Annotated in this window: 46 protein-coding genes, 1 tRNA gene and 4 pseudogenes (2 of these 51 only partly in view); 15 read left to right on the top strand and 36 right to left on the bottom strand. The window is 59.9% G+C overall.

Annotation, left to right across the window (positions count from 1 at the left end):
• From IVB31_RS33060 to IVB31_RS32975, 18 genes and pseudogenes are all read right to left on the bottom strand, one after another.
• Nucleotides 1-1,630, bottom strand: the start of a protein-coding gene (locus IVB31_RS33060) for a caspase family protein (protein ID WP_247332271.1). Its footprint begins 2,033 nt before the window's first position; only the first 1,630 of its 3,663 coding nucleotides appear in the window; its start codon is at nt 1,628-1,630; its stop codon lies off the left edge, out of view.
• A 54-nt stretch (nt 1,631-1,684) separates the two neighbouring features.
• A complete protein-coding gene (locus tag IVB31_RS33055; protein ID WP_247332269.1) occupies nt 1,685-3,127 on the bottom strand; it encodes a caspase family protein in 1,443 nt (480 codons plus the stop codon).
• A gap of 14 nt (nt 3,128-3,141) precedes the next feature.
• On the bottom strand, nt 3,142-4,698 hold the full coding sequence (locus tag IVB31_RS33050; RefSeq protein WP_247332266.1) for a caspase family protein: 1,557 nt from the start codon (nt 4,696-4,698) through the stop codon (nt 3,142-3,144).
• Nucleotides 4,695-5,738 carry an OmpA family protein gene (locus tag IVB31_RS33045; protein ID WP_247332265.1) on the bottom strand — a complete coding sequence of 348 codons (1,044 nt, stop codon included), beginning with the start codon at nt 5,736-5,738 and terminating at the stop codon, nt 4,695-4,697. Before IVB31_RS33045 ends, IVB31_RS33050 begins: the two co-directional genes overlap by 4 nt.
• Before the next feature lie 2 nt (nt 5,739-5,740).
• Entirely contained in the window at nt 5,741-7,729 is a 1,989-nt protein-coding gene (locus tag IVB31_RS33040; protein ID WP_247332264.1) for a caspase family protein, read from the bottom strand.
• 192 nt (nt 7,730-7,921) lie between these two features.
• A complete protein-coding gene (locus IVB31_RS33035; RefSeq protein WP_247332263.1) occupies nt 7,922-9,256 on the bottom strand; it encodes a serpin family protein in 1,335 nt (444 codons plus the stop codon).
• Nucleotides 9,154-10,011, bottom strand: a complete 858-nt coding sequence (locus IVB31_RS33030) for a serine protease (protein WP_247332262.1) — start codon at nt 10,009-10,011, stop codon at nt 9,154-9,156. Before IVB31_RS33030 ends, IVB31_RS33035 begins: the two co-directional genes overlap by 103 nt.
• Before the next feature lie 9 nt (nt 10,012-10,020).
• Nucleotides 10,021-10,602, bottom strand: coding sequence for a DUF4384 domain-containing protein (locus IVB31_RS33025; RefSeq protein ID WP_247332261.1), 582 nt, complete (start codon nt 10,600-10,602; stop codon nt 10,021-10,023).
• A gap of 10 nt (nt 10,603-10,612) precedes the next feature.
• Nucleotides 10,613-11,143: an OmpA family protein gene (locus IVB31_RS33020; RefSeq protein ID WP_247332260.1), complete on the bottom strand. Its 531-nt coding sequence runs from the start codon at nt 11,141-11,143 to the stop codon at nt 10,613-10,615.
• Between the two features lie 11 nt (nt 11,144-11,154).
• Nucleotides 11,155-12,363: a DUF4384 domain-containing protein gene (locus IVB31_RS33015; RefSeq protein WP_247332259.1), complete on the bottom strand. Its 1,209-nt coding sequence runs from the start codon at nt 12,361-12,363 to the stop codon at nt 11,155-11,157.
• 741 nt (nt 12,364-13,104) lie between these two features.
• Nucleotides 13,105-13,254, bottom strand: coding sequence for a hypothetical protein (locus IVB31_RS33010; protein ID WP_247332258.1), 150 nt, complete (start codon nt 13,252-13,254; stop codon nt 13,105-13,107).
• 667 nt (nt 13,255-13,921) lie between these two features.
• Complete coding sequence (locus tag IVB31_RS33005) at nt 13,922-14,701, bottom strand: hypothetical protein (RefSeq protein ID WP_247332256.1); 780 nt, start codon at nt 14,699-14,701, stop codon at nt 13,922-13,924.
• A gap of 107 nt (nt 14,702-14,808) precedes the next feature.
• Nucleotides 14,809-16,089 carry a hypothetical protein gene (locus IVB31_RS33000; RefSeq protein WP_247332253.1) on the bottom strand — a complete coding sequence of 427 codons (1,281 nt, stop codon included), beginning with the start codon at nt 16,087-16,089 and terminating at the stop codon, nt 14,809-14,811.
• Complete coding sequence (locus IVB31_RS32995) at nt 16,086-16,463, bottom strand: hypothetical protein (RefSeq protein ID WP_247332251.1); 378 nt, start codon at nt 16,461-16,463, stop codon at nt 16,086-16,088. Before IVB31_RS32995 ends, IVB31_RS33000 begins: the two co-directional genes overlap by 4 nt.
• A 34-nt stretch (nt 16,464-16,497) precedes the next feature.
• Entirely contained in the window at nt 16,498-17,667 is a 1,170-nt protein-coding gene (locus tag IVB31_RS32990; RefSeq protein WP_247332249.1) for a hypothetical protein, read from the bottom strand.
• Between the two features lie 269 nt (nt 17,668-17,936).
• Nucleotides 17,937-21,410: a caspase family protein gene (locus IVB31_RS32985; RefSeq protein ID WP_247332247.1), complete on the bottom strand. Its 3,474-nt coding sequence runs from the start codon at nt 21,408-21,410 to the stop codon at nt 17,937-17,939.
• 126 nt (nt 21,411-21,536) lie between these two features.
• Nucleotides 21,537-21,974: pseudogene (locus IVB31_RS32980) on the bottom strand (IS481 family transposase); the annotation flags it as partial.
• Between the two features lie 144 nt (nt 21,975-22,118).
• Nucleotides 22,119-22,421, bottom strand: a complete 303-nt coding sequence (locus IVB31_RS32975) for a transposase (RefSeq protein ID WP_256464366.1) — start codon at nt 22,419-22,421, stop codon at nt 22,119-22,121.
• A 625-nt stretch (nt 22,422-23,046) separates the two neighbouring features.
• On the opposite strand from IVB31_RS32975, the gene IVB31_RS32970 reads away from it, so the two are divergent.
• The 8 genes and pseudogenes from IVB31_RS32970 to IVB31_RS32935 all read left to right on the top strand — a co-directional run bounded on the left by IVB31_RS32970 (nt 23,047) and on the right by IVB31_RS32935 (nt 27,099).
• The gene (locus tag IVB31_RS32970; protein ID WP_247332243.1) at nt 23,047-23,421 is read left to right on the top strand and encodes a hypothetical protein; all 375 of its coding nucleotides are present in this window, start codon (nt 23,047-23,049) and stop codon (nt 23,419-23,421) included.
• Nucleotides 23,418-24,242 (top strand): hypothetical protein, encoded by an 825-nt coding sequence (locus IVB31_RS32965; RefSeq protein WP_247332242.1) that lies wholly within the window; start codon nt 23,418-23,420, stop codon nt 24,240-24,242. Before IVB31_RS32970 ends, IVB31_RS32965 begins: the two co-directional genes overlap by 4 nt.
• Before the next feature lie 112 nt (nt 24,243-24,354).
• Entirely contained in the window at nt 24,355-24,537 is a 183-nt protein-coding gene (locus tag IVB31_RS32960) for a hypothetical protein (RefSeq protein WP_247332241.1), read from the top strand.
• A 200-nt stretch (nt 24,538-24,737) separates the two neighbouring features.
• Nucleotides 24,738-24,930: pseudogene (locus tag IVB31_RS32955) on the top strand (SOS response-associated peptidase); the annotation flags it as partial.
• 102 nt (nt 24,931-25,032) lie between these two features.
• Complete coding sequence (locus IVB31_RS32950; RefSeq protein ID WP_247332403.1) at nt 25,033-25,206, top strand: hypothetical protein; 174 nt, start codon at nt 25,033-25,035, stop codon at nt 25,204-25,206.
• 4 nt (nt 25,207-25,210) lie between these two features.
• A pseudogene (locus IVB31_RS32945) lies at nt 25,211-25,821 on the top strand (integrase core domain-containing protein); the annotation flags it as partial.
• Nucleotides 25,764-25,892, top strand: a pseudogene (locus IVB31_RS32940) (hypothetical protein); the annotation flags it as partial. The pseudogenes IVB31_RS32945 and IVB31_RS32940, both read left to right, overlap by 58 nt.
• A 931-nt stretch (nt 25,893-26,823) precedes the next feature.
• A complete protein-coding gene (locus tag IVB31_RS32935) occupies nt 26,824-27,099 on the top strand; it encodes a hypothetical protein (RefSeq protein ID WP_247332240.1) in 276 nt (91 codons plus the stop codon).
• 1,295 nt (nt 27,100-28,394) lie between these two features.
• Here IVB31_RS32935 and IVB31_RS32930 read toward each other — a convergent pair.
• From IVB31_RS32930 to IVB31_RS32920, 3 genes are read right to left on the bottom strand one after another with little or no spacing between them, the layout of a single operon-like run.
• Nucleotides 28,395-29,573, bottom strand: a complete 1,179-nt coding sequence (locus tag IVB31_RS32930) for a hypothetical protein (protein ID WP_247332239.1) — start codon at nt 29,571-29,573, stop codon at nt 28,395-28,397.
• Nucleotides 29,558-30,898 carry a hypothetical protein gene (locus IVB31_RS32925; RefSeq protein ID WP_247332238.1) on the bottom strand — a complete coding sequence of 447 codons (1,341 nt, stop codon included), beginning with the start codon at nt 30,896-30,898 and terminating at the stop codon, nt 29,558-29,560. The genes IVB31_RS32930 and IVB31_RS32925 overlap by 16 nt, the downstream gene beginning before the upstream one ends.
• 14 nt (nt 30,899-30,912) lie before the next feature.
• A complete protein-coding gene (locus IVB31_RS32920; RefSeq protein WP_247332237.1) occupies nt 30,913-32,964 on the bottom strand; it encodes an AAA family ATPase in 2,052 nt (683 codons plus the stop codon).
• 662 nt (nt 32,965-33,626) lie between these two features.
• Between IVB31_RS32920 and IVB31_RS32915 the strand changes: the two genes are divergently transcribed.
• The 3 genes from IVB31_RS32915 to IVB31_RS32905 all read left to right on the top strand — a co-directional run bounded on the left by IVB31_RS32915 (nt 33,627) and on the right by IVB31_RS32905 (nt 36,418).
• Nucleotides 33,627-34,829: a hypothetical protein gene (locus IVB31_RS32915; protein WP_247332235.1), complete on the top strand. Its 1,203-nt coding sequence runs from the start codon at nt 33,627-33,629 to the stop codon at nt 34,827-34,829.
• Nucleotides 34,819-35,160 (top strand): DUF2958 domain-containing protein, encoded by a 342-nt coding sequence (locus tag IVB31_RS32910; protein WP_247332233.1) that lies wholly within the window; start codon nt 34,819-34,821, stop codon nt 35,158-35,160. The genes IVB31_RS32915 and IVB31_RS32910 overlap by 11 nt, the downstream gene beginning before the upstream one ends.
• Nucleotides 35,161-35,728: 568 nt before the next feature.
• Entirely contained in the window at nt 35,729-36,418 is a 690-nt protein-coding gene (locus IVB31_RS32905) for a hypothetical protein (RefSeq protein ID WP_247332231.1), read from the top strand.
• A 488-nt stretch (nt 36,419-36,906) separates the two neighbouring features.
• Here IVB31_RS32905 and IVB31_RS32900 read toward each other — a convergent pair whose 3' ends face one another.
• Nucleotides 36,907-37,167, bottom strand: coding sequence for a helix-turn-helix transcriptional regulator (locus IVB31_RS32900; RefSeq protein WP_247332230.1), 261 nt, complete (start codon nt 37,165-37,167; stop codon nt 36,907-36,909).
• Between the two features lie 153 nt (nt 37,168-37,320).
• Between IVB31_RS32900 and IVB31_RS32895 the strand changes: the two genes are divergently transcribed.
• From IVB31_RS32895 to IVB31_RS32880, 4 genes are all read left to right on the top strand, one after another.
• On the top strand, nt 37,321-37,890 hold the full coding sequence (locus IVB31_RS32895) for a DUF4339 domain-containing protein (RefSeq protein WP_247332229.1): 570 nt from the start codon (nt 37,321-37,323) through the stop codon (nt 37,888-37,890).
• Between the two features lies 1 nt (nt 37,891).
• The gene (locus IVB31_RS32890) at nt 37,892-38,323 is read left to right on the top strand and encodes a superinfection immunity protein (RefSeq protein WP_247332228.1); all 432 of its coding nucleotides are present in this window, start codon (nt 37,892-37,894) and stop codon (nt 38,321-38,323) included.
• Nucleotides 38,320-38,907, top strand: a complete 588-nt coding sequence (locus IVB31_RS32885) for a hypothetical protein (RefSeq protein WP_247332227.1) — start codon at nt 38,320-38,322, stop codon at nt 38,905-38,907. The genes IVB31_RS32890 and IVB31_RS32885 overlap by 4 nt, the downstream gene beginning before the upstream one ends.
• A 97-nt stretch (nt 38,908-39,004) precedes the next feature.
• Complete coding sequence (locus IVB31_RS32880; protein WP_247332226.1) at nt 39,005-39,763, top strand: protein phosphatase 2C domain-containing protein; 759 nt, start codon at nt 39,005-39,007, stop codon at nt 39,761-39,763.
• 76 nt (nt 39,764-39,839) lie between these two features.
• Here IVB31_RS32880 and vsr read toward each other — a convergent pair whose 3' ends face one another.
• From vsr to IVB31_RS32810, 14 genes are all read right to left on the bottom strand, one after another.
• Complete coding sequence (gene vsr, locus IVB31_RS32875) at nt 39,840-40,376, bottom strand: DNA mismatch endonuclease Vsr (protein ID WP_247332225.1); 537 nt, start codon at nt 40,374-40,376, stop codon at nt 39,840-39,842.
• A 3-nt stretch (nt 40,377-40,379) separates the two neighbouring features.
• The gene (locus IVB31_RS32870) at nt 40,380-45,206 is read right to left on the bottom strand and encodes an ATP-binding protein (RefSeq protein WP_247332224.1); all 4,827 of its coding nucleotides are present in this window, start codon (nt 45,204-45,206) and stop codon (nt 40,380-40,382) included.
• A 641-nt stretch (nt 45,207-45,847) separates the two neighbouring features.
• Entirely contained in the window at nt 45,848-47,371 is a 1,524-nt protein-coding gene (locus tag IVB31_RS32865) for a hypothetical protein (RefSeq protein ID WP_247332222.1), read from the bottom strand.
• Nucleotides 47,368-49,470, bottom strand: coding sequence for a zeta toxin family protein (locus IVB31_RS32860; RefSeq protein WP_247332220.1), 2,103 nt, complete (start codon nt 49,468-49,470; stop codon nt 47,368-47,370). Before IVB31_RS32860 ends, IVB31_RS32865 begins: the two co-directional genes overlap by 4 nt.
• Nucleotides 49,471-49,510: 40 nt before the next feature.
• The gene (locus IVB31_RS32855) at nt 49,511-50,779 is read right to left on the bottom strand and encodes a DNA cytosine methyltransferase (protein WP_247332218.1); all 1,269 of its coding nucleotides are present in this window, start codon (nt 50,777-50,779) and stop codon (nt 49,511-49,513) included.
• A gap of 559 nt (nt 50,780-51,338) precedes the next feature.
• Nucleotides 51,339-52,919, bottom strand: a complete 1,581-nt coding sequence (locus IVB31_RS32850) for a DUF6538 domain-containing protein (protein WP_247332216.1) — start codon at nt 52,917-52,919, stop codon at nt 51,339-51,341.
• Nucleotides 52,920-53,004: 85 nt separating this feature from the next.
• Nucleotides 53,005-53,080: transfer RNA gene (locus IVB31_RS32845), tRNA-Phe, on the bottom strand.
• Between the two features lie 196 nt (nt 53,081-53,276).
• Nucleotides 53,277-53,459, bottom strand: coding sequence for a DNA gyrase inhibitor YacG (gene yacG / locus IVB31_RS32840; RefSeq protein ID WP_247332214.1), 183 nt, complete (start codon nt 53,457-53,459; stop codon nt 53,277-53,279).
• Between the two features lie 143 nt (nt 53,460-53,602).
• The gene (locus tag IVB31_RS32835) at nt 53,603-54,232 is read right to left on the bottom strand and encodes a Maf-like protein (protein WP_007597557.1); all 630 of its coding nucleotides are present in this window, start codon (nt 54,230-54,232) and stop codon (nt 53,603-53,605) included.
• 155 nt (nt 54,233-54,387) lie between these two features.
• A complete protein-coding gene (locus IVB31_RS32830; RefSeq protein ID WP_247332212.1) occupies nt 54,388-54,855 on the bottom strand; it encodes a low molecular weight phosphatase family protein in 468 nt (155 codons plus the stop codon).
• A 71-nt stretch (nt 54,856-54,926) separates the two neighbouring features.
• Nucleotides 54,927-55,424: a UPF0262 family protein gene (locus tag IVB31_RS32825; RefSeq protein WP_247332211.1), complete on the bottom strand. Its 498-nt coding sequence runs from the start codon at nt 55,422-55,424 to the stop codon at nt 54,927-54,929.
• The gene (gene hisD, locus IVB31_RS32820) at nt 55,421-56,716 is read right to left on the bottom strand and encodes a histidinol dehydrogenase (RefSeq protein ID WP_247332210.1); all 1,296 of its coding nucleotides are present in this window, start codon (nt 56,714-56,716) and stop codon (nt 55,421-55,423) included. Before hisD ends, IVB31_RS32825 begins: the two co-directional genes overlap by 4 nt.
• Nucleotides 56,717-56,992: 276 nt before the next feature.
• Nucleotides 56,993-57,430 (bottom strand): DUF2948 family protein, encoded by a 438-nt coding sequence (locus tag IVB31_RS32815; RefSeq protein ID WP_247332209.1) that lies wholly within the window; start codon nt 57,428-57,430, stop codon nt 56,993-56,995.
• 84 nt (nt 57,431-57,514) lie between these two features.
• Nucleotides 57,515-57,671 carry the final stretch of an epimerase gene (locus tag IVB31_RS32810; RefSeq protein ID WP_247332208.1) on the bottom strand. It continues 503 nt past the right edge of the window, so 157 of the gene's 660 nt are visible here — the last part of the coding sequence; its start codon lies off the right edge, out of view — the gene reads right to left on this strand; the stop codon is at nt 57,515-57,517.

The following is a 57,671-nucleotide window of genomic DNA, read 5'->3' as shown; positions in this document are numbered from 1 at the left end:
CGGATGACAGGTCCACAATCCGAATCTTGTTGTCGCCAGTTCCGACGAAGGCTCTGTTCTTTGCGAACGCGACAACCGAGGCGTTGATGTCTTTGCCAAAGGACTTAGCCGTCGTCCCCGTCGCGATGTCGGTCAGGTCCACGCCGCCATTGTCATTTTCGGAAAGCAGACGGGAAGAGCCGGCGGCGAAGCCAAGGACTTGACCATTGGCCTTGATTGGCGCACCGACGCGGCTCCCCGATTCAAGATCGCATACACGAATCTCCTCGTCTGCCATGGAAGCGACACGACTTCCGTCCGGCGATACGGCGAAGGCTATGATTCCGCCGGGGCCATCTTTCGCTTCAACCTTTTCGTGACACTGACCGATGCTGGTCCATGTCTTGGTGTTTCTGAGCAGGACTTGTCCGTCCGAGCCGGCGATGGCGATCTTCGTGCCATCAGCAACGAGCGCGACGGAGGCAGTCGAAACTGGCGCGAGATGAAAACTCTGCACCGGCGACCGATCGGATCTGATGACGTTCCATGTGCCGCTCTTGTCGACCAGAAAGAATTTTCCGTTGCTGGAGGTCCCGGCAACCGTACCAGATGTTATGTCGGGGCCGGTTGCCTTCCCCGACAAGGCGTCCAGAATGCTGGTCTTCTTCTTTTCCCCGTTGGTGACCCAAACGGTTCGGCCATCGTCGGAGAGCGCGGCCAGCGAATCGTCTTTTTCGCCCAGCGGGTATTCCGCGATTTGCGTTCCAGCTTCCGCGTCCCAAATAACGACGCTTTGGCCTGAAGAACCAATTGAGTAGGCAAGTCGTGAGCCATCGGCCGAGAAATAGATATGGTCAATCCCGTCATTCGCCGCCGAGCGCAATACGCGGCCGGCGTCGAGACTCCACAGTCGAATTTCCTGCTCGGTTTGAGAAAGCAATCGGTTTCCCCGTGGCGAGAACGAAACGTTGGTGATGTCGTGCTTGTGCCCGGTCAGCGTCTTAACCGGTTGTCCGGACGCGGCATCCCACACCCTTATCGATTTATCGGCGGTGGCCGCCGCCACCTTGCTGCCGTCCGGCGAGATCGCGATGGCCTTGAGTTCCTGGTTAACTCGGATTGTGGAGATCTGCTTGCCGGTTTGCGCGTCCCAAATAACGAGCGATTTGTTGCCCTTGCCGGTTGAAACCGTGCGAAGTCCATCCATCGACATCGAAGCAAAACCGTCAGGACCTTGATCGCCATACTCGAACGAAATGACGGTCCGGCCGGTCTCGGTATCCCAGACCTTCGCCGTACCATTCTGGATGCCGAACAGCCGGCGTCCATCGGACGAGAGGGAGGTGAACTCCGCGTGGTTTCGCGCCGCGTCAGGTAGGGTAAAGAGGATTCGGGCCAACCGTCCGGTTCGCGCATCCCATACCTTCGCGACTGGCGACTCGCCGCCCAATGTGACGAGCACGTTCCCGTTGGCGGAAATGATGGCAGAGCCGACATCATCTCCGCGTTGCGCGATGATCCTCGTCGGAACGCTGGCGGCAGCGGATTGCGCCGATGCTGCGGATGGCAATCCCATCAGCCAGATTGCCCCGATCAGGCAATGTGCGACACTGGCAACATTGATTTCACTTCGAGCAAAAGGCCACAACATTTTCGGCTCCTGCAATGGCTAAATCACGCGGTCATACATCTAGGAAACTGGCTATCAGCGCACCTCATAGTTTTGCCAAACGGCTGCCCATCTCGGAAGCCGATCGGGCACGTCAGGCCTTCTAGCCACAATTGGCTTTTGGAGCCGGGACGCGATCGCGCCGATCAGCTTGTCGGGACTGTTGATCGACCCGGAGCTCTCAAATGCCGCGGTGAGCTCTTCCAGCCGGACGTCGTCGGCGACAACCAGTGCGACCATCATCCCCTTGCCGCGAGGGCTCGCACGAAAGCGAAAGCCATTGCGTGGAATCTCAATCGGAGAACCGGCGCCGATCAGACGTGACACCCCCTGCGCTATCGAGAGACGATTTGGAAAGATCATGCGGAATGCCCCGTCACTGCCTTGGTCGAAGAGCATCAATTGCCCTGATGCCGCGGAGAAGATTCTGAAGAAGATGTTGTCGTTGAGCTGGACCGACGCGCTCGGCTGCATCTCGAGCTTCAGCTCGAAATCGTTCCTGTGCTGAAAGGTGACCTGCGCGACGTCGCCTCCGGAGCCGCCCTCGGCCGCGCGCGCGCGCGGCCAGAACACCGTGGTACGATAAGTGTCGTCAGGGACGGCGGTAAGATCAGGCGTCAGCCCGTTGAGGCAGGTGTTGCGGCGCTTTTCGCAGAAGATGCTCGATGCGTCGGAAACGAAATTCAGGAGCTCGGCGACCTGGATCTTGCCGTCGCCGTTCAGGTCCGCGGCACGCTCCCTGACGCCCTTGATCAGGGCTGCCGTGAAGACGCTGCCGCCAGCAGCCGGATCCTCGAACGCCAGTTGGTTGGGCGCCACCGCGGCCCATAGCGCAAATTCGGTGTTGTCGGCGGAAACCAGGTCCGGCGGCTCCGCGACCCCGCGCAGCAGCCCGATCGAGTCCGGCGTCAGACTCTTGGCGCGCACGCCCTCCGATTCGATCGAGTCACCCTGCTCGTTGCTGCGTGCGATCTTTCCGGAGAAGCAGGAATCCACGAAGAACATCACCGTCCGTCCGCGGAGTTCTCGACGCAGCGACGTCAACAGATCGGTCGGGATCACGTTCTCGAATTCGGCTTGGCCGTCGGCCTCGCTCTTCCTGACGTCCGACGGCGCGAGCCCTCTGGCAAAGCCGTCGCCGCTCCTGAATCTCAGTCCATGACCTGAGAAATAGAAGATCGCGCGATCGCCGGGCCGGGTACCATCGATCAGCCAGCGGCGGAATGCGTCCACGATCTTGTCGCGGGTCGCATCCGTATCGCGTAGGATCCTAATCTGCTCTGACTTGAAGTCGAACGTATCCTTCAGAAAATCGGCAAAATGATTGGCATCACCGGACGCCATTTCCAGATTGTAGCGCGCTTCGAGATTCGGATACGAATTGATGCCGATCACCAGGGCGCGGTCTTCCGCCGCCGCCTCTGCGCCGAAAATTGCCAGCGTCATGGCTCCGACGAGCCATCGCAGCAATCGTCTCATGACTGGGGGTCCCTTCAATTTCCTGCCCTGCATAAATCGGGGAATTGCTTGTCGTCCGCGCTGTAGCGCTCAAGCACCGATATTGCATACCGCTTGCCCCCGAGTTGGTCGGTGACGGCCTTGTATAGCTCTATGGGACGCAGCTTTTCGTCCAGCGCCTCGAGTCGGTGACCCAACTCCGTCAGAGGCTGGTCTGCGACGACAGTGATCAGGTAATCGGCGCCGAGCGGATCGAATGTGCCAAGATCGTCCCTGACCCAACCCTGCGGACTCCTCCTCCACTCGGGCTCGGCGAATTGTCCGGTATAGCCGTTCTGGACCAGGCCATTGCCCGAGAGATCGAACACCGAGAAGTAGCGGAATTCCGTTTCCGGTACCGTTAGCGTCAGCCGCGCACCCTTGCACAGGACCACACCATCCGGCCGGATCGCGGGCGCAAGCGCCTTGTCTTCTATCGCAAGTCGCGCGATCTGGCGATAGACCCAGAAGGCGTCGGCCGCCGTCGGAAGACTGGCAAGATCGACATCATTGGCAACCACGTCGCCCAGATTGTTGCGCAACCGTCGCGGCGCCTTCTCCCACACGAGATCCCCGTAACCGGCCGACAAACTCGCGACACGATCGGAATCTAGGCGGACTGCAGCTAGGTCCGCGGAGTCGAGCTGTATCGTCACCCGCTTGCTGGCCGTCGTCGGCCGGACAGCCGGCAGCTTGGCTTGCAGAAGGATCTGATCGCCGTTAGGGATGTGAAACTGGGGTGTCTGGTCGTTCTGCGACAGGAACCTGACGGCACCGCTCAGGAAGCGCTGCAGTTTCCGGGCGGTGATCGTGCCCCCGTCGTACCGATCGACGGCGCCTTCGATCGCCCGCGCGAAGGCGAAGCTCAGCGCGCCGCGCTCGACGCCATCGACCATCATCTCGCGCACCCTGACGGCAGTGTCGGTCGCACCAAAGACGTAGGTGCTCGGGGCCAAGATATCGTCCGGCGGCCGCGCCGAGCTGGTGTCGGCCGAGGGTGCCACGAAGCGCGTGGCCGTGAGCGGTTGGAAGCCCGGCGGCCCCTTCCGCAAACCGATGCCCGAATGGCATGCGTCGAGAACAAGGACGAGGCTTGCGCCCTTCGTCTCCAGCTCCCGCGCCCAGCCGAGCAGGTCGTCGCTGAGGAAACGCTCTGCAGGAGCCGACTTGTCGGAGAATGGCGCCAGCAGAAACGATTTCTTGGTCTTGTTGCCGGCCTGCTCCAGAACAACCGAGCCATGTCCGGCGAAGGTGAGCAGCAGGATATCTCCGCGAGCGGACCTGCCGATGGCGTCGCGGATGACCGCGTCCAGACGCGCGCGGGTCGCCTCGCCATTGACGAGGAACTGAACATATTCGATCCCGCGGGTCTTCAGCGCTTGCTGGATATCTTCGGCATCCCGGGCAGCTCCGGGCAGCGCGGGCTGGGACGCATAGACCGAAACACCGACGACCACGGCCCGCGTCTCCGCATGGGCCGTGGTGAGGCAGTACGCTGCGAACGCGGCTGCGAGCAGCACGCCTCTCGCGATTTTGACGGATGCTGCGATCATTGACACTTCCTCTGGACCTTACGATCGCGCAATTCGATGCGACGGTTGATCTGGTCGACTTCGTCCTGGGACAGCTTGGAGCCCTCGACGATCGGAAAAGGCTCGCCCTTCCCCTGCGGGACGGCCTCTATCGTGACGCTCTTGCGCATGGCCGGCTTCATGAAGGCGATCAGGGCATCGAGACGGCGCCCCGACAGTTTGCAGTTGTAGTCATCCGAGCCCTTCTGGTCGGCGTGCCCGGTGAGAACGATCCTGGGAACGTCGGACCGGTTGATGAAGGACAGCAGGAAATTCGCGGCGTCGGTCCCTTTCTGCGTCAGCTCCGTCGAGTCGTACCTGAACTCGATCGGAATCGGGAAATTGACGACCTCGATACCCCGGAGCTTGCCAACGAAGATCCCTCCGAACGATCCGTCGCGCGTCGGCGGGGCCGGCACGAAGTTCGTCGCCAGGGCGTCCGCCTGCTCCGCCAGGCGGATCAGTTCGGCCGCCTGCTTCGCGCTCGGAAGCGCCCGCTCCTCGTCCGGACAGACGAAGGAGCGCGCACCCTGCTGAATCCGGCTCTCGACGTCGGAAAGCGCGGTCAGGGACGATTTGTAGAACAGCGCGGCCTGGTCGTAGTTCTTCGCATTCTCGGCAAGGTCCGCCATCGTCCAGAGCATTCGCCATGTCCGCGCGACCGATCCACCGGCAGCCGCCAATTCCTGGAGTTTTTGGGGAGGCAAGCCCTTCGCCTGTAGATCACTGATCGCCTGTGAATAACTGTCAGCGATCAGATAGGCAAAACAGGTCTTCTCAACTTCAGTGCACTGGCCTGAATTGCTGACCATGCCGCGGAGTCGATCGAGCGTCCCGAGATCCGACGAATCCCGGGCAAGACTGGTGCGCGCCCGATCGTAATAGCCTTGACAGCTTTGAGCGCGTGTAGGCGCGACAGAAAAACATTGCCCCACCAACACCAGCGCCGCAGCAAGATACGTTGATCGCACCATGAGCCCGCGGCTAAAGCAACTTGTAGCTATCATCGGGATGGAAACCATCTTCAATTCCTAACGAAAAACATCGGAAAGTCGGGAACTGGCCTGACCATGACCGGATGCTGTGACCCGCCGGTCAATTCCTTCACCCGCTCTGAGACCCAAAGATCGAGTGCTGCAGTGGTGATCACGCCCTTGCCCCTAATGTCGGCGCGCGCCTCTACGCCGGATGCACCAAGTCCCTCGATTAGGGCCTTCGTAAACGCGCCATTCCCCCAGGAGGCATCCTCCTGAGACACCTCGCGCCCGGTCGAAGAAGCGTAAGTAACGACGCCATTCTCGGTGCTGGAGAGGTCGTTGACCAGCGAGTTTATGTCGGTTGCACCGCGTGCAGCGGGTCCCAGCGCCTGGCCGGCATAGCACGTGTCCAGGAACACCAGCACCTTGCTTGCAAGTCGCCGGGTACGTTGTCGCAACGTCACGCCGTCAAGAGCGGTGTCCTCAAGCTGCTTCCGGTCGCTATCGACAGCGAGATAATAGTACTGGTTCTTGGCATCTGACAGTCCGTGCCCCGCCAGGAAGACAATTCCAACATCGCGGCTGGTAACCGATCGCTCCAACCAGGTGAGGGAGCGACGAATAGCATCAAGGGTCGCTTCAGCATCGGCGAGCACCTTGAGTTCGACATCGCGGTAGAGCCCACCTTTTTGCAATTGCAGAGCTGCGGCAAAATCCTTGGCGTCCTTGGCCGCATATTTGAGCTGAAGCGCCTTGTCGTTGTAAGAACTCACGCCGACGATCACACCATAGAGCTTCGGCTTGAGCCCTTCATCAGCCTGGAGCGCTGTTGAACCTTGCCATCTGAGTTTGACCTTTGCGACTTCGCTGACCAGCGAGCCAGATCTCGCCAACAGTCCGAGCTCGACATCGCGGTTCGGCAAGCTAACCATCTGCCGCTCAATTCGTGCTCCGGTCACCCCGCTGTGCAACGGCTTGATACCCCGGCTCGGCCGGCCATCAATGAGAACCTCAACTGTATCCACCGGCAAGCCAGACGGCGAACGCAACTCGTAATCGACTGCAATCTCTCTATCTCGAACCGAGCCCCCGTCGGAAGGCGATAGAATGCTGATCACCGGCGGCAGTCTGGAATTTACCGGTGTGGTGTCAGAGCTCAATTTGGCGGCTCTATTGGCTGCCTCAATCGCCTTGCCTTCATCGAGAGCGATTAGCACCTGCTGTACGATATCGGGGCGACTGAACCGTTCGCGGAGTCGTGAAGCCGGAAAGAAATCGGCATTCCGGCTCCCCACTCGGTTGACTTGCCAGGCGATCGTATCCTCCCCGCCGGGGGAAGTCATATAGTAGCCCGAGGGGGTCCAAGCCGCCCAACGCCAGTTCTCCTTGTTGACAAACAACGCCAACAACTCCCGACCATCAGTCGTTCGATGCCAACGGACTGTCCCATCGTCGTAAGCCGCTATCACCAGACGCCCGTCGCCGGTCGCCTTTGCGAAACAGACAACCGGCGCGATAACCCGGCGCCCCCCGTGCGCATCGACAGTCCACAGCGGCTTGGAATTCTCATGTGAATCGACCCCCCGACGACCATTTACCTCCGGCCCTTGAGCAGAAGTAGTAAGAAAACTCCCCATGTCGTCTGGAATGACAGAATGGCACCCGGCCGCAATCGATGCCGATCGAGCAAAGTTGGGGGGCCTTGCCTCCACGGTCAAAAGAGCTAGATTGAACGCAAAATCAGCTACTTGTTCGCCAAAAACATCCAAGGGGAATTGCAGGCGCGTTCCATCTTGCGATACTTGGAATGAATCGGTCGCGCGGCCGAAGACGACTGAGACTGCGCCCGCCCGCGGCGACATGACGGAGGAAGAGCGGCATGGACTCTTTGTTTGCGCATTGCAGCCTCCCTCCTGCAATCGCTGTCGAGCCTCAGTCTCTTCGGCCAGTGCGAAGCTTAGATTGAGTAGGCCAGCCCCCATCACGAGGGCGAAAGTAGAGGATACCGCGCGGCAAACGAGTTCTCTCTGAAACATCTTGGCTTCGCCCCGGCCGCTCTTCTCTATGGAAGTATTATGAACGTAGTGCTGCCGAAAACTTGGTGTGACCTGAAACGAGCTATCTTAATTCCTGACAACAAACATCGAAAATCTCGAACGATCGGCGCTGCTCATCTCTCTCGCCAAGGAAGACTACCTCACAAAAGGCCCAAGCTAGTCCGTTGCCATTCAAGACGATCCCTGTCGCGGATCATTCACCAAGCCGACCAGAATGGCCGCTCCGGTCTTCACATGACGCAGGACGAAGACGAAGGGGCGATCGACATTCATTTCGAAGGGATCGGCGGGGAGAGCTGCCGTCTTGGTCATCACGATGGCCGTTCCAGCAGCGGCTTCGGCACCCTGCTCGTCCCAACTCAGAGCAACGCGATGAACAACCTGATCGAACTTGATGCGCGATTTCGCGAGCTTTGAGAAATCCGCCGCAGTAGAGAACGGCTCTTTAAGACCGAAGGCCTCCAGCACCCCCTTCACGTCGCCGCCTGCGGTCAATTGAAGCCGCGGCAGCGAGAGCCGGCCCGGGCGTTCGGAGAACTGTCCGTTGGCCGCCCCGGTCAGTTCGCCGGCGTTCTTTGCGGGATCGACGCCGTCCTTTGGAAGAGCGACGATGACCTCGAACTCGCCCTTGCCGAAGGGCAGCCTGATCGCTTGATAGCTCGCCGTCTCGGAATATTGGAAGCCGTCATCCGACCGGCGCATCATCGGAACGTCTATCGTCTTGCCGTCAGCAAGACGAAAGGGTGCGGGCTGCGTCGCACCGGCCGGAAACGGGGTCGTCCATTGGCCCTTGAAGTACAACGCGTTCGCCAGGATCACACGCGTGTCGGCCGAGATCTGCGAGACCATGTTGGGAATGAGCTGCTGGGTCTGACGCGCGAACCAGTCGTTGATGTCCTTCACAGCCTTCGGTTTGGAGAAATCCTCAGTCGCGACCATGGCCTGGAAGCCGTTGCGCAACAGCTCAATATAGGCGGGAACGGGTCTCGCATTGGCGGCAAGCCACATCCCGTTCACCGAACGGAAGATCACCTTCGGATCGTGCGAGCCGATGCTGCGGATTTGCCTGCCGAACCTTTTAACGGAATCGCCGCTCGAACCGTCGCCGATCTCGAGGGCCGCGCGAAACGCCTTCTCCGTCTCGCCATTCGCTCCGCCGGCCGCCATATACAGCGCGGCGCCGAGGCTCAACGGAGAGATGATCGTGTTACTACTGCCGCCCCGCGCGACGCTCAGCGGAAACAATCTGCTTGCCAGCCGCTGTGTCGCGTCGACGGTCGGAGCGACGATCTCGATGCGGGCGGCGGCTTGCTGAACCGTGCTGAAGAGCAGACCACCCATGAGGCAGAGCGCAGCCGGCGCGGCGGCAAGCCACGATCGCTCCATTGAACGAAGCAACTGCATCACTCGTCTCCTGATTTCGGATTGGCGCGCGTCTTTTGCAAGATCCAGTCGATGTAGGCTGATACGCGCGTGTAGACGCCGTAGGCATTGGGGAGAGCGCATCCGCGACCAAAGCTCACGACCCCGACCTGGGTCCACCCCGAGGGGCCGCCCGGCACAACGAGGGGACCGCCGCTGTCTCCCTGGCAGGAGTCCTTCGTGCCCTGCTTGTATCCCGCGCAGACCTGACCTTGGGCGATCTCGCCGCTATAGGCCTGATTGCACTCGGAGTTTTCAATAATCGGGATATCCACCTGCCTCATACGCGGCGGGATCTCATTTCCCTGATTTTCGAGCGTCCCCCAGCCGGTCACGACAGCACAGTCGCCCGCCTGACCAAATTGCCGCTCCAGGCGTTTACTCTCGAGCTTGACCATCTGGCTGGGATTCGCGTCGAAGGGAGAATCAAGCTTAATGAGTGCAACGTCGTAGGCATGTCCCGACGGTTGGTACTGCTCATGAACGATGAACTGCGAGACTCGCCGTCTGGCTCCGGCTGCTTTCAGATCCACAGTCCCGCTGACGACGGACAGCGGTTCGAGCGGCACTTTCTGCCCCCGACTGAACGCACAATGCGCGGCGGTGAGAACCCACTGCGGATGGATCAAGGAACCTCCACAGAAGTGTCGACCATTTGCCTGCAGTGAAACCTGCCATGGCCAGTCGCCCGATTGCGCCTCTTGGCCGCCGACGATCTTCGATTCGACTTTCTTGTCCGGTCCCACGCAGGTGAATTGCGCCCGGTCCTGTGCGGCCACGGTGGTCGCAGACAGAAGCACCACGCCGAGCGCATAGCTGGCCAGAGCTTGCCGATGCATGATGTGCTCCTAGTTCTTGCCAGTGATTTCGTATTGCAGTGTCGCAGCCGCATAGGGCGGCGCCCCCGCTCTAATATCCTTCCCGATGACCGGATAGTCTTCGGGACCGAGGGCGTCGTCCTCAGTTCTCGTCCAATGTAGATATACTTTTGACGTTCCTTTCGGCTCCGCTATCTGGAGTTGATACTTTTCCGAATCACCGACGCACGTTCGTGTATTCGCCTTCACCAGCGCAGCCCGAGCCTTCGTGGGATGACTGAGTCTGTTCGGATAAATGAGCGTAAACCCGCCCTTGGAATCGATGCTCCAGAGGGTGACGTACCCTTCTGATGTCACCTTGAAGCAAATCTCAACGTTTGTTTCTAGAGCGAGCTTAGCTGCAGCGCCGGCGGTACCGCAGGTCTGCGTACAGATGGCCTTGAATTCCTGATCGATCGATCTCGTTTTTGCCTTCAACTCCAAGACTGCATCAACTCCAGGCTGCTTCTCGGCATCATTGACGATGATCCCTTTGTTCCGCTCCTGCGCGACAGCGCAGGTGGAGAGAAGAGCGATAGTCAGTACGAATGTCACACCTTTGAAAGCACGCATGGAAATCCCCCTATTGAATCGGGACAATTTCGACACGCCGATTGCGACCGTCGGCCGGATCAATTCCGGAAATTGGCTGTCGTTTACCCAGTCCCTGAACCGCGAGCCGTTCGGCACCCAGACCGCGCTTTTGCAGATAGGACGCAACGCTGAGTGCTCGCTCCTGCGACAGACGCGTGTTCTGTTCGTCAGAACCGATGGAGTCGGTGTGCCCCTCGACGATGAAGCGCCGGCCGACCAGCCGCGGATCGTTCAGCGCCACCGCCACTTGGTCGAGCCGCCCCATGGCCCGCGGCGTGAGCCCCGAAGAGGCGAAGCCGAACTCGATCTTCATCATCAGGCTCACCGGCATTGGCGATCCACTGCCGGGCTGCCCCGCTGGCACTACGGTGATCGCTTTGTCCAGGGTGTCCGCGATCGAGCGGCTATCGAGCTGATCGTTGCCGATGTCGATGCGCGAGCGGTCCTGGGCGACGGCAGCCCCGCCGACGACCGCGAGAGTCAGCGAGATCAAGAGGCTCTTGGTGATCGAAAATGACATTTTATTTCCTCTTACTGGACCAGCAGAAACGAGACACTCGAATGAGCGATCTTGCGACCCGATTTGAGCTGCGCTGAAATCACTTGAGCAATGTCGACCTGATTGTTGACGCTGGGATAGATCGAGCGATCATCCGACCGGAACAGGTTGTTGACGCTGCCCATCAGCGACCATTCTTCGCCGCAGATGGCAATGACGGATTGCGGTCCGGGCTGCCCCATCAGAGTGAACTTCATCTTACCGTCGGTTCCGGGCAGAAACGTCGTCTGGCCGGCGCGAAGGCCGGGCTCCTTCTCCAGCCTGTTGGGGTAGAGCACCGCCGCGTTGTTCTGCGCATCAACGCTCAGCAGCGTCAGCTTGCAGTTGCGTTCCGATGTCAACGTCAGGGCCAGGTCTTCACCCATGCGATAGCTTTCCTTCGCGGTCCGCACCTCGAGCCCGAATGCGCTGGGCATACCGCTGAGCCCAGGCAGGCCAGGCGTCGGCTGACCGGGAGAAGCGCCGGGTGTGGGCGCGACGGGGCTGTTGCCGACAATCACGGAGGGAGGAATCGGTGGTGGCAAAGGTGCCGGTGAGGAAATCGGTGTTTGCAAGACCTGCGGAGGCTGTGCCCCTGCCTGCCGCGACACCACTCGAATCGGCCGATCCACTATTGCCCAGACGCCGTTCTGCGGCTGCGTCATCTCCACCTGGATCTGACGCGCCAGTTCCTCGGACGTGTCGGCGTACGTGTCAAAGGGACCTGACTGCTCGACTGCGCGGCCCTGAAAGATCGGCGCCGTGCTCGTCGTTGCGATCACCTTGATCAGGTTCACGCCCACCGGCCCGGCAATATGCAACTTGAACTGCGCACCAGTCCCGGGGACCTGATAAACTTGGTTTCCGCGCAACCGATTGTCGGGGGCGAACCGATTGGGAAACAACATCGTCGTGCGCCCGGCAGCGTCGACATTAAGAATCGTCACCGCCGCGTCGTAGCTGGTGCGCACGAACAGCGCCAGATCCTCATTGATTCCGTACGCGCCATCGGCCCGGTTGGTCCAGACGTCCACGCCCAGTGTCGAGGCCGGCGCGGTCACGTTCAGCAGCGGCGCCTGCTGCACCGTGATCTGCCGCGTTTCGTCCTCTTCAAATGCCAAGGCCGGGCCAGACATTGCGATGACAAGGGTCGCACATCCGATCAGCCACAGCCCTTGCCGTCTCAATCCCCCAGAACTCATTGTATTCTCCATCAGGTGATCCAAATCGCCACCCCCGATCGGGCGCAGCCTCTACCTTCCCCATCGGGATGGACGCCCAAGGGCCCGCAATATTGGTTCTCAAGAATGTGTGAGCTGTCCTGATTGGAGGCCGGGGCCCGCGGCCCAATTGCCGCGCCTGACGCTTGAGTTGGCTCGGCCAAACGGACGGCGACCTAAACGCAACATCTCCCGGAGCCCCGCAATGTCCCCCTTCTACTCTCTCCCCTGGCTTGCAAATTCTTTCAAGCATTCTTCAGGCGCGCAAGGCAAAAAACGTAAAGGGCGTCCAATCCGTTACAATACGGACCCGCAGCGCCGCGCCCCTCACGCTCGCCTGGGAGCCACGCGAGCCATCAAAAATACGATACTTCCTTCTTCGCCATTGCCCAGGAATGGACAATTGCGTTTGGGCAGTCGGGAAGGACTTCCGAGTACCGCGAGAATTCGCACCAGCCGAACCGTCCCGCCTCAAACACGGGATCATCCCTCAGGACTCGCGTCGGCGCTATTGAATGCGCAGCAGCGACCCCGGGGCAACGTAGGCAATCGCCTTGCCCTCTCGCGCTACGAGCTTCCGTCCTGACAACACTTACTGCTGTGCCAGGGGCAAGCTGGCCAATTTTTTTCTGCTGCGCATGCGCTCTCATAATCCATAAATCGGCCGGGGCCCTTACAAAATGCGTTGGCCTTATTGAAATGCTTTTCGGCCGCGCCTGGCCGTCAACAGGTAGCAGCGCGATCTTGGATACCAGCCGGAAATTTCAACTCAAGAATGCTCATCTGCGGCACCTGCCGCAGCTTGAAGGCCTCGAAGGTCAGGTCCGGCAGCCGGCGGTCAACATATTGCGCGAGCTCGGTCACGTCGATCACGCCGTCGCCAGCTGAGTGTCCCGTCGTAGCTCCCCGAAACGATCCGACGGCCGTCCGGAGAGGAAGCAAGCGCTATTGCTGCATCAGAATGTCCGGCGAACGTTCGCAGGTGTCCAGTTGACGTCTCCCAGAGCCTAAGCGTCGTATCGAAGCTGTCGGATACGATCTTCGAACGTCTGGTGAGAACGCCACCGCCGGCACTGAGCTCGAACGCCCGGATAGCATAAGCAGTTCCCGCCCATTCTCTGCGTTCCAGAGCTTGAGAGCATTATCTTCGCTTCAGGAAAGATCGTCTTCCCGTCCGGTGACACTGCTACTGCGTACAATCATAGGAAATGCCCCTGAGTAAGAACCAAATCAACACCGTCAAGGGCTGCTGAGGCTGACTGTGAAAGCGCGCTGCAAAGCAGAAACACGGAGGCAGCGGCGCGTCTGATCCGCAACATCAAGGGCACTTTGATTGGCATGACCTCACCGGGTTGGTTTCTCAACTGATGGTTTGAAGAAACTCTTCCGCCGAACCGGCCAGCGGCCGGTAATCCAGCCCCTCACCAGATCGCGTTATGCACATGTTCATTCGTGATCAATGCAATGCTTGTCGTTGAAAGTTCGCCGGACCGCCCTGCGCGAGGTAGCCAATCGTCCTTCCCTCGCCATGCGACTTGCATCAACGGGTCACTCCTGCGACCCAGCGTTCGAACCTGAAGGTGCAACCCGCGCTTGGTGCCGGCGGATCGGTCCAGGTCTGGACGAAATCCCCGACTTTTCGATCATCACCATTGCGACTCATCGTTGCGCCTTCAAGAGCAGTCCTCTCGTCGGCACCTTCGGTCATTCGAACGGTGAGGCGTTGCCCTGCGAAATCAAGACCATAGACCTTGCGGTCGACCGGAGCCTCGGTCCCACCGTCCAACAGGGTGACCGGTGTGGAGAACAAAATCAGGGACGACATGTTTGGACCTCTGGGTATGACGCGCAGTCGCGCGTTCGCAGACACTGCGACGGGCTGTCCTGGAGCGGCATTCAGCCAAGGCGCCCTATCCGTGTCTTCCATGGCAGGCATCTCAGGATCCGCAATCTGTATTTCGGCGGGACACGATGACGCCGCCTGGCCGATGGCGCCGGATGTAAGCACGATGCGAATCCGATCCGCATCCTCATCTCGCCGGGCGCCGCTGCCGGCGCCCCAGACAATCTTCGAAAGCGCTTCCCGGTTCGCGCCCGCGGGCCAATCCCTCTCCATGACCCCCAGGAAGGTCTGCACCCTGGTTTGCAAGAGTTGCGCCTCGGCGCACCGCACGCCAGTACGGCAGCTTGCCGGAACGGTCCCGACGAGCTTGAATTTCAGCTCATGGCGCCAAGCCTGCAGTGCCAGCAAATTTCTCGCCGCGGAGACCTGATCGGAGGTGCTGGTGCCCAGCTGCGCCGTACCCGACTGAAACAGCATGTCATAGCTACGGGCGCGGAGGGGCTGCAGTTCAGCTGCCGAAACAGCACTAAGCGCCGATGCCACGACTATTGGCAAGGCGTGGCTCAGGAGCCCCCATCTAATGTCTATTCCGGACATACGGATTCCCTGGTCGAGCGGAACGCATACTCGATGTAACCCGGAGCGATCTTGGCCAGAAGGTTGCGGGTCGCGCTGATGCGCTGGGAACTCTGTAGGGAATCGAGCACCTCGCGCAGCGACTTCTCGAGCCCGGCCGCATCGAAGGGACGAGATCGCTGTGCAACCAACGCAACAAGGTTATCTTCATCAGGTCCGTCCGGGACGCTCAGCTTAAACGCAATTGCATCACCGGAATGCACCCCCCCCATCTCAATGTCCTGCGGCAAAGGCAGGACTTTAACGCCTGTCTTGTCCGATAGAGCCACAAGGAGGTGGAAATGCCGCGCAAATGGCTGCAGCCACGCGTTCTCCGTCACCGACCCGACCCTGATGACCAATGTATCCCCGGGTCTCAAGATGGGTAGGCCGTCGACTGAACGGCAGCTCGGCAGCAGCGTTTCCTCATCCGAAGATCCCCTGCGAAGTCCAGCTGGCGTCATCGCGACACGTCCATTTGCTAAGGCCGCCGACAAGAATTCAAGCTGAATCGGCCGGCTCAACGACCAATAGCCAGCGGCGGCACAGATCGACAGCAAGCTAGCCAACGCGATGGCTTGCTCGGCCCATCGAGTGTATGAACGTTTGGCTAGCCGGCTAGCGCGCGCACCGCTGGCGGCGGAACGAAGATCTGCAATCGGCTGAACCGTAATGCCCATTCGCGCAAGTTCGTCGATCTCCGATGCAAACTTGACGCCTACGGGTTCAGCGTCCGTATCAGTCAGCGGCGCGAAGAATAACCTGGGCGGCGTCGGCGCACCCGCCTGAGAGAAGTATTGCTTGACCAGACCGAACTTGGCCCCGAGATGAGTAACCGGCTCTACAAGCGCATCCGCTTCGTCGACCTTCGGCTTCAGCCGACCGGTCGCAATGACGCGCTCCGCACCGGACTGAGTAACATACATGAGCTTTGCCAGGGCAAGCCCAAGCTCCGCGCTGGCCGAATTGTCGGGTGTCAGCCCGACGACATCGCCCGGGTTAAGCACCGACAGCGCGACGGGTGCTGGGCGATTGAGCCACCCGCCCGGCAGCTGGATACGCCTAACTGCCGCCTGCGCCTGCTGCCCCGCTTGGTATAGTCCGCACTCCAGCAGCTCGCTGATCGCACGGTCCAAATGGGCGGGATGGGTCGAAGGAAGTGAGCCGTTGGCAGTGACGCGACAAATTGCTCCTGTGCTCCGCCCATCGACCAGCGGAATTAGCACCTCCCTGTGCGCAAAAACAGTCATTCAAGCAGGACCCGGAAGTTTATCATCGCCTGCCGTGTGAGCGGGCTGTTTGCGACTATGGCGACGGAGCGCCCCTGCGAGTCGAATCTGAACGCGACATCGATCGCCCCGTCGTTACTCAGCATGCGTGCTGCGCGTCCAGCGAACTGGCGCAGCGCGGCATACCCCATGCTCTGGAAGGTGACCCGAAGCTCCGCATCTACCTCCTCGATCTCGGCTGACAGCATCTGGCGGCGATCTGACCAGTCCCGGCTCGGTAGCCTCGGTTGCTCGGAGTCGGCGGCGGCCAGCAGCTTGAACTCGAAACCGGCCTGGATCCGCTCAAACTCTCGGACGTCGTCCTTGGCGATCGCGGACGCGATAATGACGTCCAAGGTGAAATTGAAGCTCCTCCAGCTTGATGAAGATCTATCCATTGCTACCAAGCTCCATCCGTTGCCAGTTCTCGACGCGCTCCTGGAGATCGGACAGGAATACCGGAAAGTTGAGCCCGCGCCGGGTCAGAAGCGCGGCAACGTCACTGTTCGCTGCGAGATCGGACAGGGTTTCACCACAGTAGAGGCGATTCAACATAATGCACTCCACCTCCTCGATGACCCCCGCCCGGCGCAACGCTCTCAGGCGTTGCTCGAATTCCATCTTCGAAAGCACATCGGGGGCCGGAAGGTCGACGTCCTCAACTGAGTCGATTGGAACATCGCGAAACCCGACTTCGCGGGACCGCAAGGCGCGTCCTATCTCAGAATTCCAGAGGTCGCGGAAAGTCTTGAACCCGGGGACCGGCGCGCGGTCCCAGGCCACCGACCAGGCTTCGATCGTATCTGCGCCGGACAGTTTCCGAAGGAACTGCCGTAAGCCCCGGACCTGATTGATGCTAAGCGCTTCCAGCCAGTCGAAGGGACAGAGTCCGCGCCCGAGCCCGACGAGCTCCTGAAACGGACGATGGGCCGTTCGCAGCGCGTCGATCAAGATACCGCAGAACCGGTTGAACTCCTCTCCGGGTGCCAAGCTCCTGATCTGCTGCGGGCCGGCACAGATCGCTGACCAGATGCTCATCTCCTCGGGCACCTCAATCCGCGAGGGACCCATGACGAGCCAGAGCGGTCCCTTTCGCTGCCGGATGGCGTTGGCAGGGTTTCCAGAAGACATCCGCTGGGGCAGCCGCGCAAGCGCCAGTGAGACATGGTCCAGATCGGGGACGGCCATCAATGGCCGCACGGCGGCAGCCGACGCAGCGGCAGCCTCCTCTCTAATCAATTCGGCGTGCTTCGACAGCGCGAGGACGCCGCGACGGCACATCACGAGCAGAATGCGATGCGACAATGACACTTCGACCCGGTTCGACAGCCACAACGGCCTCGCCAGCGTTACGTCGAAATATCTTTGCGCCGCCTCCTCCCCCGTCATGCGCGCAGCAAAGCTTGCATGCGACAGCAAGCTCAGCCGATATCTTCGTGCCAACGCGTCCAGCACGGACACGTACAGCAATCCCGCGTCCACGAAAAACGTCGATCGTTCATCCGAGGTCAAGGAATGGGCCAGATATGCGGCGAAACGATCGCTCGGAAAACTCGTCATAGAAACGTTCACCCTCCCGATCACCGACCCCCAGCTACGCATCCTCTCCAATCTTGGACGCAAGCTGCATCATGCAGTCGCCCATCGTACCGGGATGGATGGGGCCCGGCAAATGTCAACGGCCGTTGCAGTCCAGCAATCGCGCATCGAGCTGACGCTACCCTATACTTGCCCCCTCAAGGCGCAGTCGCAAGCCACCGGCAACCGACCGCTGCATTGTCGTCGGCATTGATGGCTGTTGAGCGCCAACGAGCGATGTGGCTGCCAGCCTATTGCAGCTTGACCAGCGTCTTCTCCTCGACATATCCGAGTTTCCTTCCATTCTTGGAGACAAGCTGCCACCCATTGGCAGTCCCGACCAGAGTGACGAGGGTCCCCGGCGGCAGCCGCTGGACGGCCGGGCCCGCCCGCATAGCCTCTGGGAAGACCTCCGCTGCTGATGACGAGACCACCACATGGGTTGGTCGGGTTGCTACCGGCTCGGGCGTAGGCGAGTTGTCGGAGGTCTGTAGAACGGTCGTCCTCAATGCCAGCGGAAAGCTGGACCCTACGATCTTCATCTGTGGGATTTGCCGCAGCCTGAAGGTCTGGTAACTCAGGTCAGGCACCTTTTGATCGACGTAGGCGGCCAGCTCCGTCACCTCGATGAGCCCGTTGCCATTCGTATCCGCTGCCTGAAGCCCGTCCAGCAGCGCGTAAGTGAACACGCCGTGGCCGCGGTAACCTTCCAACGCCGGTGCGTCGTCGCTGGACGCTGACAGCACCGTCCGCCCCGTTGCTCGCGTCATTTTTTCCAATGCCGCCACTCGCTCGATGCCACGCTGTTGAACCCGGTCGCCGGTGAGCGAGCCGCTCTCGCATGTGTCGTACAAAAGGATGCTCTTTCGCGCTGGAATCCTGGCCAACCACGCCTGGAGCTGCTCTTGATCGATACCTCGCTTTGCGATCGAGCTTTCGTCTTCATAGCGAAAATCCTGAGGCAGAAAGTGGTAGCGCCCGTCGACCGTCTTACCATGGCCGGCCAGGAAGAACACGAAGACGTCGCGGGGATGCACCTTCTTGCCGAGATCGGCGAAGACCGCATCGAGATTGCCCGCCGTCACCTTGTCATCCAGCACGGAGATGACCTCGACTGACTCGTACAGCGAGCCCCCAGCCTGCTTTAGAGCATCCCCCAATGCCCGCGCATCCGGCACCGCATAAGAAAGGTTTAGGCGGCTATCGTAATAGTCGTTCACCCCCACCGCCAGCACGTGGAGCTTTGGTGGCGTAGCGCTCGTCTCGCCGTCCCACTTCAGCACCACTTGCGCTGGAAGGGACGCGATCAGATCGCTACCGTTGTAGGCTACAACCTCAATCCGATTGTCGCCCTGCTCCAACGAGAGCGTTCGCTTCACAATGATCGATCTCGGCATCGCGGATGGAGATGCATCGCGCGCCAAGCGCTTGATGCCGCGGCTCTCAACCCCGAGCGTCACACCATTGATGCGCCACTCGATTCGACCGACGCCGCCATCGCTCTGCTCAGTGATCTCCGCCTCGACCGTTACCTCATCGCTGTTGACATTACCTGCCGGAGTTGGAATCGAAACTCGAGGCGCCGCGCCGCTCGCTAGTACTTTGTTCAAGTCAAGCTTGGTCGCCGCCTCACGCACCAATCCCTTCGGATCACCCGCCAGTTTCTCACGAACCAGATCGGGCCGGTACAACGCCTGATACACTTGGTCGACCGAGTAGACCTCAAGCCCTCTAACAACACTGAGGTTCTGCGCGGCCACGGATGAAGACGCATCGAAAAAGCCTTCAGGTGTAATTGATAGCCACTCACCATCCGCAAACGAAAGCATTCTTACGCGCTCGGTGTGAGTCGGACTGTCCCACAGTCGCACTGTTCCATCTGCGCTCCCCGACAACAGGGTTCCGCCGTCCCGCGAGAATAGAATCGAGGCAACGGCACCCGTATGCCCGCTAAATGTACCGAGCTCGCGCCCGCTCGCCAGCTCCCACAGTTTGGCTGTGTGATCATAGCTTCCTGAGATCAATCTGCGTCCGTCAGGCGAAAATGAAACGGAAGCAATTAGGTGAGAATGCCCGCTGAGCGAGTTTAGCTCGCGACCGCTTGCCATATCCCACAGTCTGACGTGCTGGTCTCCACTTCCAGTCACTGCGGTGCGGCCATCAGGAGAAATCGCAACCGCTGCAACAGGACCCGAGCCGCCCACGAATGTCTTGAGCTCTCGGCCACCCGCCAGGTCCCAGAGCTTGACAGCATGATCAAAGCCACCCGACAACACGGAACGGCCATCGGGCGAAATCGCTACGGAGAAGACAAAATTAGAATGGCCGCGCAGCGTCCTGATCTCGCGACCGGTAGGCACTTCCCAGATCTTTATACAATTATCCGCGCCTCCTGAGAGGGCCGTGCTCCCATCCGGCGAGAAGGCAACCGAGTAAACTATGCCGGAATGTCCTCTGAACGTCTTGAGTTCGCGACCATCAGCCGCTCCCCAAAGCTTGACCGTCTGGTCATAGCTTCCCGACAGGAAAGAGCGGCCGTCGCGCGAAAATGCAATGGAACTCACAACGTCGGAATGCCCATTGAACGTCTTGAGTTTATGACCGGTCCGCAAATCCCAAAGCACTATGCTCCCGTCCCAGCTTCCGGACAGGGCTGTGCGGTCATCGGGTGACAATGCGACGGAGTAAATCGGCATGACCTGCCCTCTGAGCTTCTTGAGCGCGCGTCCGCTCGCCACATCCCAAAGCACGACTGTCTGATCATAGCTTCCGGATAACAATGTGAGGCCGTTTGGCGAAAAGCGGACCGACGCGACCACGAAAGAGTGGCCGGCCAACGATCTGAGTTCATGACCGCTCGAAACGTCCCAGAGCTTGATTGTCTTATCTGCGCTTCCGGATATCGCGGTAAGACCGTCTGGCGAAAAGGCCACCGAAAGAACTTGGTCGGAATGGCCAATGAAAGTTCGGATCTCGCGGCCACCTTTCACATCCCAGAGTTTGAGAGTATGGTCTCCGCTTCCTGACAGGAGGGTGCGGCCATCCGGCGAAACCGCAACTGAGGTAATGTAGGCCGCCGATCCTATGAACGATTTGAGTTCCCTCCCGCTCGAAACGTCCCAGAGCTTGATTGTCTTGTCTGCGCTTCCGGATATCGCGGTAAGACCGTCTGGTGAAAAGGCCACTGAAAGAACTTGGTCGGAATGGCCAATGAGAGTTCGGATCTCTCGGCCGCTTTTTACATCCCAAAGCTTGATGGACTTGTCTCCGCTTCCTGACAACACTGTGCGCCCGTCCGGCGAAAAGGTAACACAGTAAACTCCGCCAGAATGCCCACTGAAAGTCATCAGTTCGCGGCCGGTAGTCGTTTCCCAGAGCTTCACTGTCTCGTCTTCACTTCCAGTGAGCATTGTGAGCCCATCCGGCGAGTAGGTCACCGAAGTCACTCCACGCGAATGCCCTGCGAGCGTCCTCAGTTCGCGACCGCTCGCAAGATCCCAAAGTTTCACAATTTGGTTCAGATCGCCCGAAGCCACAGTACGGCCGTCCGGCGAAAACGCGACCGAGTAAACAGGCATGGAATGCCCAAGTTGCGGGACAATTTCAGGACCCGGCGCTTGAGCCGTAGCAACCTGGGGCGCGAGAGCGGCCACGAGCAGGGCAGCAAATAGGGATCCTTTGAAAAGGCTTGTCCGATGTGAGATAGCTGCGCGCACGATAATCATCGTCCTTTGGTGACCACAGTTTCGACTAGCACCGGGATGGATCGGCGGCCATCGTGCCAAACCGGAGCCAACCAAGCAGCGAGGCTGAGCTATTAATGCACAATCGACAGACGAAAGGGTAGCGCTCTAGCTGTGGCGCCTCAAGACATTGTCCATGGTCAAACCGAGCCTGCTGATCGGACTTTGAGATTTTTCCCGCCGTATGTCCGTTGCCAATTGGATTGGTGCAGCCAAATCGGCAGCTCCTGGGCGCGACGATCTGACGTCAAGCCCAATCCCCGAAGTGCGGTCTGGATGAAGCGCTCAGCCTTGCCATTTGTTGTCGGTGTGTAAGGTTTAATGCGGATGTGCGTGATGCCGAGGTCCCAGCAGGCGTCGCGGAAGGCGAACGACTGGTAGCAACTGCCATTGTCCGTCATGACGCCCGTGACGGTGACGCCCAGGCTTTTCTAATAAGCAACAGTGCCTTGAAGAAGGAGACGGCGTCCGCCGTCTCGTCGGGCGTGATCGGGAATGGTCGTCAATGCAGACGAGGACAAAGTCCCAGCCGGCGCCACGGCTCTTGTTGGGCCGGTCCGATCGCTGGTGGTGCGTCGCCGATACGCTCGAAAGGCCGGAGCTTCTTGACGGTCGATATGGATGATCTCGCCTGGGACTCGCGCTCATAGCGGCACTCGGCTCGGCCCGCTCCAGATCGAGCATCCCGGCTTAGGTCGTGGACTCATTTCTGAGCCAAAGGCTAGTTGATGCTAGCAGAACAGCGGCAAGGAAGTTTCTAGCGAGTTTGTCGAAGCGCGTAGCAACGTGGCGGAGGTGTTTGAGTTTGCAGAAAAAACGCTCGATCATCTTGCGCTGGCGATAAAGGCCAGGACCGACCGAGCGCTGAGCTTTACGGTCCCGCTGGGTCGGGATGTGCGCCTCGCGTGCGTCACGGTCGGCCGGAGACATAGCGCATCCTCTTCGAAGACAATGAGCCCGTCTTCGGCTCGTTTGTCGAGCCCTCTCGACCATCTCTCTTTCCCACTCAGAGTGTTGGCGCGCACTGCATCGCCTACCGATCTGATTACGCGCACAAGTTATGAGGTAGAACGCCCATGAACTGTTGCGGCAAGCCCACAGCGTGGCGTGGATAACTCTCGGGTTACTGCCACCAACGCATCAGCGATCCTGATGGCTTTGTCGCACTCCAACCTCGTGGAGCTTTTCACCAAGTCGAAGTTAAAGACCATCTTTTAGTTTATGAGGTGGAATTGCCCGACAACAATATTGGAGGGCTCAAAGAGCATGAAGGCAGTCGTGTTGTCCGTTGCATCAAAGTGATGCTAGCCAACGCCTTGGTATGTGCTATGTTGACTTCATGAATCATTCTCGCGCTCACCATCTGATACGTTGCCTTTGATTTTCCGGGGCAGCACGGGTGTGCGGGAGGGTTTTATAATCCCTTAGCTGGCAGCGGACGGCTGTTCTCGGGTCGGGTTCAAGTCCCACGCCCCGGACCACTTCTCACGTTCCTCTGCAGGTATCGCATCCAGCGCCGAACCGTCCTAATCCTCGGGTGACGGACGCGTCGAGACGAGCCACCTGTTCGGTGCAAACGGCGGTACCGACTGTGATTTGCCAACCAGGCACAAGCCCGATGTCGACGAATTTCGTCTTTGGCCTGCTCACCGGAACCTCTTGCACCCTGGTTTTCTGGGGAATTTGGCAATGGATCTCCCGACATCGCGCGGAGCGCTTGCCCGCATTTGACATTCGGAAGGCGGTCACGACCTCGATGACAGTCGAGGAGAAAAGCCCCACCTCAACCGGCTTCGTCTGCATCGTCGGACAATGGCTGGTTACGGGGGTTCTCGATGTGCTGTTCTATCTCGATGCAGACGGGACTTGGCGACCCAGCTACATTGCTCTCATCCTTTGCTGGGCGGCCACGGTCCTGATGCTCGGCTTGCTGGGCGTGACTTATGGCGTCCGACGCAAGAAGACGGTTTATCGCGCGGATGCCAAATCATGATGCGGATCGCGGCTGCGATCACCATGAGGCGCGTCCTCCTCACGGCAGCATTTGTCTTTATCTGCCTGCTTCAGGTCGTCGCGACAATGTACCTTCTGGATTTCCGCGCGCATCTGATCGATGCACGCGCGGTAAGGCTTGTTCAGGCCGGTCAGGACATCGTGTTCGCCTACAACATCGTGCTAGATCATACCACTTCCAACCAGACGGATGAGATGAAAGCATTTCCGATCCGTCCCGAAATGGAGATGGACGAACTGCTGTTAATGCGTCCTCTCAAGCTCGCCGAACTGCAATCGATCTTGTACAACAGGCCAAATGCAATCAGGGCACACGTTAAGGTGTTCGCGAGCGATGGAAAGATGGTGCTCGACAGTTTCGCAGTTGCTTCTCACCTAGACCAGCCGGAAGTCTTTTTCCCGCATCGACTGAAACGCGAAACTGACCCACTGAAAGTCGCCATGGCGTCTGCCGTCGATTGGCTATACCGCGATTCGGCGACACAGGTTGCCAGCGACATGGTCGGGCACAGGAGTAGTCTCGAAGCGGCTCTGACCGGCCGGTTAAGGGCCACACTGGAACGAATGCAAGACGGAGGCCTGGTTATGAGCGTGGCCGTGCCGATAACGCGTCAGCGAACCGATCTTGGCGCGCTCCTGCTCACGTCAGACTGCACCGATGTCGATGAGCTTTTATGGCGGCACGTTCTGTTGCTCCTTGCGTCAACGCTGGTTTTTTCCATTTTCTCCTCCTTGCTTTGCTTTCGTTTTGCAGGAGGTCTGCGGACGGGCTTGGCTCGCGCGAGCTCGGCGAATTTTTGAAGACCGATTCAGGTTTAAAAACCCATGTTCACGCTCCGCCCCAATTGCGCTGAGTTACTCAATTTGAACGGTGCAGGGGTAAGATAACTGCAATCACGAAACGAGACAAACGATGACTAACAGCAAAGAACGATCGATCGAAGAGATCAACGCAAGCTTTGCCTTCCTCCAGACGCTGGTTGATCACGCTGATGCGTTTGAAGGCGAAGTGCCGCTGTGGCGTGGGTGGGCGCTGTTGGAAGCCTTCTTCGCCGGCATTGCCTATTCATCGCGTGTGGCAAATGAAGAGAAATAGTCAAACTGACTCTCACCACCTCTCAGCCACGAAGCTTGGCGTCGATGGCGACCTTGAACAAGGCTAGATCACGAAGGCGCCCCTCAATCCGGAGCTTCGTTTGAGCTGCTGCCGGTTTGATGAACACCGAGATGCGATGAAGAGGCGGAAGTTCGGTCGCGAGTACAAGCTCGAGGCCGTGAGGCTGGTGCTTTCGGCTGCTCACGTGCGAGCCGAACGCGGAGGTGAGGCGGGTTCATCCCAAAACTATGCCGGTCATTCTGACAAGTATCGATGAGTACGATGCCTGGCTGCGCGCGACCTGGAATGAAGCAAAGGCCCCTGCAGCCTCCTCTTCCGGACGGCGCCTTGAAGATCGTCGCGACGGGCGAGAAGGAAGATCCGGACGCATAGCCTTGTGCACAATGAGGCGGAACGGGCAAACAAGCCGCAGCCCTGCCGATTGCGAATCCCAGCCCGGTGCTAACCGGCCGGAACGAGCGAGGGGCCGGAAGGATGCTTCCCGACAGGAGCGATCTCTATGCTGACGGCGAAGAGAAGCAACAGGCGATCCAGACGGTGCGCGGCTGGGCGATCTGCGTGCTGCAGGAAGCCGGTGCCATCTGCGAGTGCGAGGAGCACGGCCGGATGCAAGACCGTTCCGATCCTCATGCCCGCGAGCGCGCATGAGGATCGCCGGCTGTTCGTCCTGCTGCGTCAACATGGCGAGCCTTTCCGGGCCAACCGAATGTAGCGGTCGCAGCGCGCGCAAGCGCAGGGCGCGCCGCCGCGCGGTCAGCACTCGGACGCCCATCCTGGTCGAGGCTCGGCAGAATGCCCGCTGGTCGCTGGATTTTGTCCATGACCAGTCAGTGGTAGCCGCTTCTGGATCCTGAATATCGTCGATGACGTGACCCGGGAATGCTGGCGGCAATCCCCGACACCTGATCCCGGGACGGCGAGTGGCGCGCGAACTGACGACGCTAATTGATCGTCGCGGCAAGCAGGGCATGATCGTCTCCGACAATGGCACCGAGTTCACCCCCAGGGATATGCTGACCTGGTCGGAGGCCAACCAGATTGCATGGCATTTTATCGCGCCGCGAAAGCCGATGCAGAACGGCTTCTGTGAAAGCTTCAACGGCCGGGTGCGAGACGAACTTCTCAATGAAACCCTGTTCTTCGGCCTCGATCACGCCCGCACCAAGATTGCCAATTGGGCAGACCCACTACAACAGCCAACGCCCGCACTCCTCGCTGGGATACCTAACGCCTGCGACCTATGCCGCCAACCTCAACGCAACGTGCGATCGGCTGCGCAAACCCGACCAGCTCCGCCGATCCCACGTTGCCCACACCCGCGCCAGACGGCGTAACGTCTGCCGAGACTCTAATCGCCAATGTATGAAACTTCAGAGGCAGGTCACCTGGGCAAAACGAGGATGCCTCAGAACGAGATAACTGTCCGGAGTTTCTGTTATGACCCTTGAAGCGAGTATGGAACGAACGTCCTCGTCCGCTTCCATGATCAAATTCATCCTACGTACAAGAAGACGTAGGAGAACGCGTTAAGCGCCCCGCCGTCGACGAGCTTGATGGCGTTAGAAGTCAGTCGCAGCCGGCTTCAAGAATTACATCGCCTGGCTGCAGCGCCGACTGACAGCCTGCTTAAGAAAGAGATTGCTCCAACTTCTTCGCCGTCGGTTCACTGCGCCGCCGATCAATTCAGGTTCGGATCGACGGGACGAGAATGCAAACCAGAGACTGTCCAGGCCGCCGTTCTTGTCGGCGTTGCCATCGCTGCCGCGAAGAACGACCGCTCCGTCCGGCGCTGCTGGCCCTCACTGCAAAGCCAACAATGACCTTTCCTCAACATAACCGAGCTGCTTGCCGCCGCGGGCTACGATGATCCAGCTACCCTCGCGCTTCACGACAGAAACCTGAGAACCTGCCGGGAGTTCGGTGACGACTGCGCCAGTGGCGGCCGCGGCCTGACGCACTTGAGCGCACTGCTGGCCGACGACGTGGCAGGAAGCTAGCACGCGTTTCGCTCCACCCCTAAGGCGAAATGGCAAAGCAACACCTAAAGCGTCTTGCCGATCCAATTTATATCACCCCTCACCCCTCTGCCTGCCCTGCCCTGCCTGTCTGCTCTGCCTACTCTCCCTACTCTGCCTGTCTGCCTGTCTGCCTGTCTGTCTGCTCTACCCTACTCTGCCTGTCTGCCTACCCACCCTTCCACCTGCCAACACCGTAGAGAACTTCCCCCCACTTTGCGCAGAGAACGATTCAATGCAGGAGAACAGCATGGATAAGGGACGCAATACCTCACAAATGAACTCCGCTCTCGAACGGCTTCGTGCCGAGGGTATCCGCCATCAACAAACCTCCGAATATCAGATCAAGGTCGGCCACTACAATTTCTATCCGGGCAAAGGCACTATCTTCGTGGATGGCGAAGAGGGAATCCGAACCGAACGCGGGCTCGATAGCTTCGTCGCTCTTTTGCGCAAGCTGAAGGATCACAATCCTCCCCTTGGAAAGAAAGGGGGGGCCGTAACTGATTTCAAGGAAATCGAGTAACGTTGATCTCAGGGAAGCAGGCGGCGACCCGGAAGAGGCTGACCGGTTCGTCCGCGGACGGACGAGTAGGCAACAACAGACCGCGAGGACCGACCATGGAGTTGTCGCTGACCTGCGCCAGTGATGCGCACAAGTTCAACCTCGCGCCAACGTCAAGGCTGACGGCAGCGCCATCGCGGGCAGCTGGTCCGAGTCCAACCGCAACATCAGCGGCTCCCCTTCGGGCCGCGGCGCCGGCGGAAATTATGAGCTGCTCGCAAATCAGCACTTATTCGCACGGACGCGACAATTGGCGGGACCGAGCCCGTTGCCATTCCCAGCCCCCGCTCATCAACTCGTCGCCCCCAGCTATGGGCGTGGACGCAATGACCAGGCACTGATCCGAAAGATCTCGCGCCGCAGGCCTGAGTTCGAAAGAAGTTCGTCTTCCTCCAAAACGTGCGTTATAGAATCGAGCGATATCGTGATGGAGCTTTGATAAGGCCAGCTGCCAGTTCACCATCCTCACCCGGCTCGAGCAAGGAATAATGGAACGTTCTAACGCCAACTGTAGACCGACCATTCCACTTTCTGTGCCTTCATCCTCCAACGATCCACCCAAATCAACGTTCGAGCTAGATAGCGGCTCTGGGCATTTAGCCCGCTTCATCCATCTCAAGATGATCTTGAACAGTCTCGCCAAGCCATGACCACTCGGGCTCGACGGTCGAGCGTATCAACGCCCGAATGCGAGGTGTGGTCCCACGGATGTTCAGGTCCCGAATAATCGAAGCGAGGTGGACCTTGTCTTCTATTGCCTCGAGCTCCTCGATTGTGGGAGGCAGCAAGATGCAAGGATAGGTCACCGGGTCGATCCCGTAACGCCAAGTCGGATACGGTCGAGGGAACAGGTCGGCGCCGCCGCCCTCACGACAGAGCTTTTCGATAGCCTCGTCCGGGATCAGGTGCCCAAAGGGCTCGCTACGGAGCGCAGCTCTGACCGAAACTGGGTCGGTTCCATCCACTTCGGAGGCGTACGGCCCAATTGCGGAACCATGCTGTTTTCGGGCGAACGCAGCACCTTCCTCCGACCAGCGCCCCGCAAACGGCCGCTCCGTAAATGTCGGCTGCGTTTTTCCCCCTCGGCTCCCGTTTGGGCTCATCACAGTTCCAAGCTTTCGCAGAGCATGGCTTCGGAAATGTTCCCGCCTCCACGACGATTTTCACCAAAGGGAGCACCGGAATTGAGGTGCCAAATCAAGAATTCCAAATCAACATTTTTCATGAGAGCTGACCCCCGGCTCCCGCGATCTGCCTCACCGGGCACGAATGAACTCTCCGGCCCGGAACAAAACCTCACACCCCCTGGCGAATGCGGCTCTCCAAGGCGTACCCACCTTCACACTCGCCCAGAAGCAGAGCGCCCGGTCGATCTCTTCATCAACGCTGGTTCCAGCTTCCTGACATGAAGCCCGCCACTTCCCAAACATCGATATCCAGCTCTCCGGGGGGAGACAGTCCAAAGCCGGGCTGACGCTCGCCGCCGCTGGTACGGTGCCCATGGTTTGACGAATGCGGCATTCCACCAGAAACGCCTGGACAGCCTTAATGCTCATAGGGCCGTCGGCACCGATTGCCTCAAACAGAGATACAGCTTCATCCCGCCGACCCTCCAACAGCGCCTCCCAACAGGCGACCATTGCCGAACCCCAGCCGAACTCAGATAGCCGCAACAGATTCCCGATCGTGACGTCCCCACGCCGCTCCACCCGGCCCATGATTGCTAGCGCCGCACCAAACGAGCCGGCTGCCTCGACCGCAATCGCCCTTAACGCCGCTTCGTCGAACGGAACCGAGCGGTGCTCACAGATCAGGGACAAGCGACCGACCAGATCTGCCACCGATATCGGGCCGACTCGATACACGTTGCAACGGGAGCGGAGCGCCCCCGAAAACCGCGCCTCGTCGTTCACCGTAAACACGTACACGGTCGACGTGATTTCCTGCTCCAGAGTCTTCAACGCGATATCGGCGGTTGAGCTGGAAAACGCCTCGGCGTTCTTGAACAGGACAATGCGAACTGAGGCGGTGTTCAGCCCTACCTCACGCTCGATCAGCGTGTGAACAGCTTCAGCTTGAGCTTTCTCAAGCTCTCGATCGTCATCATCGTTATCACCTACAGTGCGCGCGTCCTTCTCGTGAAAGGCAAGGCTCGAATTATCAATAGCCCGACATTCATGGCAGATGTTACACGGTGCTGCATCGCTGCGCATCGTCAGCTCCTGCTCGCAAACGAGTGCCTTCGCATACATCCTTGCCAAGGTTCGCTTACCAACACCCGGGCATCCGATCAGCGCGATCGGTTGATGCGAATTCGTCCCACGCTCCTGTTTCAGGTTGGCTATGAGAGATTCAAACCAGCGCTCGTGGCCCAGGATGTCCTTGAACGTTCGCGGGCGCACCAAGTCGCGATTGTGGTCTAGGGACCATTCCATCGATCGGCCTCCACGATGGCCATTGAACCCCGTCCGTCCAACATCGCTCCCGGTTCTCCACGTTCATTATCGCGGATCAAAGACCGAAACCACTCAACATCGGAGGTGTTCAACGCCTCGAGCCGACCGCGCAGGGCGCGCTGCAGTTCGAGCCGCACCTTATCCAGGCGGCTAGGCTTATCAGGCGCGATGATGTCCAGCAGCGGCGCGATCACCTGCCAGCCATCGCTCGAGTTGAACCAACCCGGCACACCGGCGGCGCGAGCATAATGCTGACACACGTGGTCCAGCGATACGAACGCGTTTCCTTCCAGAAAACTCTTCTCGTTGGCCAACACCAGCGCGGCCCAGACGCAGTGACAGGGATCCTCAAGCCTCCGATAGCGCCTATCACTGCCTTCCAGCGTTCGCGCCGTCGCCCCATAAAGCCTGGTCAAAATCTCTTGTGATTCAAGCACGCGATCATGCCGCAGGCGATCCACCAACCTCATCAATTCAGAAAGGGATCGGCTGTCGCGGCTGTCTAAGAACCGGCGCAACGTTTCGGGTAGCACCAACCGCTCCGCGCGCGTTGTCGCCGTTTTCACAGTTTCACAGAATTGGCCATTCTCCATTTCGCCCAAAACGATTGTGTCAATCTGCATGGATAGCGCGAACGGCGTGCACGGCTCATCTTCGACAAACTTTTTCAGTCCCGACAAAAACCGCCTGTTGCCCGAGAGGTATCCCAGGTCGCCGAGCCGACTTTGAGGAAAGTAACTGCGCGCGGCTAGCAAATAGTTCTCGGGCGTCACCATCGGCTCCTCGATCACGCCAATGGCACCAACGGCGGCATTCCAGGCATCGGACTTGACCAATTCATGGGTGTCCGGGACGAGCAAACAAATAGTCTGCTGAGCAGCATCGTGAGCGATTAGGTCTAGCGCTTCTCCAATATCCTCAACAGGCGGATGCTCACGAGTTTTGTCGCCGAGATCGCGAATGATCAGCGAAGTCCCGAACAGCGAGGGCTCCGCCACGGTCATGTACAAGCTCGGCAGCTCTTTGAGCGGCGCGTCCGATTGACTACCTTGATTCGCTCGGATCGATTCGTCCCGATGAACTTGGATCGATTCCTTTTCCTCGGAACTAGCTAAAAGTGAACCAGACCTCACGGCCCGCCGAGAGTACGTCGCGATATCCTTGAGATCGCGACCGTCGATCTCAGCCTGCTTCACCACTTTTGCTCGGACGGCCTGGCGCAGAAGCCCCGAATTCACTCTATATAGATAGAGATGGCTCTGCTGAGTCAGCTCAGGAAGGGACAAAAATTCGATATCGGTCATCGGCACTGGCCTGCTCACGACGCGCTCCAGATTGGCCAGCTTCGCGGATTCCGACGACCCCATTGGTTCCGCAGTTCCGCAACGTCGTGGTCTCGCAGCTCCTTGGACTGAGCGGACCCGTCCAACGGATACTGAGCCGCTAGCTCGCGAAGGGCCGCCTGCCATCGTGACTTTTGCTCCTGACGGTACTTGTGCTCCTGGAGTTCCCAGCCGTCGTACAAACGATCCCACTGCCTGTCGTCGAAAGCTGACACGACGCTGATGCCGGACTCGTGCTCCGCTTTTTGCCTGGCTGCCGCGGCCAGCGGGACGGAATAATCCAGCCGCGTCCGCCCAATAATGTCGCCAGCGGCGCGATGAAACTCCACCTCGATCTTAAGCTTGGTGAAGATCGGGTCTTTTGGATTGAAGCCACCGCAAAGCCAGCGAACACAGCGCCAGTGCCCATCTAGCCGTTCGCTGGAGGGCTCGAGCTCCAGCGTGATCGCGACATCCTCGAAGCCAGCTACCCGGCTGTTTCGGTGCCATTTCTTCAGCCATCGCTCGGCCATCTCCGCGTCAGGGACATGTGCCATCACACGACCACACGATCCCTCGGTTTCATCTCGTTCTTGAACAAAGACATTCAGGCCGGCCCCGCCCCAATTCCTAAGTTGTCCTTTCAGTGCCTGACTGAATTTTTTGAAATGCTTGGAGGCTTCCGGCTGCCCTTCGTATCCAAAAAGCCGATGTCGGATTGTGATGCGAGCATTGAATGGCTCGTGACCTTGCTGCACCGAGAATGACGCAGCGGCGAAAATGCTGCGCACGTGACTCCGGGTCAGATAAGCAGGATCCTTAGGAACGTCCGGTTCATCATCGAGGTTGCGGCGGCGTGAGATTCCCGTCGTCAGGTCCAGTTCGGTCCCGGCCTGCGGCGTGATACGTGCGACCACATCGTTCCTTCTGACCACCACCTCTCCGCGATTGGCTATGGTCTGAAACCGCATCAATATGGCTAGCAAGGCCTCATCGCTCAACTCGTTGGTGACCGTTGGCCAGACATCGAGCAAACCCTCGAAAAACGCCTTCATATCGATCTGCGGCAGTCGACGGCCGAACGCGTCGGCCACACGGCTCCGCTCCTCTTGTCTGATCGATTTGATGACCGGCTCGACCGAGACGTCGAGGCCACAAAGGTCCACGTAGTAAAATCCCACAAGGAACAGTTGAATCAAACGTGCCTTGTTGCGGATGCTATCAGGCCACTGCGTGAACTTCGCGACCTGCCCCCGAAAGTCGCCGGCGCCCAGCGCTTCGAAATACTGGATCAAGTATTCTATGTAGTCGACACCGAAGACCGCCGCGACCCGATCGCGGGTAATCTCGCCGCTGTCGCCGAGCAGCATCATTTTGTCGAGCGCTTGCAGCATATTCCGTGGCTGATGCTCGCCTAAACTTGCCAGAAGCGACACCGCCTCTGGGTGCAGAATGAGGCCCTCCTGCCGGGCGGCGCGAGACAACAGGCCGACGCTCTGCTCATGCGTCAGGGGTCTTAGCTCAAGCTTGATCGTTCGGGACTGCAACGCCTCCGAAATCCGCTCCACCGCAGTCGTGGCGAAGCAGAATGAAAAGCCAGGAGGTGGCTCCTCGACAGTTTTCAGGAGAAAGTCGAAGCTATCCGGATACTTCGAAAGGACATGAGCTTCATCGAGAAATACCACGGTCCGGCCATTGCCAGCCTTATTAGAGTTCAAAAGGCGGTCAATCTCGTCGATGAGCGCCTTACGCTGACGAAATTTAGGCGTGTCGAGCTCGACAAACCCAGTTCTCTTGCCGGCATCCAGGGCTCTGCAAGGATCACAGCCGAAGCATCGATCGCCCGTCGGCGCGGGGTTTTCGCAGTTCAGACTCCCTGCATAGATCCGGACGAGCGACGTTTTGCCCGAGCCGACGCTGCCGTGTAGAAGCAGGTTTGCGCAGCTCTGATTGTTCAGTATCAGCTGCGATATGATCCGCTTTGGATATTCTTGCCCGATCACTTCTTCGAAGGTCCTCGGTCGATATTTCAGGGCGAGGCGTTGCACGTGAGTTCCTGAATAGAGAGCCTGTTGCGGGGCTTTTTGTTGTCGGGGCCTCGCGGCCGATAAGAGCGCGTTCCGATAACACAAAGCGGCGCCCAATGGGCCGCCGCTGGTTGGAGCAGCGAGGTGCTGCCGTCAAGGCCTCATAAAGGAGAAAAACATCCAGCAAGCTCAACCGCGCGTGGCAGCAGAGCTCGCTGCTTGACAAGCTCCTCGTTCTACCTCGGCTCCTGCGCCGCCTCGGATGTAAATGCCAAGCGTGAGATCGGCCCCTGTCCACGGAAGGCATCCCTCCGCGATAAATTCGAAACCGGCCGTACGGGCCAACAAAAGAGAATTCGCCTGCACAGGGCAGGCGCGGCGAAACTCGTCGTGCAGTTCAGACAGCCACCACCAGTCCCTTTTTAGAATGTCTGCGAAAGCTCCGCGGGGTCCTCAAGCACCGACGCGCAGAGCACCCTTGCTCTATGGAGGAACGGAAGCAGGATAGTCGCGGACAATGACATCGACGGCTTTTCACGATTAGTGAGGCCCCGCCCCGACCTCCGCCAAATCTGCTCCACTGCCGCTCCTGCCCAGCGATGTTCAGAACTGTCGTCAACTACAGGGCTCTTCCTCCGAATCTCTCTCGCCATAACGGCAACAACAAAAACGAGAGAGACACTGTGAGCAATATCGAACCAACGACACCGCATTCGCCTTCATTAAGTGCCCGAGCGCGACGATCCCGATTTACCCAGATCAACCGCGTCCCTTGGGTGCCCGACCGACTGCTCCAACAGGTTGGTGGCGCTTGCGACATTGATTCCCGCTTCCGGCGCGCAGTCCGCTTGCTGGCCGTCTTGTACATGTGCGACAACAAAATCGAGAGCGCAGCATCTGACGGCGATCACGCCTCGTACCTCGCGTCGCACCTCAGCGCTGACGCAGCGGAAGCAGGTCTAAATTTTCACGCATCGGCTCTGCACTTGCTTGCGCTAAAAGAGCTACTCCTTCTTCGGGAGGAAGACGCCGCCGTGGACGAGGACCGGTTGCTGTCGAATCCGGTGAGCTCGATGCCACTGGCCGTGAATCTCTTTGGCCCGTTGGCGCTCGACACCAAAAAACTGGGCTCGAAGGTTCTTCGCCAGCTACTCCCGGAATTTGTCCATTCAGTCCAACGGGTAGCTTGGGAACACAGCCCCGGGCGTAAAGACCCCCGCTATCTATCAGATCGTACGGCTTTTGATCTAGCGATTCATGTCGTCACACCCGAAGGTGAGCCCGGCATCGTCTACACTGAGGTTAAATTCAGCGAAGAGCTTCTTGGGCCTGTGGCCAGATGGCGCGAACGCTACTCCGAAGCACTTCATGAAGTCAGACTTTACAAGGATCCAGACAACCCCATTCTCCGGTCCGCGCCCGTCGAGCAGCTTTTTCGCGAACACGCCCTAGCTCAGAAGTCTGTCGACAACGGTGTCGTCCCCCGCGCAATGTTCATTGCCGTTGGGCCCCGACTCAATCGGCGCGTCCAAGCAGCGTTCAAGGTCTATGCGAATGAGCTCCTCCCGATTGACCCGGCTGATCCCACGCGTGTCGCGTTTCGGCATTTCACACTAGAGGCCGTCATCGATGCGATCGATGCCGCCGGCGATCAGGAGACTGCTAACCGGCTCTGGCAGCGTTACTGCAACTTTCAGCGGATCTATGATGCCGCCCTGTCGTTGCTCGCTCCCAACACGCAGCCGGCCGGTGTCGCAGATACGTCCGCTCAGGTGCAGCTCGATCAAAAGCAGCACGGCACTGTCCCCTCCCGGCGGCGCTCGGCACCGAGAACGAAGTCAGAGGATTCGGCCGCTACACCGGAGTTGAACCGTCATGGCCAATGAAGATCTGCTTTCGTTGACCGATCGAGTTCAGCTGCTCTTCAATGCCATAGCAGATGGCACCGATCACTGGCCTGTGGCGAAGATCTACACCCCGGATGGCGCGGCGACCTGGCTCATCAGCGAAATTGACCCTGACCATCCCGACCGGTTGTTCGGCCTCTGCGACTTGGGGCTCGGAATTCCCGAGCTGGGATATGTTTCGCTAGCCGAACTCTCGGCGCTCAGAGGCCCTCTCCGGCTTGCGGTGGAGCGGGATCGGCAATTCGTAGCGGACAAACCTCTTTCCGCATATGCCAGCGAAGCGCGGTTGCAGGGCCGGACCGTCGCCTAGGCCCGGAATCGCGGGTACTCAAAAACGGTTTCTAGGAGCTCCCAACGAGCTCCTAGAACGGAAAACCATACGCGACAGCTAACAAGGTGCATTGGGGTGATCGTTCATGTCTCCCACGCTCAACTTGCGACGCGTATGCTTGCGCTTGGAACGACATGGAAGTCGAGATCGAACACTCTTCGATGAGATTTCTCGTTCACGCCCGCGGCATCAAAAAGTTCTAGCGGCCAAGACGACAGCGTCGATCATCGCTCACCACATGGCGCAAACAAATGACGGCGCGAACTTGCGAAAGGCGTCTTTATTTTTTGCCCCACACCCACCTGCACTCATCTCCGCCCTCCCTACCCTACCCTAGCCTATCCCCCTTCCTTCCCCTTCCTTCCCTTCCGTCCCCACACTTCCCTTCCCCTGCCCAGCTCGGAAGGTCAGGCAAAGAAGCGTCGCTGGAAGACTGCCCTCGGAAAATCGGCCCGCGGCAACTCGCGCCAGCCCATGCCATCCCTGCACGAAACATCTCGATGCTTTCGCCGAATTAGCGCGAGAACAGGCAAGCTATCAGGAAGCCATGACCGGCCCGGAGATCATCAATCCACGTTCATGGAACGGCAAGGCTCTGGCGGGTAACTGGTTGGTGACACTAAAGCTGGACGGCGTCCGGGCGATTTGGTGCGACAATCAAGGCTGGCTGAGCCGGGCCAATAAGCCGCTCTACAACATTCCATCCTGGCGCCAGGGTCACCCACGGGACTGCGAGGTCTTCGTCAACGATTTCCGTGACACGATCCGCGCCACCAGGACGAGATGCCGCAAAGAAGACACGCCCTCAATCACCGCAGAAAATCTATTCGGCCTTGCCAACCTCGACCCGCGCCTTCATTGGGGCAGGCTTACCGATCCCGAACCCGCAACCATCCGCGCCCGACTGCGATGTGCCAACTACCTCGGCTACGAGGGTCTGGTCCTTCGTCAAGGCGACAATTGGATCAAGGTCAAGCCGGCGGAGACCCACGACGTCCCAATCACCGGATACGTCGAGGGAAGAGGCAAACACCGCGGCCGGCTGGGCTTCGTCACAACAGACAAGGGTGCGGTCGGCGCGGGCTTCTCAGATGCTGAGCGCGACATGCTGTGGGCTGAAGCGAATGCCGGAAGATTGGTCGGGCAGGTGATCGAAGTGAGCTCCATGCAATCGACTCCAAACGGCCAATTCCGCCACCCGGTCTTCATCCGCATGCGCCCCGACAAACTCGCGTAAGTCTCAGCTAACCTAGCCCACAATATTCAGCCCGAAGTTCCGCGAAACAGCTGTCCCTCTTCCACAGCTTTCCGCAGAGCTGCGACTTCGGCTTCACTCAAACGGTTGGCCAGCGATCCGGCCTCGAGGGGCCAGTCAAGCAGCTGCTGCAGCCAATGCAACGTTGTAGCTTTTACTATCCGCCCCGCTTCCTCCGTTCGCTTGGCCTTAACGGCTCGGCGATCTTCAGGCATCCGACTCCTGGACCCTGTACGAGATTCGAGCACATCTTAAAACCCGGTGTGGTTCAAAATTCTCGCAATTCCATCATCGATGAGCTGAAGCACTTAGACGCTTCGTGCGAACCTTCCCAGGGCAGCGACTAGGGGTACCGGCACGTGAGGGACTCAGAAAGCGTGACGTAGCCTGATGACTCGCAAGGTGCGAAGCTCAAAGAGCCCCGAAAAGGGGCTCTTTCTCTGATTCCGCCGGCAATCCCATGAGAACCTTCATTTCTTCTTGCGCCCTTTTCGAAGGGTCGCCGGAGGCTTTTCACCGTGCCGCGGCGCCAATAGAAATTCATCCACCGCAACCTCCAAGGCTGCAGCGAGTCGGTCCAGAGTTTCGACAGTTGGGTTTTCAACCCCGCGTTCGATTCGTCCGACATAAGAGCGGTCGACGCCAGCGTCCACCGCCAGTGCCTCCTGAGACAAGGCGCGTTTCACGCGAAGCCGCCTGAGATTCCAAGCTACAAGAGCCGTTGCCTTCATGGGCAGAACAGACGGCTTTGCGGTCCATTAAAACACGCACTATAATGTCCCTATTTCCACATTCGCTTCGGGCGAGGCGAAAGATCCGCTCCCGACGGATGAATAACCAAACGAGGCCGTTGGGTCCAAGGACACGAGGAAGCCGGAGCAGCAATGAGCGACACGACGGGTGACGAGGAATGGTTCTATGCACAGGGCGGCCAACGCAAAGGTCCCGTACCCATCGGCACGCTACGCAAACTGCTGGCAGCCCAGACCATCGATGGAGAGACTCCAGTCTGGCGTAAAGGCTGGGCTGACTGGCAACCGCTGCGCACGACGGAAATCGGGATACAGCTCAAGGATATTCCGCCACCCATCGCGGCAAACCACGTGAACAATGGATTGGTGTGGGCGCTCGCCTTCGCACCACTGGCTTATCTCTTCGTTGACATCGCTCTGCTCAATTACCAGAACAGCCACCCGGCAGGTGACGAGTTTTTCGACGCATTTCTATCGCCGCTCAGTTGGCTCGTCCCGCTATTGACGAATGCGGCGCTGTGCCTAGTCGATACGGAACAGCTCAAGCGTGCCGGCTACAGCTCCGGGTGGCTGACGTTCTTCGCGCTACTGTTGGCTCCAGTCTATCTTTTCGTGCGCGCGCAACGCCTGCGCCAGACGCCAATCTATGGATTCGTTTGGATCGCATCGTTCATCGTGTCGATCATTTTGCGGGCGGCGTAACGTGCAAGCAGAGTCCCATACCGACGACCTGGTTTTCATCGCCATATTCTTCCTCATCATCGGCATTATCTACATCGCACCCAGCATTGTGGCATTCCGGCGCAACCACCCGAACCGTTGGATCATCCTGATAGTCAATGTCGCGTTTGGCGGCACGATCATAGGGTGGGGGATTGCGATGGTGTGGGCGATGCGTGCGGCTCACCGAATAGGCGCTATGGGCAGCGGCGGGGAGTCCGGCCTTAACCTCTTCGTCAACGACGTGAAAAAGATTCAGGTCATCGATCCCCCACCTCTGCCTGCCACGTCGCCTGTGCAGGAGTTGGAACGCCTTCATGACCTTTTCGTCCGAGGGGCGATTTCTCAGATCGAATTCGACCGCTTGAAAGCCAAGCTGCTTGGCGCCGCCCCTCACGTTGAGACAGAACGATGAAATTGCGACTGATTATTGCGCTTCTGCTCTCGGCCTTCCGGATCGGAGATCTCAACGCGGAGGAACTCTCTTTCTATGAAAAGGAGACGGATAGGTGGTGGACGGTTCTCGGCGGAGCTAACCCGGAGACGGGGCAAGCCACCTGCTATGGCCGCGCGAACAAGAGGGACGGGTCGTTCATTCAAATCCATCGCTCCCTCGTTGACGGTGAGGTCTGGGCAATTGTCCACGACACCGAATGGGAAATTCAAGGACCCGACCGAGGCTCGCTGCGCTGGAACTTCTTTAACGGTCTCAAGAACGGTCTCATTGCAGGTGCAAACTTCGATTATGTCCTCAAGGACAAGAACACGATCTTAATGCTGCAAATCGAACCCAAGAATTTCTCAGAGGCACTGTGGAATGCCCGGTACTTTACTCTCGTGATGCCCGGGAACGTGCCGAATATGTCGCTCAGTTTTGAGAGCAAAGGCGGTTCGATGCTTTCTGCGCTGGCAGAATGCGTCAAACAGAACGAGACGAAATACAAGAACTTCAAGCCATCCCTGGAAAAAGTCCCGGACTCGGTGAAAGAACAGCTCTGAAGCCCTCTTGCGCGTGCACGGGTGCAATGGCCGGAAGCAACTCAATGTGCCACACACCGCCGAAGCTGCGCACAATAGATCGAGCGACTGTTTGAGCATGCCAAGCTGGACCCTTGCCGCCTTTACCCATCGCGGTCGCGTGCGGCCGAACAACGAGGACGCTGTCGCGATCGACAACCGTGTCCTCACCGGCGACATGGACGCGCCTATAGTCATGACGTCACCGAACGGTTCCTGCCTCCTGATGATCGCGGATGGCATGGGTGGCCATGCGCACGGCGCGATGGCCAGCCGAGCCGTGCTCGATTATCTCGTTGCTACGGTCGATCGGCTTTCAAGTCCAGCCTCCTGCGCCGAAGCAATCGAGGAAGCCAATCGACACCTCTACGAACTCATGCGGGAGCATCAGGATGCGCTTGGCATGGGCTCGACGCTGGTGGGAGCCGTTCTGACGGCCGGTCAACTACTCACATTCAACGTTGGCGACAGCCGCTGCTACCTGTCTAGCGCAGGCCAGTTGGTGCAGCTCAGCCACGACGACGTACCCGAAGGCGAGAGCAGCTACTTCGCTCCTCGCCGGTCCCATGCCCTCACTCAGGCTTTGGGAGGCTCTTCATTTCCAATCGCGGTCGCACCTCACATCTCCGTCGACCCGCCGCTTGCTCCCGGAGAGACTCTGCTCTTGTGCAGCGATGGCCTCACCGACATGATCACCAGCGAGGCAATCGGAAGCACTCTGAGAAAGACCAACCAATCGCTCCAGATCACAAGAAGGCTTGCTGCTAAGGCTTTTAGCGGAGGCGCGCGAGACAATATCTCCTTGCTAGTGGCACGCTGTTCAGACACCCCGCCCTGAGCCTTCAACTTCGAACGGAGAAAGTTGACGTACATCCAGACCCCCTTCTCCGCGGCGGGCCTCGCCTGGAGCGTTCCTACTTAATATTGGCCGAGGCCGAACTCGGAATGCGCCGCGCATGGCGGCGGCCTTTTTGCTTCTGGACGGCGGCCCGCCTAGGATAGTCTTTCGACGTGACTTGTTCTATGTCAGACTCACGTCGGATCACGGCCGCTAAGGTTTCCGCTTTTAAGTTGGTCCGCGCCTTCGACTGAAGGTCGCACTCCCATACCACGAAAACGCGCCATCCTTGGACTTGCAACTCGTCTTGGACCCGCGCATCACGCGCGACATTTCGGTCAAACTTATCCGTCCAGAACTGCGTGTTGCTCTTCGGCGTAGAGGCAACCTTGCAGCCCTTATGTCGATGCCAGAAGCAACCGTGAACAAATACAACTGTACGATGCTTTGGAAAAACCAAGTCGGGCTTCCCCGGAAGGTCTTTCTTGTGGAGCACGTAGCGAAGGCCCAGACGGTGGAGCGCCCTTCGGAGAGTGACCTCCGGGGAGGTGTCGTTAGATCGGATGCGCGCCATTCTAGCGGAGCGCTCCGCAGGCGAGAGGAAGTCGGCCACGTCCTAGCCCTCGGCCTTGTTCGCCATCAGTTCGTAGAAAGGCAGGCCCTTGATAACCTGACCGGGAACATCGAACGACTTGTAGAGGCAGTGATGGTTTGGCAAGACCTTGATCCGTTCCGCGATCTCGCCTGCGGAGCTCGCCAGACCCAGCGCACTGAGTTCTGCGGCCGTGACGTTGGGAACCTTGTGCACGAACCAAGTCAGCAGTGGTTCCCTGTAGTCGGTTGCGTTTACCTTGAAGTGCCGGAGGTATTGTGAGGCCAGGATTACGCCACAGCCAAATTCCCGCCCTTGCAACAGTAACTTGCGAAGGACATCAAATTCATAGCGCATGATGTTGTCGGCTTCGTCGACCAACAAATAAGAGTCAATGGCGCGAAGCTGGGGGCTCGTTCCAACGAACGGTCGCTTCGGCGTGCGAAGCATGTTCTCGTAAAACATGTTCAGCATGACGGCGACCAGCATGTTTTTACTCCGGTCGTCCTGGCCCAGGGCATCAAGCGAAATCACCACGGCGCCATCAAGGAAGTCGGCGAATGGCTTTGTCTTTGCCGGATCGGGTTCGAAGATCTCCATGTCGACTAGGTCGTCGATGATCGACATCGGGGAATCTGATTTGCCATCCAACAGCTCGGCATACGCGGAATGGACATCATAGATGGTCGGCGCCCGCCCGGCACATTTTTCGTAGGCCGTCCTCACGGCGCGCTTCAGCTTATCCCGCTGGACTGGGCCGATTCCTGAATAGATCTTGTCGAGCACGTCGGCAAAGAACCGGAATCGGTCGAGCCAAGGTACCATCGAGCCTTCAATTTCTGCCGTGTCGAAAAGATTGAGCGGAAGACGATAAGGCTTCACCACCCGCGCCCCCGTGGCCCTAACGAAGTCGTCGCTGCCATAGTCGCGCTTGTAGTCGAAGATCAGGATGCGCGGTTTTAACCCCCTGTTGCTCGGCGCAGAAGAAGCGATCTGGAAGACTAAAGACTTCAAGAGCTGAGTCTTCCCCGTGCCGAGATCTCCCACCACGCCCATGTTGAGCTGATTTAGCCTCGTATCCGATAGCAGAAGCGAGACGTCGCGTCGCTCAAAGCCATCGACCGTCATCCCGACCGCAATCTCCACGCCGCTCCCGCCGACAATAGCTTCCGGTTGGGGAGGTGCCTCCTCGGCCATCGGCTCAGGTGTCGCGCCAGACGAAGCAACATCATCCGTCACCTCGGTGGCTTCGCGATCGGCAAGGGCGATCGGTTCGGCGGCTAGGTCTGTAGGATCGACGATGGCTATGTCGCCAGACTCGTCAGCGTGGTCTGCGCGCCGTGCTCCCATCGACCAATCGCCGACCTTGGATCGGACGCTCTCGTAGAATTCCTGTGCATCACCCGCGACAATCCGTCCAGCGTCGTGTGCTCCAATGACTATTGTCTCTTCAAACCCATCACCATCACGATCCGTCGCATCGCTGATAGGGCTGTCGTCAACAACGATAAGGCGACACCGGCGGTCGATGGTAACGTCCCCGTTTGCCCCTAGGACTGCGCCAGCGATTCTCTCGTGGAATCCAGCCCACTCCGCGGAGGCACCGACCAGATCCTGATGCGCACTATAGACTCTCATCCCGAAACCGATGATGGACAACAGCAGATGCTGGTAGGCGAGACGCCACGCCGACAGGGCGTTTTCGTCCTCCGCCATTGCGCAAAGGAGGTCCGCCAGGGATCTCGCCTGCCCTAGAGCATCCTTAACGTCGGCCGCGGGGAACACCGAGCCAAGCCGGCACTTTACCTCGATCGGAGTCAGGTGAATGCGGATCTTCGCCGAGCCCAAGGTGACGCCAATGACCAGCAAGTCCGGTCGCGCTAAAGTCGCGTCGGGCCGATCCTTACTCAACGCTCGCGAGAGGTCATCAAGGTATCCCCGGAACGGATCGACCGGGATCACCAATGAGACCGTTGGTTGGTCGCTAGTTCCGCCGATCACGGGCATAAGGCTATTAGCACTTGATCCTAACCGGAACCGGTCCTGCAGCAGGCGAGCGGCAATGAAAAGACCCAAGTCACCTGTTGCTCCGGTATCGTCGCCGGCGAGCCCACGGATCGTCGGGATTCCCCGGCGCGCAACTTCAAGCAGGATGTCTTCCACTCGTGCGTCGCCCAGGGCATCACAACCGGGCAGACGAGACAGTACCTTCCTGAGGCCGTCGCGGTCCGAGGCCTTTACCCGGGAGAGCAAGTAATAGCCGTTGGTGTCCCCGGCGCGGTGCGAATACGAGGGGAGGTCGTAGTCCCACAGGTACGATTGCGGGAGCCAGCCTCCGAGGAAGCAGGCAGGGTCCACCGCAGATGACGACACGGCTACGAAATCGGTCTTCTTTTCCTCAAGCATGTCGCCGATCGAATGAACATTCGGCGCGAAGCGAAGCCCTGCCGGCTGCTCACCCGTGTTCTCCAGTGCCCCAATGCAGGCGGCAACCTTGTCCGCCAATGGATCGCCCGAGGTGCCTGTGGGACGCCCCTGCCGAGACTCGCTCAGGAAAAAACCTGGAAGCTGGCGGCGTACCCTATGACGAAGAAGCCCCCCAGCCCCGACGGGGGACAGTGACGGCGTTTCCGACGCTTCTGGCTCTGATGAGTCGAGTTGCGCGATAATGCCCAGGTCGAGGCCCACCCCTACGGGGTGCCTAGAGAACCACCTGACATGATTCCGGGTATCCTCAGAGAGATTGGCGATCGTGGCCTCGTCCGGCCTCGCCGCCTCCGTTCTAGTGTCGAATACGTCAAGACGCCGGGGTCCAGTTGCGTGACGTCTGGCCGGCTTGCCTCCCTCCGCGTAGCGCGCACCAGACCAGGCAACGAGGCCTTCGTTGCAGGAATCGGACGCGCCTCCTGCGCTAGTAACAACGACGCTTATGACTGCCTTGGCGCAGAGCACATTCGAGACGTCGTCCAGCGCGCGCTCAACCTGACTCGCACTAAAGCCTGAGGAGATTCCACCAACCGAAAGGCCAAGCGCCGGTCCGAAAGGCGCGTGCCTGGATCTTTCGGGCAAGGCGCGCAGGCGCGTCCCGTTCCAGAGGACCGACCAATAGTCAGAGTTTGACTCGACGGCCAGGAACGGCACGTGCTCAACCCCCTCGGGCGAGACAACCGGCAGCCGGAGGACGTCTGGCACCATGCCAGGATCGAGCACGCCAGCTGCTGGGCAGGGGCGACTACTTGAGGCGGATGCTTCCAGCACGCCCTGGGCCAGGGCGTGCCACGACAAACGTAGGGGATGCAGAGGCGAAAGAAGGATTGCGTTAGGTACGCGAGATAATGTGCGACCGCCCGGCTCTAGCGAAGCTATCGCGACGACATCGGACCACGTCGCCACCTCGGGGCTCGCCTTCAACCACGCTGCGTAGGCATCGAGGTATTGCTCGATGAGCACCGGAAAGGCCTCGTGCTGGCCTAGCCATTCGCCCAACGGGGCGGCTTCAATGAGGCCCGACTGATCGTCTGGCCCCCGGATCAGCGCGGCAATCGATCGCCGCGCTTCTACGAAGGCGGCCGGCGGATCAAAGTGGCTCGCCGGTGGGCGCGGATCCTGGAGGAACCGCCCAGCAGACAAGATACGTCCGGTATCTTCCGCCCACTTCGGTTGCACCCACTGTTCGCCGTAGTCCTCGGCGAGGACGAGTGGCAGATAGGATAACGAGACATCTTCATCCTGGAGCATCCACCCCTGCAAGCTGCTCGTCCGTGCGCTCCTGTTAAGCTGCACAACAGGCTTCGATCCCAGCAGATCGACCTGTCTCCGGTTCAGCTTGATCAGCCGTTCGAACTCGCTCCGGCAGCCATCCTCGACGACGTCTTCGCACGAAAGAAATACGCGGCAAGTCTCAGCGACGAGCTTCCCGTTTGGCAAGCTCCGCTCGAACACGATGTCGACCTGATACGAACCGTCCGCCTCAATCTCAAGCTGATGCAGGCCGGGACGCATCTCCTTGAGCGCGAGCTCCTCGGAGTCGCCCTCGTCGTTACCATCACCCCCCGCTGTTCCTGTTGCACGGTCGCCAAGGATCATGCCGGGCGACATAAATATCAGTAGCTCGTAACGTCCGGGACCTGGAAGCGAGATACTGGTCTCCCAGTTCGCTCCCCTCGTTCGTCTGGCGGGCGCTTTCGGCGCGGCGATTTTCCTGGCGAGCCGGCACGCTACGAAGATGCCAGGAAGCCAAGTTGCCAGCGATATCGCCTTTACAGATCCCGGCCTTTGGTTCTCGGCGCTGGCCTTGTATTGGATTGGCGAACGGTGCGGCGGTGGATTTGCGTCGGTAAATTCGGCTCCCCCTTGGACGGCGATGGCGCTAGGGAAGCCCCCCGCATTTTTGCCGGGCGAGCGCTCCACTGTCACAGCTAGAGGTTCGTCGTCCTCTGCTCCCGCTCGAATTACAAATTGCACCTCGCCCTCGACCAGCAAGGGAACTCCCTTCGAGGCTGGTAACAATGGATTGAGGCACTCCAGCCGGATGTCACCCGTAATCTCCGGCTCATCGCTCAGCAGTTCGGCCCATAGCTCGGTCGTCAGGCCCACCCACCAGGAAGGCGGATCAATCAGGGCCGGGCCTCCAGAGGGTACATAATATGCTTCCGGAGCACGCTCCAGGGCTGTGGGAACATCGCATGTCGATCGAATGTGCTGGAGGAAGGCTTCCAGCAACGGCTTTTGGTCTGTCGCTGCGGCGTCGACAGCCGTAGAGAGCCCAGACCTGAAGCCATCGGATAGCGCCGCAGCAATGCCATCAAGAATAGCATGCTGCTCGCTTGAGGAAAGCTTGTCGTCGGACATTGGTGGCACGCCGCACGCCAAGCTGATGCCCCGCGTAGCAGTGAGGGAGGAATCGCCGACCGCGAAAATACGCGACACGAGCCGCCACGCCGCTTGACGGCTATCCTTCTGCGGGTCAACGTCGTCCACTGCTCGCATCGCGCGCTGCACAAGCTCGACAGCGCTATCCCGATGCTCGGCTGAAACTCGTGTGGCCGCAAGGGAGGCAGTAACAGCGCGTTGAACGAAGGTGTCGGCCCACCATTCGTCGAATGGCACGTTGGCGCCATTGCACGCTCCAGACACACCGAATTCGTCAGTCGTCGACGATACCGATCGGATCGCGTGTTGCCGCGGTGGGACCAAGGCAAGGTAGCTCGAAGCTGTCGGCGAATTCCGCAAGTCCAGCAAATGGGTTTCGTCGCATCGCCCCGAGGCGCCGATTGGTGGATTGGCACAACCAGACTCGTGCTCGGCGACTTGGAGGAGGATCGGCAAGCCCAGACTACCGGCCTCCGCCGCAAGAAGCTCGTAAACTTCGCCAAGGATTTCGAGCGGAGGTCCATGAAAGATTAGCCTCGACTCACCGCCGCTAGCGCCCCCGGCGGTGGTTTCGGCGACACGCGACCGGATCGCGCCAGCTAGCCAGTCGGCAAGTCTGCTCATTGCGTCCCGCCCGCGCGGCCCTGTCGAACGACGGTGAATGGCGGGACCAGGAGCATTCCGCTCTCGGCGTCTGGACTGTCCAGCACAAGACCTAGCATACGTAACTGTTGGCCCAAGTCATTTTGAGCAATGTCGCGATGATCCACGGCAATCCCGTAGGCGGCCATATGCTGCGCGAGCCGATGCACCGATCGGGGGCCAGCAAGGCCCGCCAGCGAACAGTGTACCAAGGCTAGCACAGCCACTGGACCTGGAGCGCACACCCACGGACTCGACTTTGCCGCTCCCCGTTTGCGCAAGATGTACCCTTGGTCATAGCCGCGCAGGATGGGGTTCGCGGCTTGACGCTGGTAGAGGACGTACTGCCCGAACTCCATGAGATTGGCTCCTACTCCCTTACGGCAGAGAAGCGCCCGGGCCTCTCTATCGGCAAGGTCGTCAACGAGGCTCATGACTTCGAGCAGTTTCGACCGATGTGCACCGACGTGACGGCAAAAGGCGCCTAGGTCGGCCGCAGAGGAAAGTTTCCCCGCATAGGCTGCGCCAGCCTCCTCCAGGCTCCAGAGCACCGCATTCATTCCGAGTCGTGAACGTAGGTACTTCGACGTCCGGTCCTTGAGCTCCGAAACGGCACCGGTGCCATAGCTGAGGTAGCTCAGAACGCGAGGGTAGAACAGCGTCTGTGGATCATCAGGAGGCGTCTGGCCGTCAATCGCAAGCCGCACTCTGTCCCAGGTCATCTTCTGCACTTCGCAGAGCCACGCCACATGTGCCACGGCGGCGACCCGCACCAGTGCTTCTAGGAGGCTGGTCCACTGTCGGCGCGTCATCAAAGGCTTTGCGGCAACGACCGCGTCGAGGTCTCGAACAAACTGCCGCGCTGGAAACGCGTATCCTTCGAGTTCGCCGGGCGGAAGGCACTCTACATCTTTCTCGTCGGGTAAGACGCATCCCGGGCCCCAGGTGATCCCAGTCCATGCGGATATCTCATCCCTGAGAAAACGGGCAAAAACGTCGTCATCGTCGTGCACCATTAATGCATCGAACAGGCTCGCCCAGCGCGCCTTGGCGGTATCGTCGCTAGTGGATCCAAGCCAGACCATCCTACGGACGAGAGCGCCAGCCGGCCACGGATTGCCGGCTAGGCGCGCAGACCCGGAGAATGACGCTGTTTCCCCGACAAGAGGCGTCACTTGCACGAATCGCTTCGTCGACTGGTTGGGACGCTTCGGGCTCTCGAGCACGTCGTGCAAGAGTGCATGTAGCGCGTCACCTTCCAGGGATGCGCCGTCGGGTTTGGTCCGCTTGTCACGCCGGATGCCAATGTTGCGATCGAGGTCCCTTCCTTTGATAGGGACCATTCCCTCGCTGAGCCCTTCCAGTCCGATGGTTCGATAGAGGCCCGCAACGAGGACTTCGGAATTAGCGTATTCCGGCGCCGGATTTACTGAAAGCGCCGCCGCCTTGTATTGCGGGTGGGACTTCGCCCAAGGCGATGCCTTGAATTCCGCAAGGCTCATCGACGCCCCCCGCGCTTGCCTGCCTCAAACCGGCCTCTGTATCGTTCGACAGCGACTGTTTCCCCCAGGATGATTGTCGGCCGCTCGCGCACATCGCGATCCCGGACCATAGATCCAGCCATCCGTGCCCTCGTCGTGTCCAGAAGGGCAAGTACGCTGCGGGGAAGGGATGCCGGGGACAGCCCGTGATCAAGGTCGGTCACGGCCTTGAACAGATCATAGGTCAGGGCAATCGGTTGCGGCGTTGATCCAACCTCCACATCCAGGAAGCAGATCGACTGGCGCGGGCGTCCCTTGTGAGCCACGTCGCGTGGGAAGACTCGCCGACGCGACACGACCAGCGTCGCTCGGCGGCGGGATGGTGGCAGTGGCTGGCCGAACGTCGTTGTTAGCGAGACATTGAAGTTGTGGTCATCGTTGAGGAGATCCTCGACCTGATTCGCAATCTCCCGCAGGTCATGGCCCTCTCCATCGGCGTCTGCTACCACGCGCTTGAAGGCGTCCAATGTCGCTGCATCCGGAACGGCCGCATTTCTCGCGCCGACGCTACGGCGCGTTATCCTGCAGGCAAAGTCCCTCACGGCGCGCTGGATGCGGTTGGCAGCGGCGGGTCGCTTGAGCCGCAGTCGAGGAACAGCGAGCAGCTCATCTAGCGCGGCAAGGCGTTCAAGCAAGGTCCGCTCGTTATGTGACAAAGCCCGGCAGCCCACCGCAAAATCCAAGCCTTCGCGAACGGACCGGCTGAACCGGGCGTCGAACTCTCCCAGTCGAACCGCTCCGCCCCAAAGTATCACTTCAGCGTCCGGCGACGACATCGCGGGATCCAGCAGCTCCACGAAGGCGTCTAACGATGCAGCGATAGTCGCCGGGACGTAGCCTGTGATCCGTGACTGTAAGAAGTAGTGCAGCCCCATCGCAGTGTTGTCCTCCTGCAATCCGAGTTCGCGGATGTCCTGGAGCAACGAGGATGCGAGGCCGCGTTCCCAGCGATGGAAAAGTGCGTGCTGGTATTGCACGGACACGAGCCAAAACAACGCTGCCGACGTGTCCTTCTTAGGCCTTCCCTGCAATTGAGCCTGCTTATCGCTTTCCACCAGACTCGAGGCCCATTCACACGGATCGACGGAAGCACCACGATGTCCGGTTCCGTTGCCGGCCAATAAGTAGGAGGTCAGGGAAAAGAGATCCCGAAAAGCCCAGCGCTTGCTTGTCCCAAGTTCGAACCAACGCAGCATACGGAGAAAAGACTCAGTCTCTCTTCGGCCAGCCAGCAGCTTTCGACTGCCACAGAAAGGACAGGCGCTGCCAGCCTGGCAAACCCCGCCCTCTCGCCAGCGCGCCGGATCGAGCGCCCGGCCCAGTACTGCCGCCGCGGGCGCATCTTCGCGGCTGTCGGTCGGTTCGACCAATGACTCGGCGTCCATGGGCCATGCAGCGATTACTGGATATTCTTCCAACGGCCAGCACGATGGCGCATCGGGTGCGAGGCTCACCGCCCGAACGACCGCCTCAAGCAGGTCCTGCGAACTGCTGAGCCCAGAGTCTATCGAGTAGATCAATGCGTCGTCGAGAACTCCGCGGTTTACACAGCAGATGTACACCCCCGTAGGTGACCGCAGCGCGGCCTCCAGTTCCTGCACCAGCAACATCGCGGGAGTGTGATTGCCTTGTCCTCCGACTGATGCATCTTGGACCACCTCGATCCGAAGATCTCGCACTGGCTGGCTCGCAGCGCCCGCATCCACTGCTACAAGCCGCGGAACAGCCTTGCCCTGGGGAGGATGATAGGATTTGGCCAACTCCTCGACGAGAGCCCCGCGGCAATTAAGCGCTACGTCAAGGTCCCCTATAGTAGCCTCTACGGCTTCGGTTTTTCCGTTGCCCGGTCCGCCGACCAGTAGCACCACGCGGGGCGTTCCCTGTTCCGCCGCCGCGATGCGTTGCGCCCAATCTCGAAGCCGGCTGAGGAGATTTGTCTCGAATACGGCCTCCCCTGGGCGGCCGCTGCTTGGATCGAACAGCCGTCGCACGCCGCCGCCGCGGTGCCCTGCCCAGTCGAGCAATCCTGCTGGATAGAGCACTCGGCTCTCCTGCTTCACGGACTTATCCAAGTTGATCAGCTATCTAATGTCAGTCATTCTATGCCGCCAAGCTGTCAGAGCTTGCGGCAGCTAGATACTTCAGCAGCACCTCCCCCCACATCTCCGCGATCAGCGGCGGAACAGCGTTAGCCACCTGCGTGAATCTGGGCACCTCGCGAGCTCGGCGCTCGCCTCCCGTCGTGTATTTCCCCTGGAATGCAAACCAGTCCGGAAACGTCTGCAGCCGCGCGTTCTCGCGGACTGTTAAGGTCCTGGGCTCTGAATAATGCAGCAGGTCGTCAGGCATGCTGGTTATAGTCGGGGCAGCCTTATCTGGGTCGAGCACACGAGTCGCCATTTTTTTCATCCCGTAGCGGTCCCGCATCTCGCGGTTCAGCTGCACGCTGAGCCGGCCCGCTGCCTTGCATTCTGCGATGATGTTCGTGAAGCGCTCGACAATATTGGGGCGGTGCTTGGCGAGCCGGGTATCGGGAACGACACCGGCAAATCTATCGCGCATCAAACGCTGGTAGGCAGTCCGCGGACGAGCCGTAAGCAAGGCATCGTACCCCTTGGAATCCAGACAAGGACCTAAACCTGCATGAGAGCGCTCGAGATCGGAGATCGCCTGCTTACAACTCACCCTGGAGCTAAGTCCTCGCTCGGCGAGGAAGCGAGATTTTGCAGACCGCAGCCGAGCGAAGGGGGTATCTCGACTTGGCAGCTCTCTCATCTCAGATTTCAGCATGCCGATAAGGAAGAACCGAGGCCGTTGCTGGGGTACCCCATATTCGGAGCAACGAACCGTGTCCTTGTAGACATGATAGCGCCGGCCGAGCCGTGCTATCAGTTCCGCCGCGAAGTTTCGGGGTGGAATGCGGTCGTCGTCACCAGCAAAGTCATACGTAATCCCGCGCACATTCTCGATCAGCACCATTTTGGGACGTACGAGCTCAACGAACTCCAAATAGCGTTCCACCAGACCGTTCCGAGGATCTCCTTGGCGTCGGCGGCCTGCGCTGGAGAAACCTTGACAAGGCGGCCCTCCCGCAAGGAGATCGACTTGGCCACGGAGCGCCAAGAGCCTGCGTCCGTGCGAGCTCATTAACGACTCGATCGTCCACGGTTGCTGTTCAAGCCATTTGGGCCAATCGTAGCGGAGCCGCGCGCCGGGTTCGATTAAGTTGAATTTCAGCGTGTCGAACGCGAACGCATCCTTCTCGATCGCAAACATGCCCCGCCACCCGGACCGAAGCAGGCCCAGGCTGAGGCCGCCGCAACCTGCAAAGGCATCGATAAAGACAGGCTGCCGACGGCTCTTCTGCACGCTCGTCCCCATTTAGCTCCCACGCCGATTCGAGCCCGGTAGAGAGTATCGTCCAAGGCATTCACAGCCAAGCGCCCGCGCATCTGCGCGGGCGCTTGGCCGCGGCTCCCACTTAAGCCTCTGTTTCATCTAAAGTCCAGCAGCAGCATTGTGTTGCGGACCGTTGGCAACTGTAGATGCCGCGATATGATCAACAGCGTCGAGCTCTCATAGTTTGATCTATGGATTTAGAGGATCCAGCGGCTTACCCTTCACCCGCCTGCTTGCCCGCCTCGACCGACGGCACGGCGACGGATCGTGCTCTACGTTTTGCCCACGGCGGGCAAGAATGCCGGACCGAGCAATCGGTCTTCCTTGAGACGCGAGCTCCCCGTCCTCAGACCTGGCGATCGCCAAGCGCGCCTTGCTGGGGCACTCGTCTTCCCAACTCAAAGCGTGCCGCCTGAATGACGCCAGTCAGCGATCTCGGAAAGTCCGTCCCGGCGCTTCCTCGGATCGCAAAACAGCCAAGAGCGGCCATCGGTCCACACGTCCGCGTGTGAGGGATTCTCACCTCCGTTTAATTCTCATCCGCCTCAGTGATCTTGCTGTCCTGCAATTGAAGAGCCGGAATTTTGCACAGCTCTCGATAGAGCGCCTCCACCGGAAATTCGCCATACGAGTCAGCCACCGACTTCGATCCATGACCTGTGATCGCATTCAGAATATCTTGGGCAAGCCCATGTTTTCGTCCAAGCGTCTTAATACGATGACGCCAGGAGTGACTTGGCGATAGCCGCGGGTCTTTCAGCCCAAGTTGACGCACAAAACGCCCGATCATCTTGGTGCCGTTGCCGCCACGCTTGCCGAACTTGTCTGGAGAAAGTGCGGCGAACAGAGGACCGGCTTTGATCCCAACGACGAAGTTGAGAAAGCCACTCTCAATCAGCGCAGGGTGAACAGGGACAACTCGCTCCGATCCTGAAGTCTTGAGCGAGCCTGCTTCTGGCACTAGCTTCATGCACCAGATGTCCTCGACCTTCAGGACATCCTCGCGCCGCAACTGGCAGATCTCGGATAGTCGTGCTCCAGTGTAGGCACCGACCCACGGGACCCATCGCTTGACCGGATCATTCTCCGAGCGCGCGGCGCGAAGGATGATTTTGGCCTCTTCATCGGTGAAGCTTCGTTTGCGTTCTCCTTGTTTGGCTTTGACGTCCAGCGAAACGCCTTCGGCAGCATTGGAGCTAACCAGCTTGTTCTGTAGTCCCCATTGCAGGATCGCCCGCACTGGCGACAACTTCGAACCTTGGATGGTCTTCGCCCGCAATCCCGCGGCCACCAACGCTCGCTTCCAATCGACGAGGTTCTCCGCAGTCAGGCGATGGACATCGGTATGTCCGAGATATTTTTCCAGTTCCCGGATGACGCGCGACCACTCGTAAACAGTCTTGGCTACCGGCCGTCGCTCGGCCGCCCAGCCATCCAGAAGATCTTGGAATGTGACGGCTCGCCCTGGCGAGCGAGCGACTGATGCGCCCCGCGATACGGACAAATTCGGGAAGGGAAACCCTGGAACGGTTTCCCCTTTTGCCAACTTGGCTAGCACCAGACTTGCGCGCTGTATGGCAGCTCCAATGGCGCGAGCCATGGTTCGTCGATTCTGCCAATCGTCAGAAAACCCGTGAGCGCTAAGGTAGCCGTCCGCGGCTTCCAGACAGGCCTGCTCCATTCGAGCGATCGTGTACAACTCCGGCTCGGGAGAACAGAGATCGACCGATTGCGCGCGAGCCGCTCCTTTTTCTTCCCTGGTCGGCGGAGGGCAAAAGAGCCGATGGCCAACCCCGATATCCCAATTGGTCTGTTGACTAGGATTATCCCTGTATTGCTCCAACCAGCGATCATACGAGACGATGGCCAGTTGGTGCGCTTCACGCTCTGTCAGAGGCTTCGGACCTGCACGCAGATTGGCCCATCGAGCCTCGAGCTCAGCGAGCGCCTTGGCGTGACGCACCTTTGCTTCCGCCGGGTCGCGGGTTTGAAGGCTGACCTTCTCCTCGCGCTTGCCAACAATTTTGCGGAGCTCCTCCGGGACGACTTTTCGGAGCTGATAGATCCCAGTTTTCGGGTGCTTCCATGGACGTGACATTGCAAGCGGCATTGTACCACCGTTTTGTACCAAAACCGTAGCGCTAAGCCGTTGATCTTGCTGAAATGCTTTGGATATCAGGCTCTTAGAAGAGCCGTGGTGCCCAGGGGCGGAATCGAACCACCGACACTGCGATTTTCAGTCGCATGCTCTACCAACTGAGCTACCTGGGCGTGCTGAGGGAAGGACCCAAAGAGAAGGTCAAGGCCCATCGAGCGGGCGGTTTATAGTGGGCTGGAAGCGGCCTGTCCACCCGGCTTCGCCAACGGACTTCGCCAGGCGCGGCCCGGCTGTGCACAAGGTGGGGCGGGCTCGCCGCGGCTGGCGACCGGCCGATCAGCCCCTTCGGTAAACAATTGATATTACTTACTATTCTTCGCCATCTGCCTCGTCGTCGCGGCCGGGGATGACGTAGGAGCCTTTCAGCCAGCGATTCAAATCGACGTCGCGGCAGCGCGATGAGCAGAACGGAAGGGTAGCCTCGGACTGCGGCTTGCCGCAGATCGGGCAGGCTTTGAGGGGGCCGGCGGGCTTTTTGACGTGGTCGTCCATGATGTCGGCAGCTTACACGGGGTGGAATTCAAGATCCTGACGGCGAACGGGTTCCTCAGGCGGCGGCGCATGCATCCCGCCGGGGTCCGGTCGGGCCATTCTACTGTGCATGGGGTTGTTTTCGAGATTTTTTGTCCGGCCGCTCACACGGCGGTGGCGTTGAGCCAGCCGAAGCGGATCGGGAAACCCTCGCCGCCGAGCAGCGTGGTGGTCTCGTAGAGCGGCAGGCCGACCACGTTGGTATAGGACCCCACCATCTTCACCACGAAGGAGCCGGCGATGCCCTGCACGGCGTAGCCGCCAGCTTTGCCGCGCCATTCGCCGGAGCCGATATAGGCCTGGATGTCGTCCTCCGAGAGCCGCTTGAAGCGGACGCGGGTCTCGACCAGACGCTGGCGGAAGGCCTCGCGCGGCGTCACCAGGGTGATCGCAGTGTAGACGCGGTGGTTGCGGCCCGAGAGCAGCCGCAGGCACTGCGCGGCCTCGTCGACGAGGTTGGCCTTGGGCAGGATGCGGCGGCCGACCGCCACGACGGTGTCGGCGGAAAGGATGAAGGCGCCGCGCAACTCGTCGTCGAGCTGGACCGATTTGAGCGCCGCATCGGCCTTGGCCCGCGCGAGCCGGTTGGCGCAGGCGCGCGGCAGCTCGCCCCGCTTCGGCGTCTCGTCGACGTCGGCCGGCCGGAGCGCGTCCGGCTCGATGCCGGCCTGGTTGAGCAGCGACAGGCGCCGCGGCGAACCGGAGGCAAGTACGAATTTGGGGCGGCCAAGCATCAGGTGATTTGGGGGATGAAGCAGGGGGTGAATTGCGCGCGGAACCTATCGGAAGGAGGCTGATTTCACAACCCGGGAACCCGGACTTAAGCGATTCGAAGTCCCGACATGGCTGTGCCTGCGGTCTGTGACGCGGGTGTTACGGACGCCGATTGCTACCCGCTCGGCGCACCCACCTTGGCGAAGCGCCGGCGGATGCGCAGCAGCAGCTGGTCGCAGACCTCGCGATAGGCGGCCAACTTCTGGTCGCGACTGCCTTCCATCGTGGTGGGATCATGCGTCGGCCAGTACTCGACGTCGGCGGCGAGCGTCCGGGTCAGCTCCAGCGCCTTGTGGTGCGCTTCCGGCGACAGCGTGATGATCAGGTCGAAATTCAGCCCCTCCCAATCCTCCAGCTCCTCGAAGGTCTGCGGCTTGTGGGTGGAGATGTCCTGACCGAGCTCAGCCATCACGCTGACCGCGAACGGATCGAGCTCACCGCGCCTGGCGCCGGCCGACTTCACGTAGAGGCCTTGCGGGAACATGTGCCGCAACAGGCTCTCGGCCATCGGCGAGCGCACGCTGTTCATGGCGCAAGCGAACAGCACCGATTGCGGATCGCGTGCGCGTGGCGGACCCGCCATCGCGCCTAGCCTCTTTTGATAGAGGGCATGGCCTTGTCGGAAAACCGCTGCACACTTTTCCGGGCCATGCCCTAACCCTTCCAGTGCAGGACAGTAATGAGCGTGAACAGCCGGCGCGAGGTCTCGAAGTCGACACGCACCTTGCCCTTCAAGCGCTCCTGCAGCGTACGCGATCCCTCGTCATGGATGCCGCGGCGGCCCATGTCGATGGCCTCGATCTTGTCGGGGGTCGCGGTGCGTATCGCCTGGTAGTAGCTGTCGCAGATCATGAAATAGTCCTTCACGATCCGCCGGAACGGGGTCAACGACAACAGATGGGCGACCACGGGCGTGCCGTCCTCGCGGCGGATGTCGAACATCAGGCGGCTGCCGGTGATGCCGATGTGCAGCGTGAACGGCCCCTTCCCGTCCGCACCGTCGGGCGCGAACAGGTTCTGCTCGATCAGATCGTAGATCGCGATCGCGCGCTCATGCTCGATGTCGGGCCCGGAACGTCCGATCGAGTCCTCGTCGAGCGTGACGCCGACGATGCGATTGGTCGAGTCGTCCTGTGCGGGCAGCTCTGTCATGACAGATTGAGGCGCAATCCAATCGAGCGCGAATGGGCATCTAACCCCTCCGCCTTGCCGAGAATCATCGCGGCCGGACCCAGCGCACGCAGCTGATCCGGGCCGCATTTCAGGATCGAGGTGCGCTTGAGGAAATCGTGCACCGAGAGGCCCGAAGAAAACCGTGCCGAGCGCGCCGTCGGCAGCACATGGTTGGAGCCGCCGACATAGTCGCCGATCGCCTCCGGCGTATGTGGCCCGAGGAACACCGCACCCGCGTTGCGGATCTTCGCGGCGAGCGCGTCGGGATCCTGCGTCATGATCTCGAGATGCTCGGCGGCAATGGCGTCCGCGAGCGGAATGGCGTCGGCGAGGGACTTCACCATGATGATGGCGCCGAAATCGGCCCACGACGCGCCGGCGATCGCAGCGCGCGGCAGCGTCTTCAACTGCGCCTCGACCGCCTTCTCGACATCGGCGGCAAGGCGCGCCGAATCCGTGATCAGGATCGACTGCGCGCTGGCATCGTGCTCGGCCTGCGCCAGTAGATCGGCGGCGATCCAGTCGGCATTGCCGGTGTCATCGGCGATGACCAGCACCTCGGAGGGACCGGCGATCATGTCGATGCCGACCTTGCCGAACACCAGCCGTTTTGCCGCGGCGACATAGGCGTTGCCGGGGCCGACGATCTTGGCCACCGGCGCGATCGTCGCGGTGCCATGCGCGAGCGCGGCCACGGCCTGCGCGCCGCCGACGCGGTAGATCTCGCTAACGCCGCCGAGATGCGCGGCCGCCAGCACCAGCGGGTTGAGCTTGCCGTCGGGCGAGGGAACCACCATCACCAGCCGCGAAACGCCGGCGACCTTGGCCGGCACCGCGTTCATCAGGACGGATGACGGATAGGCCGCGGTGCCGCCGGGCACGTAGAGGCCGGCGGATTCGATCGCGGTGTAGCGCCAGCCGAGCTCGACGCCGAGCGGATCGGTAAAGCGCTCGTCCTTCGGCAGTTGACGACGATGATAGGTCTCGATGCGGTCGCGCGCGAGTTTGAGCGCATCCAGCGTCGCGGCATCGCAGGCCTTCACCGCGGTCTCGATTTCGGCGGCGGTGATCCGCAGGCCGGATGCATCCAGCGTCAGCCGGTCGAACTTGGCCGTGGCTTCGAGCAGTGCGGCATCGCCGCGCTTGGCCACATCGTCGACGATGGCACGCGCGGCGGCCTCGACGTCGGCCGAGGCCTCGCGCTTGGCGGCGAGAAAGGCCACAAATCGCTGGTCAAAATCGGCGCTGCTGCGGTCGAGACGAACGGGCATTTTGCGATGGTCTTTTGGCTGGGCTCTAGGGGCAGATTGGCGTCACAAGGCCCCCTGCTCAATGGCGCGGCGGGGAAGCGGCGTCAACCCTTGCGGCCGGCCGTTCCCCTCCGTCGTCGTCCTGGCGAAAGCCAGGACCCATTACCACCGGCAGCCGTGAAGGGACGGAATTGGGACACATTTCGTTCAACAACAAAGCCTTGGGGCAATGGGTCCTGGCTTTCGCCAGGACGGCAGCGGAGATGTGACACGAGATTCCGCCCCTTACGCGCCACCTCACCCCTCCCCTTCAACCTCCAACCCCGTCCCCAGCTCGTCCATCCCCAGGTCGGTCAGCTCGCATTCCAGGCATTCGACGTCGAGGCGGATGGCGCCGCCCTGAGCGAACAGGAGCAGCGCGCTGCCGCTGGGAGCGTCCTGGCCGTGGAATTCGATGCCGACGAGGTCCAGGATCGTGTCCGGCGCGGCGAGGTCGATGTTGCGCGATTTGCAGGCGAGCACACGGTCGAAACGGAGCGCGGCGACCAGCCGGCGCGGCTCGGCGTCGCCGTCCAGCGTCTGTTCCCAGTCCAGCCGGCTCATGCCGACCACCAGCCGCTTTTCGCTTTGCCGCCAGACGATGTCCGAGGGCTGCACGCGAGCGTCCTGGACGTGCGTCGAGATCACGGCGAGGTCGTCGGGTTCGAGAGCGATCAGTTTGAGCTGGGGAGACATCGCCGATATTTCTCCTCGGAGGTGCGGATACGGCTCAACGCGCACGGGCGCCGAAATTTCCGCGAAGCTAACGTCCCCGGTGCATTAGAGGCTATTGATATCCTCCATCTCCAGCACCTTGCGCGGATAGCCCTCCCGGGCCACCCGGATCATGGCGCGGCCCATCTGCTCGGTCGACGTGACGAGCCACGGCGAGAGCCGACGCAGCACCGACCAGAGTGGCGAGGTTGCGGTATACACG

This window comes from Bradyrhizobium sp. 21 (genome assembly GCF_023073335.1).
Classification (GTDB): Bacteria; Pseudomonadota; Alphaproteobacteria; order Rhizobiales; family Xanthobacteraceae; genus Bradyrhizobium.
This window is presented reverse-complemented; position numbering and strand designations above follow the sequence as displayed.

Coding starts and splice junctions, on each gene's coding strand:
- IVB31_RS33055 (WP_247332269.1), bottom strand. CDS start 3,127: ATGAGACGATTGCTGCGATGGCTCGTCGGAGCCATGACGCTGGCAATT.
- IVB31_RS33050 (WP_247332266.1), bottom strand. CDS start 4,698: ATGATCGCAGCATCCGTCAAAATCGCGAGAGGCGTGCTGCTCGCAGCC.
- IVB31_RS33045 (WP_247332265.1), bottom strand. CDS start 5,738: ATGGTTTCCATCCCGATGATAGCTACAAGTTGCTTTAGCCGCGGGCTC.
- IVB31_RS33040 (WP_247332264.1), bottom strand. CDS start 7,729: ATGTTTCAGAGAGAACTCGTTTGCCGCGCGGTATCCTCTACTTTCGCC.
- IVB31_RS33035 (WP_247332263.1), bottom strand. CDS start 9,256: ATGCGCTCTCCCCAATGCCTACGGCGTCTACACGCGCGTATCAGCCTA.
- IVB31_RS33030 (WP_247332262.1), bottom strand. CDS start 10,011: ATGCATCGGCAAGCTCTGGCCAGCTATGCGCTCGGCGTGGTGCTTCTG.
- IVB31_RS33025 (WP_247332261.1), bottom strand. CDS start 10,602: ATGCGTGCTTTCAAAGGTGTGACATTCGTACTGACTATCGCTCTTCTC.
- IVB31_RS33020 (WP_247332260.1), bottom strand. CDS start 11,143: ATGTCATTTTCGATCACCAAGAGCCTCTTGATCTCGCTGACTCTCGCG.
- IVB31_RS33015 (WP_247332259.1), bottom strand. CDS start 12,363: ATGAGTTCTGGGGGATTGAGACGGCAAGGGCTGTGGCTGATCGGATGT.
- IVB31_RS33005 (WP_247332256.1), bottom strand. CDS start 14,701: ATGCTGTTTCAGTCGGGTACGGCGCAGCTGGGCACCAGCACCTCCGAT.
- IVB31_RS33000 (WP_247332253.1), bottom strand. CDS start 16,089: ATGACTGTTTTTGCGCACAGGGAGGTGCTAATTCCGCTGGTCGATGGG.
- IVB31_RS32990 (WP_247332249.1), bottom strand. CDS start 17,667: ATGACGAGTTTTCCGAGCGATCGTTTCGCCGCATATCTGGCCCATTCC.
- IVB31_RS32985 (WP_247332247.1), bottom strand. CDS start 21,410: ATGATTATCGTGCGCGCAGCTATCTCACATCGGACAAGCCTTTTCAAA.
- IVB31_RS32975 (WP_256464366.1), bottom strand. CDS start 22,421: ATGGTCGAGAGGGCTCGACAAACGAGCCGAAGACGGGCTCATTGTCTT.
- IVB31_RS32970 (WP_247332243.1), top strand. CDS start 23,047: ATGTCGACGAATTTCGTCTTTGGCCTGCTCACCGGAACCTCTTGCACC.
- IVB31_RS32965 (WP_247332242.1), top strand. CDS start 23,418: ATGATGCGGATCGCGGCTGCGATCACCATGAGGCGCGTCCTCCTCACG.
- IVB31_RS32960 (WP_247332241.1), top strand. CDS start 24,355: ATGACTAACAGCAAAGAACGATCGATCGAAGAGATCAACGCAAGCTTT.
- IVB31_RS32950 (WP_247332403.1), top strand. CDS start 25,033: ATGCTTCCCGACAGGAGCGATCTCTATGCTGACGGCGAAGAGAAGCAA.
- IVB31_RS32935 (WP_247332240.1), top strand. CDS start 26,824: ATGGATAAGGGACGCAATACCTCACAAATGAACTCCGCTCTCGAACGG.
- IVB31_RS32930 (WP_247332239.1), bottom strand. CDS start 29,573: ATGGAATGGTCCCTAGACCACAATCGCGACTTGGTGCGCCCGCGAACG.
- IVB31_RS32925 (WP_247332238.1), bottom strand. CDS start 30,898: ATGACCGATATCGAATTTTTGTCCCTTCCTGAGCTGACTCAGCAGAGC.
- IVB31_RS32910 (WP_247332233.1), top strand. CDS start 34,819: ATGGCCAATGAAGATCTGCTTTCGTTGACCGATCGAGTTCAGCTGCTC.
- IVB31_RS32905 (WP_247332231.1), top strand. CDS start 35,729: ATGACCGGCCCGGAGATCATCAATCCACGTTCATGGAACGGCAAGGCT.
- IVB31_RS32900 (WP_247332230.1), bottom strand. CDS start 37,167: ATGAAGGCAACGGCTCTTGTAGCTTGGAATCTCAGGCGGCTTCGCGTG.
- IVB31_RS32895 (WP_247332229.1), top strand. CDS start 37,321: ATGAGCGACACGACGGGTGACGAGGAATGGTTCTATGCACAGGGCGGC.
- IVB31_RS32885 (WP_247332227.1), top strand. CDS start 38,320: ATGAAATTGCGACTGATTATTGCGCTTCTGCTCTCGGCCTTCCGGATC.
- IVB31_RS32880 (WP_247332226.1), top strand. CDS start 39,005: ATGCCAAGCTGGACCCTTGCCGCCTTTACCCATCGCGGTCGCGTGCGG.
- IVB31_RS32870 (WP_247332224.1), bottom strand. CDS start 45,206: ATGTCCGACGACAAGCTTTCCTCAAGCGAGCAGCATGCTATTCTTGAT.
- IVB31_RS32865 (WP_247332222.1), bottom strand. CDS start 47,371: ATGAGCCTTGCGGAATTCAAGGCATCGCCTTGGGCGAAGTCCCACCCG.
- IVB31_RS32850 (WP_247332216.1), bottom strand. CDS start 52,919: ATGCCGCTTGCAATGTCACGTCCATGGAAGCACCCGAAAACTGGGATC.
- yacG (WP_247332214.1), bottom strand. CDS start 53,459: ATGGACGACCACGTCAAAAAGCCCGCCGGCCCCCTCAAAGCCTGCCCG.
- IVB31_RS32835 (WP_007597557.1), bottom strand. CDS start 54,232: ATGCTTGGCCGCCCCAAATTCGTACTTGCCTCCGGTTCGCCGCGGCGC.
- IVB31_RS32830 (WP_247332212.1), bottom strand. CDS start 54,855: ATGGCGGGTCCGCCACGCGCACGCGATCCGCAATCGGTGCTGTTCGCT.
- IVB31_RS32825 (WP_247332211.1), bottom strand. CDS start 55,424: ATGACAGAGCTGCCCGCACAGGACGACTCGACCAATCGCATCGTCGGC.
- hisD (WP_247332210.1), bottom strand. CDS start 56,716: ATGCCCGTTCGTCTCGACCGCAGCAGCGCCGATTTTGACCAGCGATTT.
- IVB31_RS32815 (WP_247332209.1), bottom strand. CDS start 57,430: ATGTCTCCCCAGCTCAAACTGATCGCTCTCGAACCCGACGACCTCGCC.